Genomic DNA, 55079 nt, shown 5'->3' on the forward strand with positions numbered 1-55079 from the left:
CCCCGAGCCCGGCCGCGCGGTCGGCGAAGACGGCGAGCAGCTCGTCGTCGGTGTCGAGCGCCGTGATCGCGGTGACCGGAGCCCGCCCGGCCAGCGGGAGACTGGCCGCGCCCGCGGCGGCGCCGACGTCCAGCACGGTGCCGGAGCGGCCCAGCGCTTCGACCGCGTCGCGGTGGGTGGCCCCGAGCGGGTCGGCGAGCTGGGCGTCGGCCCGGCGGACGAACACCTGCCGGGGCAGCACCCAGGGCGATTCCTCCGCCCCGGCCAGGATCTCGTCCGGGATCGCCCAGCTGTCCAGCAGCCGCGCCCACGTGGCCAGTGCGCTCATCGGCGGTCCGCCCTCTTCGACGGGAAGGCCAGCACGCCCGCGGTGACGACCAGTTCGACCCCGCCCAGGATCGCCAGGACCAAGCCGAGTTTGCCGAGGGTGAACACCGGGATCTCGAACCCCTTCCCGGCGAACAGCAGGATCAGCCCCACGGCCGGCAGCAGGACCCCGGCGATCGACGACTTGACGTTCGCGGACATGGACACTCTCCCCGGCTCGGCACCCCGACTATAGGATACGATCGTTTCCTATAGTCGATCCCCGGCGGAACGAGGTCTCCGATGCCCAAGGTGGTGGACCGCGAGGAACGACGTCGCGCCATCGCGAGCGCGCTGCTGCGGCTCGCCGCCAGGGAGGGTTTGGAAGCGGTGAGCATTCGCACGGTGGCCGCCGAGAACGACATGTCGCCGGGAGCGGTGCAGAAGTACTTCGCCACCAAGGAGGACATCATCCTGCGCGCGCTCGAACTGACCGAGGAGCGGCTCGAAAGCCGGTACGCGGCGCTGCCGCCGAACGCCGGGATCGGCGAGCACCTCCGCCAGTACCTGCCACTGGACGACAAGCGGCGCGAGGAGGCGATCCTGCTCACCGCCTTCACCGCACGGGCCGCGAACCGCGCCGACTGGGCGAAATTCCTGGAAGAGGGCTACACCGCCATCCACGACTCCACGGCCGAGCTGCTGCGGCAGGCCCAGCGTGACGGCTTGCTCCCCGCGGACCGCGACGCCCACGACCTGGCCGCCGGGCTGATCGCGCTCAGCGACGGCCTCACCCTCCGCCTGCTGCTCCTGCCGCCCGGCGCCCCAGAGGCCGACCGGTTGCTGCGCGCGCTGGACACGTCGGTGCGCGCGCTGCTCGGCTGAGCCGCTCCCGCTTCACTCACCCCGCAGCCCCTCGGCGCCCGCCGCCCGCCACAGGGCGGGCAGGGTGAGGCCGGTGACCAGCAGGACAGCGGCCATCCCGGTTCCGCTGTACACGGCGACCGTCGACCAGTCGAAGACCACCGGTTTGCCCGCGGCGGCGGTGAGCAGCAGCGCCGCGAGCCCCAGCCCGGCCGCGACCGCGATGGCCACCGCCAGCACGATCGGGATCGCCATCTGCCACAGCAGCGACCGGGCGAGCAGCCCGCGCGGGACGCCGGTGGCCATCAGCGCGGCGAGCGTCCGGCGGCGCTCCCGCATCTGTTCGAGCGCGACGACCATCAGGCTGGCCGCGGCCAGCAGCAGGGTGATCACCGAACCGATGTCCAGAATCCTTTTGACCAGCAGGTAGGTCTCATCCACGCCGGTGCCGAGCGAGTAGACCGAGACTTTCCAGCCCAGCGGCGCCAGCGTGTTGCGGACCTGCTCGACGAAGAGCGGGTCGGTGTTCGGAGTCCGCAGGGTGGCGTCCCCGAAAAGCGTGACGCCGCGAGTGCTGGCCAGCGCGCCTGGGGTGGCGAGCACCATGGCGGGGGATTCCCGGCCAGGCCGGAAGCCGACCGCACTGAGCCCGGCCGGGATTGTCCACTGTGGACTATCGACACCGCGCCTCACGGTGGAGAACGAGACCGCCTGTCCGGCCGCGGGCGTGAAAACCTGGTCAGTCGGCTCCCCCTGGACCGGCATCCGCGATTTCGCGTAGAAGACGTCACCGTCGGCACAGCTCGGGAGTTCGGCCAGCACCCGGAACTCCGCACACGACCCGACCGTCATGCTCACGTAGCGGTGCTGGGTGTCCTGGAGACTGGTGGACACGGACACCGGCTCCTCGCCGAACCCCGGCAGGCCACGGACCTCGGTCACGAACCGGGCACTCTCGGCCAGGCTGCCAGCAGACAGGGAGGCCCTGATCTCCACGGTGCCCGCCTTCACCTGCTCCGCCCGGCTCTGCGCCGGGATGAACAGGGACTGCAGGGCGATCGCGCCGGTGAGCACCACCGCGACCCCGCCGACGACCCTGGCGGCGGTGCCGCTGTCCAGCTGGAGCCTGCGGACGGCGATCTGCCACGCGGGCGAACCGCCGCGCAGCCGCAGGACCACCCGCTCGACGACCCAGGGCAGCACCAGCGGGACGGCCATCAGGAGCAGCACGACGCCCGCGAGCACCGGCGTCTGCCCGGCGGCCCCGGTCCCGCTCGCGAACCTGCCCCCCTGCGTCTCCAGCAGCCCCGCCCCGACGACGATCGGCAGCAGCCGCCACCACAGCTTGCGGCGGGACTGCTTCGCCCGGCGCACGACGCCCAGCGGCTCGATGATCGTCCGGCGCAACGAGAGCACGGCGACGCCGACCGCCAGCAGCGGCACCATGACGGCGATCAGCACCCCGAGTGTCCACCGAGGACGGATGTCTTCGGTGAAGATGCCGCCGCGCAAAGCGGAAAGGGACAGGTACGGGACAAGACTTCTGGCGACGAGGAACAGCACGCCGCCGAGGACGAGCCCCGCCAGCGCGCCGACGAACGCCTCACCGGCCGCGATCCGGCGCACCCGCTTGCCGTCGGCGCCGATGAGGCGCAGCGCGGCGAGCCGCCGATCCCTCGCCGACGCGGCGAGCCGGGTGCTCGTGGCGACGAACACCACGACCGGGATCAGGAAGGACGCCGACCCCAGGATGACGAGCAGCCACTCCAGGCTGCCCAGCGGTCGCCCACTCTCCGAGCTCCCGAATCGGTAGACCTCGGCCGCCGCGGGCTGGGCTCGCAGGTTTTCGCCGACGTAGAAGAACAGGTCGTTCGGGCCGGTCAGCCCGTCTTCGGCGATCGTGCCGATGACGCGCTGGGTGAACCGCGGCCGTAGCAGCGCACCCTCGGGCGAGTTCAGCAAAGCGCTCAGCGCGGGCGAAAGCACGGACTCACCGGGACCGGGAAGTCGCCTGACGCCCGGAGCGCGCGGCGCGGCGGGCCCGGTCGGCTCGATGAGGTAGCCCTGCACGCCCCGACCCAGGAACTCCTCGGAGCGCTGGACGACGAACACCGGGTCGACGCCGGGGATCGCATCGTTGACCCCGTCGTACAGGTGGGAAACCGCGCGCGCGTCGCCCCTTTCGCCGCGCACCTCGAGCATGTTCGGCACGGAGGTGGCGGCCAGCAGCACCATCACACCGAGCCCGACGCCCAGCGCGGTCAGGGAAAGGCGCACCCAGGACGTCCGGCCGCCGCCGACCGCGAGCCGGATCCCGAGCGCCAGATCGGCGACCCACCGGCGATGAGAAGCGGTCACGCGGTCGGCTCCACTTCGCGGGACTTGCCGTCCCTGACGATGATCTCGCGATCGGAATAGGCCGCGACCCTCGGTTCGTGGGTGACCAGCACGATCGCGGCGTCGGTCTCCTTGGCCGCGCCCACCAGCAGCCGCATGACGCGCTCGCCGTTGAGGGAGTCGAGCGCACCCGTCGGCTCGTCGGCGAAGACCACCTTGGGCGTGCTGACCAGCGCTCTGGCCACCGCGACCCGCTGCCCCTGGCCGCCGGAGGTCTCGCCGGGGCGCTTGCCTGCGACCTCGGCGACCTCGAGGCGCTCGAGCCAGTCGGCCGCGCGGGCCTCGGCGGCCTTGCGGCGCATGCCGCCGAGCCTCAGCGGCAGCGCGACGTTCTCGAGCGAGGTCAGCTCGGGGACGAGCTGCCCGAACTGGAAGACGAACCCGAACTCGGTCCGGCGCAGCTCGGAGCGCGGGCCGTCGGCGAGACCGCTCAGCTCCTCGCCCCGGTACCGCACCCGCCCCGCGTCGGGTCGCAGGATGCCGGCCAGGCAGTGCAGCAGCGTCGACTTGCCCGAGCCCGACGGGCCCATCACGGCGACGACCTCGCCCGCGTGGACCCGCAGCCCCGCCCCGGCCAGCGCGGGGGTGGCGCCGAACGCCAGATGCAGGTCGATCGCTTCGAGCAGTGGCCCGGTTCCCGGCTCGCTCATGCCCGCACCCGCTCGGCGAGCTGGTCGAGCCGGGCGGCGGTGAGTTCCAGCCAGCGCAGGTCGGCCTCCAGGTGGAACAAGGCGTGATCGCAGATGAGCTGGTCGGCCAGGTCGCCCTGGGTCTTGCGCCGGGTCAGCTCGCGCATGGTGCGCAGATGCGCCGAGCGCTGGATGTCGAGCACCTCGACGGCTCCCCTGCCGGACAGCAACGCCAGCACCACCTTGGTGTACAAGGTGTTCTGCAGGTAGAGCTCGGGCTTCTCGGGGGTGGCGAGCCAGTTGACCACGTCGGTGACCCCGGCCGAGGTGATCGCGTACCGCTTGCGCTCGGGCCCGCCGCCCGCCTCCAGCCCGTTGGCCTCGACCAAGCCGTCGCGCAGCAGGCGGGCGAGCGTCGAGTAGACCTGCCCGTAGTGGACGGGGCGATCCTGCCCGAACCGGTCGTCGTACGCGCGTTTGAGGTCATAACCATGGCAGGGACCGCTTTCCAGCAGCCCGAGCAAGGTGAGTCCGATTGACATGACCAGGACTGTACTGCGTGTGTATACACCCGGATTATACGCCCCGGCTATAGCCGGGAACCCGGTTGCCCGCTCCCCTACCCTGGAGCCGGGATCGCCGCCCGGTGATCGTTGAGGAGCAGGTGCGTGACGAACGATCCGCAGATGTCGATAGTCGAGTTCCCCGTGCACGAGAAGGGTTCAGGACCGTACGGGATCGTCACGGGGCCCGATGGCGCCCTGTGGTTCACCCAGGTGCACCACGGCCGGATCGGGCGGCTGGACCCGGCCGGCACGTACGTCTCCTACCCGCTGGAGCCGTCCTCGGGCCCGACGGTCATCACGACCGGGCCGGACGGGGCGCTGTGGTTCACCGAGTACCAGTGCCACCGGATCGGCCGGATCACCACGGACGGCTCCGTCACGGCGTTCGACCTGCCCACGCTGGAAGCGGGTCCCTACGGCATCACGACGGGGCCGGACGGGGCGCTCTGGTTCACCGAGATCACCGCCGGGAAGATCGGCCGGATCACCGTGACCGGGCAGGTCACGGAGTTCGACCTGCCGGTGGCGGGGAGTTTCCCGACGATGATCGTCGCGGGCCCAGACGGCGCGTTGTGGTTCACGATGAACCAGGCGGGCGCGATCGGCCGGATCACCACGGACGGGGTCGTCACCACCTATCCACTGCCTGCCGAAGGGTCCGCGCCGGTCGGCATCACCGCAGGCGCCGACGGCGCGCTGTGGTTCGCCGAGATCGGCGCGGGACAGATCGGCCGGATCACCATGGACGCCGCGATCACCGAGTTCCCCTTGCCGGACCGGGCCGCACGCCCCCACGCAATCACCGTGGGCCCGGACGGCCGCTGCTGGTTCACCGAATGGGGCACGGGCCGCGTCGGCCGGATCGGCCGGGACGGCGACGTCGAGACTTACGCCTTGGCGGACCCGGCCTCGGAACCGCACGGCATCGCGCTCGGCCCCGGCGGCGCGCTGTGGGTCGCCCTCGAGACCGGCTCGATCGCCCGCCTGACGCCGTCCGCGTAGCGCCCCCTGCCGACTTGTCGGCATTACCGGTTGTCGGGGCCACCACGCCCGATCGCGCCCGCGAGGGCGTCGGCCACCATGGCCATCGTCACGCGGGCCCGGACCGGGTCCTCGGTGAGGAAGTAGTGGTCCACGCCGGGTGTCACGTCGTGCACGACGGGCACCCCCGCCTCACGCAGGCGTGCTACGTACCGCTCGCCATCGTGGCGCAGGGCGTCGCGTTGCGCGGTGAGGACGACGGCGGGCGGCAACCCGGACAGGTCGGGCGCGAGCACCGGCGACGCGTAGGGAAGGTTTCTCGTTGCCGGATCAGGGAAGTAGACGCGACGTACGAGCTGGCGCAGCCCCGGGGAGATCATTCCGCCGTCACCGCGTGCCGGGTCGGTGGCGAGGTCGAGCGCGGGGACCCCGAGCACCTGCAGCGCGGGCCGCCACGATCCCGTGTCCTTCGCCTGCAGGCAGACCGAGGCCGCGAGCCCGCCGCCGGAGGAGAACCCGCCGACCGCGATCCGTTCGCCGTCCAGCCCCAGGTCGCCGCCGCCCTGCCCCGCCCAGGCCGCGACGTCGTGACATTGGTGCTGGGCCACCGGATAGGCGACGTAGGGACCGGTGCGGAAGTCGACGTTGAGCACCACGACCCCGGCGGTGGCCGCGAGGTAGCGGCACCACCAGTCGTCCATCCCTGGATAGCGCATCAGCCACGCGCCACCGTGGAAGTGCACGTACGCGGCTCGCGCGCCGCCCTCCGGCCGGTAGACGTGCACCGGGACGCGGCCGTGCCGGGTGGGCACCCGCACCACCCGCGGCGCGGGCAGGCCGGTCCCGGCGAACCGCAGGTCCTTCCCGTAACGCACCGTCCAGCGCGCGGTGGCGTGCATCACCATCGCCGAGAGCCGGTCATCGAGCCTCATGCCGGGTCTTCGGAACAGAAAGACCGGCGGATCGCCCGGCCTGGTGTCCGGTTCAGGACATTGGCCGCTTTACCGCCTACCCGCCGCGTTCACTCCCGGCCACACTCGGCAGTGGCCGGGCCGCCCCGACCTTCGCGGGCCTTCCGGCCTTAGTGGACAGTCGTGTCCACCCTGTGGTTGCGTTGGGAGGATCGTCGAGACCCGCGACAGACTTCCCCACGTGATCACTAAGAAGGCGTCTGAGACTGTCGCAGCAGCCGCCGCTCGAAGCCTCGGGCGCCTGTCCTTCGAAGCCGCTTACCCTCCACAAAGGACGGAAAGTCTGCCCATTCGCCCGTTTCATACCGCCACGACCGTTTAATGCGTGCCCCTGAAGGCCACCATGACGGCGTTAGACGCCGTGAAGGCTCCCATCAGGGCACACGGCAAGCCTGGGGTGGCGACTGAAGGGGACTTCCCTCGACTCAACCTTGCAAAAGTCCCCTTCACCAGAACAGCCGTGTGAAAGTCCCCGTCAGTCACGCGGCCCTCGGCACCAAACTGGACGACATGACATCAGTTTCCGGACGCCTTCTCAGGTTTCGGAGGTTCTTCGGGGGTCTTGGTGATTTTCGTGTGTCCGAGCGTGGGACTCGCCCCCGTGAACGTGGAACTCGCACGCCTGAGTGTGAGACTCGCCGCACGGCGCGCAGTTCCTCCGCGAGTCCCACACTCAGGGAGCCGAGTCCCACACTCGAGCGAAACAGACCACACTCCACCAACACCCCGAAGAACGTCCGAAAGTGACCACTAAGCTCCGTCTGTCATCCATGATCCGAAAGGCGCAGAATGTCGACCCGATCCTTGGCCACGCTCGCCGTCGGCCTGCTCCTGCTGGCGGCCGGCTGTTCGGGCGGCACCACCCCGGCGTCCGGCACCGGCGAGTCGTCACCGGACCTGCCCTCGATGCCGGGCGAAGCGCCACCCAGGTTCACGAAGTTCGCCGACTTTCCCGGCGGGGAGCTGCTGTTCACCCAACCGGGAGCACCACTGGGTGTGCGGCTGAAGCCGATCGACACCAGCTGGACCGGCGAACTCGCCACCAAACCGGCTGCCGCGGGTAAGCACTTCCTCGCGGTCTACGTAGCGGTGACCGGGGAACTGCCCGACCGCGGGGTGGACAACGTCGAGCTCAGGGGGTTGACGGTGCGGTACAAGCCCACGGCGGGCGAGTGCAAGTCGACGTCCTACGGCGACGGCTACTGCTACGCCGAGGCGGCCATCGCCAGCGGGCTCGACGAGGTCGCCGACGGAACCTGGCACGAATACCCCTGGTCGGACCAGCCCTACGTCGGCACCAAGCTCGCACGCGGCGCCACCATCATCGGCGTCGCGGGCTTCCCCGTCCCGGACACCATCGAGGCCGCCGGTGGTTTCGACCTGTGCGCGCCGAGCAAGAAGGAAGGCTATTCCCCCAGCCGTTTCCCTGGCACACCGGTGAAAACACCGGAACAGCCGCGAAGCTGACCCCGGTCGCGGTGCTCAGAGCCAGCCGCGTTTGACCGCCGCGACCCCGGCCGCGAACCGGCCTTCGACGCCGAGGATCTCCAAGATCGCGCTGATGTGACGCCGGATCGTGCGCACCCCCGTGCCGGTCTGGTTAGCGATCGCGTCGTCGGTGAGCCCGGCGGCCATCAGGCAGAGCACCTTCCGCCGGACCGGGGTGAGATCCACCGGCCCCGGCCCGCCGACGACCGTGCTGCCGGGGGCGTCCCAAAGGGCGTCGAACCACTCGGCCAGCAACCGGAGCAGGGGTGGCGAGTGCACGTGCAAGGCGCCCTGGGTCCCGTCGCGATCGACGGTGACCAGCGCGACCATGTCGTCGACGTGCATCATCCGCAGCGGGACGGTCTGGCGCACCCTCGCCTGTTCACCGGCGAGCACCGACTGGCGGACGCTGTGCGCGCCCCACTCGCCGGAAGCGTGCTCGGCGTCGTACAGCATCCGGAACTCGGCCCCCGCTGCCACCGAATCCTTCGGTGGCAGCAAAACCCCCTCCGTGGTCGGCTTGGCCCCCAGCCTGCCGTTGAACGTCGCGCGGAGCAGCCGCCGCGGCGAGCGGTACAGCCCGGCCGCCAGCTGGACCATCTCGGCGTGATCACGCACGATCCGCACCTCACCGGCGTCCGGCGCGCCTTCGGCCGGGCCGCCGCTCGGTGAGGTCATGGACGCGAACCGCTCCCAGGTGACGGCCAAGTCCTTCTGCAGGGACGAAAGGTGCCGGTGCTGACGGTCGAGCAGGCGGCGCAGCGCGACCTGCGGATGGACCGCCCTGACCACCCGCTCCTCCCCCGCGCCCTGCATGAACACGACCCCGGATTCCCGCAGTTCCCGCCCCACCGCCGCTTCCAGGTCCAGCCTGCCGCGCCCCGCGCCCACCGGGAGCCCGCCGACGGCCTGCAGCCGCTCGTACAGCTCGGCGGCCTCCGGCGACACCAACCCGGTCAGTACTTCCGCCTGCTCCTTGTCGGCCATGCCCCTCCCCCGGTCCGGCGTCAGAAAACGCTTTCTACGTTACACTCGACGACATAATGTCACAGGCTTCGAGCGAAGACCACTTCTGTTCGGCTCGCGATCTCGGCATACTCGCCCGATGAGCGGCACTGAGCCTGTCGAGGAACTCGCGGTCCTCCTGCGCCCAGACGCCCAGACGCCCAGAGCGCGGATGCGGTGCTGGTCCGCGAACTCGTCGAGGCGGCCCGCGGAGACGATGCCGGGAAAGACCTCGAAAGGGTTGCCACGACGGCCTTGCGGGCCGGAGTCGAGCGCGAAGACATCCTGAAAGCCTGCAACGATGCCTTGTAGCGCGGCGTGAGCAGCAGTGGTGGCGAGCCGGGCTTGGACACTGTCGCGGAATGCGATCGGCAGGCAGCTGTGGCCAGCGGAGACCGCGAATCTGGCGTAAGAGCGCCGGGTTCAGGCCGTGCGCTCGGTGATGAACACGAACTCGCGACCGGGGCGATCGGGCGCCTCTCGCACATCCAGCACCCGGTAGCCCTCGGCGACCAGGCTCGATTCCACCTCGGCGCGGGTGCGAAACCAGAGCGTCGTGTCCGAGGTGACGACCGCGCCGTCCGCCAGGAACCGGTAGGTGTAACGGAAGGAGACGAACGGAAGGCTCACGTCGGTGACCTCGCGCCGCTGCTCGACCGTGCCGAGCCCCGGAATCTCCAGGGCGACCCGAGCGGGGTCGGCGACCCAGTCCTCCCACACCCGCCGTTCGGGACGCCTGATCTCGAACACCAGACGGCCACCGGGCCGCAGCGCGGGGTGGACACCCTGAAGAACCTGCGCCCAGTCGCGGTCGGTGAGAAAGACCTGCGCCACATTCCCGGTCATCACGGCGAGATCGGCACCGAGCGCGGGCAACGTCGTGGCATCCCCGTGGAGCCAGGTGACTCGCCCGGCCGGATCCTTCGACTTCGCGATCTCCAGTGAGGCCAGGGCCGGGTCGACACCCACGACCGTGCGGCCGCTCTCCGCGAGCCGGACGGACAGGCATCCCGTCCCGCAACCCAGATCGAGTACGTGATCCGCACCCAACTCGGCGACGATGTCGAGATAGGCCGTCAGATCCTCGCGATCGCCGTCGAAGGAGTCATAGACGGCCGCGAGGCGGGGATGGGCGAAGAGTGCGTCGGCCACGCGGCCACCGTATCCACTGTAGACCGCTCCCGCGACGGGTTTAGCGGCTAGCGTGGGCGGCGAGACGACGCCGGGAGGACAACACTGATGAAGGCAGCACGCCTGCTGACCGCGATCACGGTGGCTACCGCGCTGGTGACGGCGGGATGCGGCGCGCCGCCGGACGAACTGCGCCATGAGCTCGGTCCGCTGGTGGCCCGGTTCCCCGGCATCGGCCAGCCGATCTCCGCGACCTGGGTGCTCTGGGACAACAACTCCGATCGGCTCTCGGGGCCGGGGCCGACCACGTCCTGGATCGACGCGATCGTCGAACTCGAACCGCGGCGAGCCGCCGAACTTCTCGCCACCGCGTCGAACGGCGGGACTCCGGCCGTACGCGACGCGCTGCGCCCGCACCTTCCGCCGGGCCCGTTCGTCGCGGGCCACGGACTGGACGTCGCGATCGGCGGGAAGCCAGGGCCAGCGCAAAGCGCCGCTTCCCCCTGGGGTGCGACCGGTTTTCTGGAGCAGACCGGCAATCGGCTCGTGCTCAACGGCGTCCAGTCCCCCTGACCCTGCCTCGGTATCGTCGCCGCGTTCCCGAGTTGATCGCGCCCAACCCTCGTCTGCACACCGGCTGGCTCGAAGCGCGTGACGAGTGGGGGCCCGGCGTCCATGAGGACGGTTTCGGGCTGCTGCCCTCCGACGAAGTCCCTGGAGGCGGGCCGGGTGCGGTGCACGTACCGATGGATCGTCGAAGGCGACCGGGTGCTCGGCGGAATCGCGCTGCGACACGGGTTCGACGACTTCGTGCCGCGACTCGGCCACGTGGGCTACGGGATCCGCCCTTCGGCACGCCGTCGCGGGCTGGGCGGCCGGGAACGTAACGTCGGCGAAGACGGTCGAGCGGCACGGCGGTGTCCTCGAAGATCGGGTAGCGCCGCGGAAAACGAGGTCCGGGCCGACCGCTGAGCGGCCGACCCGGACCAGGTGGATCAGACTGATCAGAGGACGTCGAACCGGTCCAGGTTCATGACCTTGTCCCACGCGGCGACGAAGTCACGGACGAACTTCGCCCGCGAGTCATCGCTCGCGTAGACCTCGGCGATCGCCCGCAGCTCGGAGTTCGAGCCGAAGAGGAGGTCGACGCGGCTGCCGGTCCACTTGACCTCGCCGGTCGCGAGGTCGCGGCCCTCGTAGGTCTCCGCGTCCCCGGCCGTCGCCTTCCACTCCGTGCCCATGTCGAGCAGGTTCGCGAAGAAGTCGTTGGTCAGCGACTCGGGCGTCGACGTGAGCACGCCCAGCGAGGACTGCTGGTGGTTCGCGCCCAGCACCCGCAGGCCGCCCACCAGGACGGTCATCTCGGGCGCGCTCAGGTTCAGCAGGTTCGCGCGGTCGATCAGGAGGTACTCCGACGGCAGCCGGTTGCCCTTCCCGCGGTAGTTGCGGAACCCGTCGGCGGCGGGCTCGAGCGCGACGAAGGACTCGATGTCCGTCTGCTCCTGCGACGCGTCCGTGCGGCCCGGGGTGAACGGGACGACGACGTCCTGACCGGCGGCCTTGGCGGCCTGCTCGACGGCGGCGACCCCGCCGAGCACGATCAGGTCGGCGAGGGAGACCTGCTTGCCATCGGCCTGGGCGCCGTTGAAGGCCTCCTGGACGCCCGCCAGTGCGCGCAGCACGGTCGCGAGCGTGTCGGGGTTGTTGACCTCCCACTCACGCTGGGGCTCGAGGCGGATGCGCGCCCCGTTGGCCCCGCCGCGCTTGTCGCTGCCGCGGAAGGTCGAGGCCGAGGCCCAAGCCGTGGAAACCAGCTGGGAGATCGACAGCCCCGAGTCGAGGATCTTGCTCTTGAGGCCGGCGACGTCGGCGTCAGAGATCAGCTCGTGCGTCACGGCGGGGACGGGGTCCTGCCAGATCAGCGTCTCCTGCGGGACCAGCGGCCCGAGGTAACGCTGGATCGGGCCCATGTCGCGGTGGGTGAGCTTGAACCACGCCCTGGCGAACGCGTCGGCGAACTGCTCGGGGTTCTCGTGGAAACGCCGCGAGATCGGCTCGTAGACCGGGTCGAACCGCAGCGCGAGATCGGTCGTCAGCATCGTCGGCGGGCGCTTCAGCTCGCCGGACTCGGGGTCGGGCACGGTGTTCGCGCCGGCGCCGTCCTTCGGCTGCCATTGGTGGGCGCCGGCGGGGCTCTTGGTCAGCTCCCAGTCGTAGCCGAACAGGTTGTCGAAGAAGCTGGTGCTCCACTGCGTCGGCGTGGCGGTCCAGGTGACCTCGAGGCCACTGGTGATCGCGTCACGGCCCTTGCCGCTGCCGAAGGTGTTCTTCCAGCCAAGCCCCTGCTCTTCGAGGGAAGCGCCTTCGGGCTCGGCACCGACGTGCTGGTCCGGGTCGGCCGCGCCGTGGGTCTTGCCGAACGTGTGGCCGCCCGCGATCAGCGCGACGGTCTCCTCGTCGTTCATCGCCATGCGCAGGAACGTCTCGCGGATGTCCCTGGCCGCGGCGAGCGGGTCCGGGTGGCCGTTGGGGCCCTCGGGGTTGACGTAGATGAGGCCCATCTGGACGGCCGCGAGGGGGTTCTCGAGGTCGCGGTCACCGGTGTAGCGCTCGTCGCCGAGCCAGGTGCGCTCGGGGCCCCAGTAGACGTCCTCGTCGGGCTCCCAGACGTCCGCGCGGCCACCGGCGAAGCCGAAGGTCTTGAAGCCCATCGTCTCCAGGGCGCGGTTGCCCGTGAAGATCATCAGGTCGGCCCACGACACCGTGCTGCCGTACTTCTTCTTCACCGGCCAGAGCAACCGGCGCGCCTTGTCGAGGTTTCCGTTGTCCGGCCAGCTGTTCAGCGGCGCGAAGCGCTGCATGCCCGCTCCGGCGCCGCCGCGGCCGTCGTGGATGCGGTACGTACCGGCGCTGTGCCAGGCCATCCGGATCATGAGCGGCCCGTAGTGGCCGAAGTCGGCGGGCCACCAGTCCTGCGACGTGGTCAGCACCGCGTCGACGTCCGCGGCCAGCGCGTCGAGGTCGACGGTGGCGAACGCGGTGGCGTAGTCGAAGTCCTCACCCATGGGGTTGGCCACGGCGGGGTGCTTCCGGAGGATCTTCAGGTTGAGCTGGTTCGGCCACCACCCAAGGTTGCTCCCGCCCTCGGTGGGGTGGTTGAACCGGCCGGCCGAGACCGGGCAGCCGCCCGCGTTTTCCTCGTTCATCTCGCCAACAACGGCGTCGGGGCTGTCAGACACAGCAGTCCTTTCGGGATTCAGTGGTGGTTGGAACACTCGGGGCACAGGCCCCAGTAGACGACCTCGGCCTCGTCGATCACGAAGCCGTGGTCGTCGGCAGCGGTCAGACAGGGCGCGGTACCGACCGCGCAGTCGACATCGGCGATGAAACCGCAGGACCGGCACACGATGTGATGATGGTTGTCCCCCACCCGCGCCTCGTAGCGCGCCACGGAGCCCGGCGGCTCGATGCGCCGCAGCAGCCCTTTGGCCGTCAACACGCGCAGTACGTCGTAGACGGCCTGATGGGACACCTCGCCGAGATCCGCCCGCACGACACCGATGATGGAGTCGGTTTCGGCGTGGGGATGGCCGTGCACCGCGGACAGCACAGCCACCCGGGGACGCGTCACGCGCAAGGTGACGCCACGCAGCATGCGCTCGAAGTCCGAGGTGGTGGGCACGCCGGAAGTGTGCCCCACTTTCTGGAATGAATCAAGTTCAGCGGGTGCCGCGTGTCACCCCCGCTGCCATACCGTGGCCTCGACCGTCATGGACGGCGTCAGCTCGTTGGCGTCCGGCGTCGTGGCCACGGTGACGCTGCCGACGCGCCCTCCCGAGGTCTTGAAGCAAGCCGCGGAGCCCACCCGGACGTCCAGCCGGTGCTGTCCCGGCCGGGCGTCGAGGAGGTCGGCGCACCGGCGCGGGTCGGGCGCGCCGGTGCCGTCCCAGCCGGCGAGCGCGGTCCCGACGATCTCGTTGGCGTCACCATAGGAGAGGTCCCCGGTCACCGCGGGGGACGGCGGGGCGGGGTCGAGGTACCAGCCGCCGCCGGTCCCGCCGTACCCGCCCAGAACCAGCGTGCCGTGCCACCACACGCCGACAGCCGTCGGTGTCGGTGTGGGTGTCGGTGTGCGCGAGGTGGGCGTGGGTGTCGGCGTGGACGTGGGTGTGGGCGGGCCGGAAGTGGTGACCGGCAACGAATCCGGGGTCACGACCCCCGGTCCGGCCGGGGCGCCGCCTGGGGAGGTCGGGGACGAGGTGACTTGGAGGAGCAGGACGACCAGCCCGACTATGACGAGCACACCCGTCACGGCCAGTGCGATGGCGAGCCGCGCCGCCGTCGACCTGGCGGGGGGTGGCGTCCGGAGCCGGGCGGGCTCGGCCGGGTAGGGGCGATCGGGCAGGCTGATCCACCCGAGGGTGGTGGTTTCCTTCACCACGACCCGAACCTGCCGGAAGGTGGCGGGTTCGGCGATCGGGCAGTGGCGGACGACCTCGTCGAAGAACCACGCCGAGGTGATCAGCGCCAGCACGCCGGGCGAACCCGCGAGCGCCGTCTTCAGCGCGGCGGCGTCGAGCAGGCGGAAGGCCAGGTTCACCGCCGGGGCGGTGACGCCGTGCTCGTCGTAGGCGACCTCCCCGGCGTGCAGCGCCATCCGCAACCGGATCTGTTCCTCGGCCACATGGGTCGCGTTGTGCGCGCGGATCGCGACGGCCAGCGCCGCCGGGACCGACTCCACGAACGGCGCCTTCGGCAGCTCCACCGGGGCCAGCACGAACACCGAGTCGCCCCGGTCCTCGTGGCGGCAGGCGTCCCAGGCCACGCCGACCTCGTCGAGCGCCCGCCGGAGCACCTGGTAGAGCCCTTTGCGGACCGCGAGCTGGTGCGCGATGGTCCGCCGCGCGTGCCCGAACCCCTCGACGTCGACCACCAGGATCGTGCGGTGCACCGCCGGCCGCGGCTCCTGCTCCATCCCCTGCACCCCCCGGTTGCGGGCCGCCCGGGAATCGCCGGGTTCCGGGGCACGCGATGCTCCGGATACTAGGGCACTCGCCGCCGGTGGCAGCTAACCGACAAACCCCAGGCGTCACCCGGACGAGAACACTCGTCCGGGTGAGCGACGGTCGCGCATCGTGGCACCGGCGGGGAGGGTGCAAGGACGAGATCCCGCTGACGAACGGAGCAAGAGTGGTTCGAACAGGGCACCGGAAGTCCCGGAGCGGGCTCACGGCGGGTGTGCTCGGGAGTGCCGCACTGGCGGCCACGATGTTCCCGGCTCCCGCCGTCGCTTCGGGCGCCGACTATTCACTGGCCGCCACGAACCACGCCGGATCCCAAATCGCCCGCCACGAAACCGCCAGGGGAAACCCGCCGACCGCGCGGGAACCCATCGCGCGGACACCGGGCCACGACGTAAGCGGACACCAGGGCGCCGTCGACTGGAACAGCGTGTCCGGGGCGAGTTTCACCTACGTCAAAGCCTCCGAGGGCACGGGCTACGTCAGCCCTGTCTTCGGCCAGCAGTACGACGGGGCGAGCGCGCGCGGCATCATCCGCGGCGCCTACCATTTCGCCCGCCCGGACGTCTCGAGCGGTGCCGCGCAGGCCGACTACTTCATCGCCGTCGGCGGAGGTTGGCGCGGTGACGGCAAAACCCTGCCCGGCGCGCTGGACATCGAGTACAACCCCTACAGCGACGACGCTTGCTACGGGCTGGATCCCGCCCGGATGACGGCGTGGATCACCGACTTCACCGCCAGGTACCTGGCCAAGGTGAAGCGGAGCGCGGTGATCTACACCAGCACCAGCTGGTGGCAGCGCTGCACCGGCGACGCGGCGAAGTTCGGCAACACCAATCCGTTGTGGCTGGCGCACCACGCCCCCGAGATCGGGCCCCTCCCGGCGGGCTGGGACAAACAAAGCATCTGGCAGTACGCCGTGCAAGGCGCCCTGCCCGGCGACCAGAACTACTACAACGGCCCGATCGACCGGGTGCGCGCGCTCGCCCAAGGCGCCCACTGAGCCGTGGGCCGAAATCCCCGAAGTCCGGACTGAGAAATGTCGGACCCGCTGGCTACGGTGGCACCATGACCGACACCGAGACCCCGTGGGAACCGCCCCTCGCGGCCACCGAGGTCGAGCAACCTCATCCACCTGCCCTGGCCGGAAAGCGGGCAGCTGACCCACCGCGTCAGCGAACCGCGCCCGCGGCCACCGGAAACGCGCGGCGAACCCGGCGGCAGGTCCGCGTTCCGGCGACCGCCGCCATCGCCGCGGCGAGGGCCAGCCCCAGCACGAACACCGCCCACCCACCCGCGGGCGGGACGCCCGGGATCACGGCGGCGAGCAGGACAGCGGCCCACAGCCCGAAATAGAACACGAGCCCGCCGGTAAGCACTCCTGCTGGCGCGGCCATGTTTTGCCGCCATTGACCTGTCATGGTCCTGAGCGAACCACGGCGCCCCGGCGAAGGACAGCGCAGAACTACTCAGGTCAGCCGAGGGTCCCGAGCAACGCGGTGAGCGCGGTCTTCTCGCTGTCGGGGTGAGGGCTCGCCGCGCGAAGCTCACGCAGCACCTTGTCGATCTTGCCGTCGACCTCGGTCCAGGCGGTCTTGTCCTTCGCCCTCAACCGGGCTTCGGCGTTGTCCCAGTCGATTTCGAGGTCGTCGACCTTGGCGGTGGCGCCGGACTGGTTGCCCGCCTGCAGCAGGTTCAGCGTGTCCTGCGTGGTTCCCCGGAATTTCGAGAGGTCACCCAGCGGCGAACGCGGGGCCGCGGGCCGCACCGGCACGCTTCCGCCGGGGACCGGCTGTACCACGGGAACCGGGGCCGGAGCCGCGGTGTCTTCCTGGAGGGAGGAAGTCCGCAGTGCGTATCCCGTCCCGCCCGCGGCGAGGACGAGCGCCAGGAAGACGACGGTCTGCCACAGGCCTCCTCGCGCGTTTTCGTCCTTGCCCGCCGCGGCATGGGAAATGACGTCGGCTTTCGACACCGAGAGATAGGTGACCGTGCCGAGGATGCCGACGACGAAGATCACGCTCGTCACCGTCGCGCCCAGCCCCAGCCCGCCCTGGCTCGCAGGCTGGGAAAGGTAGTCACCGATCGACGCGCCGAGTGGCCGGGTCAGGACGTAGATGAACCAGAACGCCAGCACCGGATGGAGGCCGAGTCGCCACGCGATCGCGGTGACCACGATCAGCGACGCCACGATGGCGCCCGTCACCAGGTAGCCGAGCCCCAGCACTTCGGCCATGAGATCGCCGGTCGCCGTGCCGAGCGCGAAGGTGAACAGGATCGCCAGCCAGTAGAACGCCTCTCGGCGGGTGGTGAAGATGGAATGGATGGACAGCGTGTTTTCGGCCAGATACCAGGCGAGGAACGTGACCGCGAGCAGCACGCCGAAGATCAGGGTGCTGGTTTCGAGCGGCAGGCCGATGTTGTCCGTGAGGTTGTCGGTCACCAGGGTGCCGAAGACACTCACGATCGTCACGGCGAGCCAATACCTGCTCGCGATGTACCTCTTCGCGCGGAACTGGAGGATCAGCGCGCCGACGAGCAGGATTCCGGTGACGACGGAAACGCCGGTGAGGCCGAGGTTCAGGTCGACGTTGAGGAAATCGGCCGCCGCTTCGCCGACGGTCGTGCAGAGCACTTTGATGATCCAGAAGAAGACCGTGATCTCCGGGACCTTGCTGAGGATCTGACGGCTCGGCGCCAGGGTGTCCTGCGAAGTCATTGAGCTCTCAATCTCGGTTCGCCCGCCGCGGCAGAGGACTACGGAAACAGCGGTGAATGGCCACGACTCGGCGAACCCTAGCGAGGCGCGGGTTTACGGCCGGACGGCTGAAGGTGAGTGGACGGTTAATCGCCACCAGACGCGGACCTGTCGCGCCACCACCCGTCCGGCGCGGTTCACGCCGCCGGTACGCCTTCGAGTTCGGTGACGGGCCGGGTGGTGGTGAAGGTGAGTCTGTAGAGCCCGGCCGCGAGCAGCGCGCCAACGAGCGGAGCGACGATGAACACCCAGAGCTGGCTGATCGAGGTGCCGCCGGTGAGCAGGGCGGGCCCGAAGCTGCGCGCGGGGTTGACCGAGGTGCCGTCGATGGGGATCGCGATCAGGTGGAGCACGGCAAGGGTCAGTCCGATGGGGATTCCGGCGAGGGCGGCGTTGCCGATGCGATCGGTGGTGGCGAGGATGACGAACACCAGCAGCAGCGTCAGCACGACCTCGGTGACCAGAACCGCGGTGAGCGAGAAGTGCCCGGCCTGGTCGGGGCCGTAGGCGTTCGCACCGAGCCCGTCGGCGGCGAGCGAGTAGCCGTCCCGTCCGCGCGCGATCACCAGGATGAGCGCGGCGCCGCCGAGGCCACCGGCGAGCTGGGCGACGACGTATCCGGCTGCTGCCAAGGCTTTGATCTTGCCGGTGACGAGCATACCGAGGGTGACGGCGGGGTTGAGGTGAGCGCCGGAGATCGGGCCGACGGTGTAGACCATCGCCAGCAGGGTAAGGCCGAAGGCGAGGGCGACGCCGAGGTCGCCGACGGTCTTCCCGGCGATGACGGCGGTACCGACGCCGCCGAGGACGAGGATCGCGGTGCCGAGGAACTCGGCGAGATAGGCACTGTATCTGGGCATGACGACTCCAGGTGGGGACCGGGGTGGGTGGGGAGAACTGTTCGTGCGCAGCAAAAAGGGCGCCTCATCGGGTGATCGGGCGCCCTTCGGACTGGTGGCTCGGTGCGGGCTAGTGGGCGCGGGCGCCGGCCTTGGTGGAGAACCGGAATTCGACGGTCACCGGGAGCGTGTCCAGGTCGAGCGCCTGGCGCAGCCGCGGCAGGCCTTCGGTCTCGAGCTGGTGGCGGACGGCGGTGAGGTCGCCGTCCTGCTCGGCGCTGATCACCAGCGCCACCGCCGGGGAGGCGGACGTACCGGCCAGTGTGGCGTGCGCGGCGTGGACACCGGCGTAGGTTTTGACCTCGCGGGCGAACGGGTCGATGGCGGTGCTCGCGGCCAGTTCGGTGCGGCCGGTGTCCGGATCGGACTCGAAGCGCCACGTGTGCGTCTTCGGTTTGCGGGTCAGCTGGGCGACGAGCCACCGCACGAGCACCAGGCCCAGCACCACGGCGACCGCGGCGGCGGCATAGAGCGCCCAGGTGGGTGGGGTGCCGGTGCCGGGCACCAGCGTGGACTCCGGCTTGAGGACCGTGAGCCTGCCGAAATGCGTCAGGACGGTGAAAGCTCCGGCGGCCAGCAGGACGATCCCGAAGATCGTGAGCACAGTGCGGTTGAGACGGGCGGGACGGTTGAGACTGGTCATGACGCGCTCCTGACGGCGTGGACCTTGACCTTCACGGCCGGACGGACGGCGGGGACGATCTGGTCGAGGCGGCGTTCGAGGGCGCCGCGGACGGCATCGGCGAGTCCGCCGGTACTCGTGCGTCCCGTGGTGACCTTGACGGATACCTTGCGGCGCTTGAGCTTCACCTTCGCCGCCGACACACCGTCCACAGTGGATACCGCGGCACGGAGGGTGGAGCGGTAGCTGCGGCGCGACGCGCCCGAGTCGAGCTCACCAAGCAGTGGCAGGACGGTGAGCTTGCCCGGCAGGATCGCGGTCAGCAGCAGGACCAGGCCGAGCAGGGCGGCGACCCCACCGGCGATGGCGGGGACCAGGTCGGTCCAGCGGGCGCCGTGCAGGGCGTCGGCGACGGACCGGTAGCTGACCCAAGGGGTTTCGCCGACGATCGGCTGGATCGCGGCCACGGCGACGAACGCGCAGGCCGCGAGCAGGACGACCGCGGTGAGCGTGGCCGGGACGGAGCGGCGGGGGCGGCGTTTCACCGGACCCTCCTGGCTTCGGTGGCGCCGGAGTGCAGCGCGGTGACGGTGATGTCCACTCGCGACACCGCGAGACCGGTGAACTCCTCGATGCGGCGCATCAGGTGCTCGCGGGCCTGCTCGGTGGTGCGGGTGACCGAAAGCGGGTAACTGATCGAAAGCCGCACGTCGAGGGTGGCGGTCTCGCCACTGACCTTCGCGACGACCTTCGCGGAGTTGTCGAGGTCTTCGCCGCCGACGGCGACGCCGAGCATCCGCGACGCGGCCCCGCCGATCCCGCCGACTTCGGTGACCGCGTGGGCGGCGATCCGCTCGACCGTGCGGTCGGCGATCGTGAGCCTGCCCGCCTCCCCCGGCACCGCCGAAGCGGTTCGGGGGAAGGGGCTCGGCAAGGTGGTGGTCATGGTGGGTCAGCCCTTGTCGCGACCGGAAAGCTGCGACAGGTCGAGCTTGCCGTCGAGTACACGACCGGCCAGCAGTCCCAGCGCGCCGAGGATCAGCACGACCAGGAACACGCCGAAGCCGCCGAACGCCGCGGCGAACCCGAGCGCGAGACCGGTGAACAGACCGAGTTGGGTGGAAGTCATGAGCTTTCTCCTCTCTGAGGCGATCGGCCCGCACAGGAGTCAGGGAGCCGGTCGGGTGAATCAGGAATGCGGCAGGGCGGACCCGGTGTCCGGGCTCTCGGCGGTGACCGCGACGGCCGTGGGCGGCGCGATGTCGCCGATCCGCACGTTCACCGCCCGGTCGACCGGGCCGACCGCGGCGCGGACGTCGGCACCGAGCTGGGCGACGGTGGCCGGGTAGCGGCCGGTGACGCCCACGGTGATCTCGTCGGGACGGATCCGGACGCCGGGAATCCGGCGGCCGGGGAGCAGCGTGGCGATCTCGCCGAACCGGCCGCTGTGCAGGCCCGCCACGTGCGGGAGGGCCGTCACGGCGGCAGCGATGCGGTCGGCGTCGATCTCGACGCCGGGTGTCACAGGACGCGGCCGGTGTCGTTCTTGGTGTCGCTGCCCTCGTCGTCGCCCGGGATGTGCACGTCGGAGACGGCGATGTTGACCTCGACGACCTCGAGACCGGTCATCTGCTCGACGGCGCTGATGACGTTCTTGCGCACCGAACGCGCGAGGTCGGCGATGGAGACGCCGTACTCGACCAGGATCTGCAGATCGATGGCGGCCTGCTTCTCGCCCACCTCGACCGACACACCCTGGCTCACGCTGGCCGACGCGCCGGGAATGCGCTCGCGGAGGGCGCCGAACGCGCGGGCCGCGCCGCCACCGAGGGCGTACACCCCGGACACCTCGCGGGTGGCGAGACCGGCGACCTTCGACACCACGGTGTCGGCGATCGTGGTCGTGCCCTGCTTCGACACCAGCGCGCCGGTGGTGGCCTTCTCGACTTCGGCCGAGTGGGCCGGGGTCCTGGTGGCCGGGTTCGTCATGACGTTCTCCCTGGGGTCGTTTCTCGTTGTCCGGGGTGGAGGTCCGGGGCGGAGGTTCGCGGTGTCCCGCGTCGCTTCCACACCAGTAGGACCCGGACGCCGGGAGATCGTCACGACCGGATCGTGTGTCCCCGGTCTCCCCGCCGCGGACCGGGCGCCAAAGAACAGCCTGATCGTTCACCAGGGGCCGGAGCCGGGATCCACCCCGGTGAGCTCGACGCTCGCGGCCCACAATGCCGCGGCCACCGCTTCGTCGGCCAGGCGGCCTTGGACGGGCTCGAGCCTGGGCTTGCCGCGAAGGCCGAGCACCCGGGGGCCCCACAGCTGGCCGCCACGGACCGACGGGTCGAGGACTGCGCGAACAGCGGGCCGGGCGGCGGTTTCCTTCCCCTGTAAGAGGATTCCGGCAGGTAAGCCGCGCAATCGCTGGCCGGCGGTCCGGACCCGCACCGCCGGACGCGAGGGAGTGAGGGAATCGAGCGCGCCGCCGGGGTGATTCACTACGCTCAGTGTGGTGGCACCGATCGCGCGCAGGCGACGATCGAGTTCGAAGCCGAACAGCAGCTGCGCCTGCTTCGATCGCGCGTAGGTGGGCTTGGGCTGGTACTCCCGCGTGGTCTGCAGATCGGCCAGGTCCAGCTCCGCGGACTTCCCCAGGAAGCTGCCGGTGGTGATGACGCGGCTCGCGGGCGCGGCCGCCAGCAGCGGCATCAGCCAGGCGGCCAGCGCGAAGTGCCCGAGGTGGTTGGTGGCGAACATCAGCTCGTGGCCGTCCTTGGTTTCGCGGCGCGGCGGCTGGTCGAGCAGCACACCCGCGTTGCCGACGACCGCGTCGAGCCTGTCCAGCTCCAGCGCGTGCGCGGAGGACTCGATCGAGGAGAGGTCGGAAAGGTCCAGCCGCACGTGACGCAGGTGGGCGCCGGGGACACGGGAGCGGATGGACGACATCGCGGCCGCTGCCTTGGTGGTGTCCCGGCTGCCCAGGATGACGGTGGCCCCGGTGCCGGCGAGTTGCTCGGCGACGAAGTACCCGATACCCGCGTTGCCACCGGTGACCAGGAAGTTCGCGCCGTCGGCGCGCGGCAGCCGGTGACTGTCCCACGTCGGGGCCTGGGCTTCGGACGACATGTCACTCCTCAGAAGGCATCTGAAACTGATGTCATGTCGTCCAGTTTGGTGTCTAGGGCCGCGTCCCTTCAGTCGCCACCCCAGGCTTGCCGTGTGCCCTGATGGGAGCCTTCACAGCGTCTAACGCTGTCATGGTGGCCTTCAGGGCACGCGTGAAACGGTCGTGGCGGTATGAAACGGGCGAATGGGTGGATTTTTCGTCCTTTGTGGAGGGTAAGCGGCTTCGAAGGACAGGCGCCCGAGGCTTCGAGCGACGGCTGCTGCGACAGTTCTCAGACGCCTTCTCAGAGTTCGACCGGTCCGGGAGCCATGTCGAGACGGCGGGACCGGCTCCGACCTCTCCTCAAAGGCGCCCACCGGGGAGCCCCACACGAACGGACGGTCAGTCATGCGAGAGATCATCTACCTGGTCCACACGTCGCTCGACGGGTTCACCGAAGGCCCGGACGGGGAGTTCGACTGGGCCACGATGGGGCCCGAGCTTTCGGACTACTCCCAGGAACTGTGCACCGGGATCGGGGCCTTCGCCTACGGACGGCGGGTGTGGGACATGATGTCCGGGTACTGGCCGAACGCCGAAGCGACGTCGGACCACCCCCACGACCTGCGGTTCGCGCCGGTCTGGCGCGAGACGCCGAAGATCGTCTTCTCCCGCACGCTGGAGAAAGCCGACTGGAACACGCGGGTCATCAGCGGGGACCTCACCGAGGAGGTCACCGCGCTGAAGCGGGAGCCCGGCAAGAACATCCTGCTGACCGGTGGCGCCGAACTGCCTGCCGAACTCGGCAGGCTCGGGCTCATCGACGAATACCAGATCGTCGTTCAGCCGGTGGTGCTCGGTGGTGGCAAGCGGCCCTTCGCGGCCGGAGCCGCACGGCTCGGCCTGGAGCTGGTCGAGACACGCACTTTCGACGCACAGGCCGTGCTCCTGCGCTACCGGCCGGTGTGACGGGCCACCCGGCAGCCCGGGACGGGACGGAACCCGCCGGGCTACCGGGCTTTGGCCGCTCGCAGGGCGATCCACTGGCGCATGGCGTACTCCACCAGGGTGATCAGCGTCTGCTTGGTCGACTCGCGGTCCCGGGCGTCACACCGGATGATCGGGATGTTCGGGTCGATCGACAGGGCCTCGCGCACGTCGTTGATGTCGTGCTCGAGGACGCCGTCGAAGGTGTTCACCCCGACGATGTAGGGCAGGCCCCTGTCCTCGAAGAAGTCGACCGGCGCGAACGAGTCGGCCAGCCTGCGGGTGTCGGCGAGGACCACCGCGCCGATGGCGCCGCGGACCAGGTCGTCCCACATGAACCAGAACCGCTGCTGGCCCGGTGTGCCGAACAGGTACAGGATCAGGTCCGCGTCCAGGGACACGCGCCCGAAGTCCATCGCGACCGTGGTGGTCGACTTGTGGGGCGTCGAGTCGAGGTTGTCGATGCCCCGGCTCGCGTCCGTCATCATCGCTTCGGTGGTCAGCGGGACGATCTCCGACACCGAACCGACGAAGGTCGTCTTGCCCGCACCGAAGCCGCCCGCCACGACGATCTTCGCGGATGTCATGGTCGGGGGCGCGGTTTCCCGCGGTGCCTTAAAGCCGACGGAGTCCACTCAAAACCCTTTCCATCAACACCAGATGCGCTTCGGCGCCGTCATTGCCGGTCAACGTCTTGTGGACAGTGACCAGTCCCGCGTCCGCCGCGTCGCTGATCAGTACCCGGGCCACACCCAGCGGAACCCGCAGCGCCGAAGCGACCTCGGCCACCGATCGCGGGGTCCGGCACTCTTCCATGATCGAGAGGCTCTCGATCTGTTCTGTCACTGCATCGGGAAGGATCCCCGAGGGGAACTCCCTGGTGGAGACCAGGGTCTCCAGTTCAAGCGCGTAGTTCGACTTGGTCCGGCCGCCGGTGAGAGCGTACGGCCGCACGATCGACGTCTCCTCGGCCGGGTGAGTCTGCTCGAAGACCGCGGGCATGATGAACTCACCGCTGGGCGGACCAGGGTCGAACAGGCCGCCGGGCCGGGGCTCGACGGCGTCGGTACTGCTGCTGCCCGGCGGAGAGACTACTGAGGTCACGCGGTCTCCTTGGTCTGTCGGGTGCTCGGCCGCGTGTGCTCCGGCTGCCGAGTTCTCTCGGGACTCCTTGTTCTTCTTCCGCTTCCGACGACCACGGCCGGAATCCAGGGCGAAACCGTTGAAGACGTCGGCGAAAGTGCCGTCGTCCCCATAGCCGGCAGCGTCGTCAGCCTCCTCGTAAGGAGGCTGCTCACCCGCTCCCGGCTCTTCGCCGTGTGATCCGGACCCCGTGCTCATCGAAACATCATCCCACCGGCTCGCCGATCAGCGACCCACCCGAGCCCTGGAGTTGCGCGCGAAGCTCCGGGGTGAGGATCTGGCCGACCCGGTCGACGAGCATGGTCATCTCGTAGGCGACCTGGCCGATGTCGCAGTTGGGGGCGGCCAGGATGGCCAGGCAGGAACCGTCGCTGATCGACATCAGCACCATGATGCCGAGTTCCATTTCGACCACGGTCTCGTTGACCGCGCCCGCCTCGAAGCACCGTGCGGCGCCCTGGGTCAGGCTGACCAGCCCGGCCGCGACCGCGGCGAGCTGGTCGGCGCGGTCGAGCGGCAGCCGGTTCGACGCGCTGAGGAGCAGGCCGTCAGCCGAAACGACCACCGCGTGTGCCACCCCCGGAACTCGGTCCGCGAAGTCGTTGACCAGCCACCCGAACTGGTTCTGCTGGGGCTGGGCCGTATTCGGCGAGGTCATTCACCCTCCAGGGTTTCGTGGTTGCTGTCGGTTGCCCGGGCGGTGCGGTGCCTACCGCGCTGGACGCCCTGCTGGAAGCTGTTCAGGCGACCCCGCACGTCGTGTGCGTCGCGCTGCGGTCGCGGGTTCGCCGTGCCCGCGGGCGGTGCGGCGCTCCCGGGGAGCAACTGCTCTCCCCGACGGCGCCGGGGCAATCCTGCCGAAGTGAACGTCGACGGTGTCGACTGGGATACCGCTTGCACGGTTGCCCAGCCCTCGTCGGAACCGAATTTCCACTCGGTCGTGTCGCCGATGTCGGGCCCGGCGCTGGTCGCGACGGGCTCCGGTGCCGGAGCGGGCGGCTCGGCAGGACGCCTGCTCGGCAACGCCGGGAGCGGGCCGGACGGCCGGACGGCCGTGGGGGGCGCCACCGGCGGCATCAGCGGCACAGCGGGCGCGGGCGACATGAACGACGTCGCTGGTGCCGGTGCCGGTGCCGGTGCCGGTGCTGCCGGTGCCGGGTTGGCCGGAGCGGGCCGGGGCCTGGCTGGCGACGGCGCGGCGGGCGCCTGCTGGGCACCGTCCTGCCGGGTGACCTGCCGTCCCCGGTTGACCCCCTGCTGGAAGCTGCTGAGCCTGCCCCGGATCTCGGCCGGGTCGCGGGCGGGCAGCTCGACGTTGCGGACGGCGGGGTCGCCCTCCGGAGCGGCCATGGGCGACGGCGACGACGCCGCGGTGCCCGGCATGAGCTGCTCACCGCGCTGACGCCGGGGCAGCCCGGCCTCGGTGAAGGTCGACGGCGGCGTCTGCGAAACCGCCTGGACGGTGCGCCAGTTCTCGTCGCTGGCGAAATCCCAGCTGCGGCTGTCCTGCTCAGCCTGCTCCGTCTGCTCCGTCTGTTTAACCTCGGACGCGGGAGGAGCCACCGGAGCCGCTTCGGGCTCCTTCTTGGGCTTCTTGGCCGCCGCGTCCGGCTTGGCCGGAGCGGGCGACGTCGCCGACCGGAACCACACCGACAGCATCTCGTCGAAGATCGGCGTGGTCTCGGGCTCGGTGGGCGGCGGCGGCGGCGGGGCGACCGGGGGCGCCTGCGCGGCCTGCGCCCACCAGTCGGTCAGCGCGGAACCCTTGGCCTCGAACAACGCCTTGCCACTGGGCAGTTCGTTGTCGGGGGCGGGCGGCCTCGCCGTCTGCGGGGGCTTCGGAGCGGGCGGAGTGGGCGGCGGCGGGGGCGACTGCGGCTCGGCCTGCGGGATCGGGCTGAACAGGGCGGTGCCGGAGATCTCCAGATCGGACGGCGGCCGCGGCGCGTGCCCGTTGCTGCCGTTGGTGCCCGTCAGGCCGGTGAGACCCTCGAGGTCACTGGCCGACGGCCAGCGTTCGCCGCCCTGCGCCGGCACCACGGACCCGGTCCTGGCCAAGCCGTTGGGGGCGCCGTTGGGGGCGCCATTGGGGACACCGTTGAGCGGCTTCTGCTGACGGCGCGGCAGCGAGCCGTTCGTCGCCACGGACGGCTGGCGCCGGGTGATCGGGCCGGTCTCGGGGCCGGGGTCGGCGCCGGGCGGGGCCATCACGAGCTCGGCGGGCACCTGCACCGTGGCGCGGACGCCGACGATGTCCTTGCCACCGTGCAGTGTCACCGAGATCTGGTGGCGGCTGGCGAGCCTGCCGACCACGAACAGGCCCATGCGGCGCGAGGTCGCGAGGTCCACCGAGGCGGCCTCGACGAGCCGGGCGTTGGCCTCGCAGACCTCCGCCTCGTTCATGCCGATGCCCTTGTCGAGGATGTCGATCGAGAGCGAACCGTCGTCGGCGAGCCTGGTCGCGACCGTCACCTGGGTCTCGGGGGCCGAGAACGCGGTCGCGTTGTCGAGCAGTTCGGCGACAAGCCGCATCAGGTCGCTGGCCGCGTACCCGAGGACCCGCGCGGGCGGCGGCGTCTGCACGACGACCCGCTGGTACTGCTCGATCTCCGAGACCGCGGCGCGCAGCACGTCGGTGGTGGTGACCGGCTGCCCCGAGCGGCGTCCCGGCTCCGCGCCGGACAGCACCATCAGGTTCTCGTTGTTGCGGCGCATGCGGGTCGCGAGGTGGTCGAGCTGGAACAGCGTGGACAGCTGGTCCGCGTCCTCCTCGTCACGCTCGAGCCGCTCGATCAGCTGCAGCTGACGCTGCACGAGGCTCTGGCTGCGCCGGGACAGGTTGACGAACACGCTGCCGTAGCCGGTCCGCATCGCGGCCTGCTCGGTGGCGAGGCGCAGTGCCTGGTGGTGCACCGCGTCGAAGGCCCTGGCCACTTCGCCGATCTCGTCGTTGGCGTCGATCGGCACCGGCTGGACGTCGGTGCCCTGAGCGCGGCCCTCCTGGATGTTGCGGACCGCGTCCGGGAGCTGCTTCTCCGCGACGTCGAGCGCGCTGGCCCGCAGCACCTTCAGCGAGCGCAGCAGCTGGCGGGTGATGAGGAAGACGACGGCGACGGCGAGCACCATGGCGCCGAACAGCAGCACCGCGAGCAGTCCCGCCCCGCTGCTGGAGTCCTCGACCAGCTTCGCCGAAGCGGCGCCGAGCTGGTCCCCGAGCCGCTGCGCGACCTGGCTCAGCTGGGTGATCACCGTGTTCGACGCGCTGTTCCACTCCTCTGTGGACAGCTGGCGGAAGGCCTGGCTGGTCGAGATGCTCTGGTCGCCGAGCGCGATCTTGGCGAGCCGGTCCCGGTTCTGGAGGGACTGACCGGACACCAGCGCGCCGAAGTCCTGGCGCTGCCGCTCGGTGGCCGCGGCGGTGAAGTCGCCCAGCCGGTCGTCGAGCCGCAGTTCGGCGGAGCGGACCTCGGCGAGCTCGCTCGGGATGAGTCCCGACCTGGCGATGCCGTAGGAGACCAGCGCCTGGCTGAGCGAAAGCTGCTCCTCGACGACCTGGATGTCGTGCAGCGCGCTCGGCGTGCCGCCCAGCGCGTTGTCGCTGGCACCGGCGGCGAGCGCGGTGCCGAGCCTGAGCAGCGCGCCGGTGATGGCGGTGTAGTCGGTCACGGCCTGGGACGGGTCAAGCTGGCCGTCCGTGGCCTGGCGCCGGACGCCGCTGAGGGCGGCCAGCTGATTGGTCACGTCCAGCTGCGGCGATTCGAGGTCCGGCTGGACCTCGACCGCCTTGGCCGCGGAGGCGGCGAACGGGCCGACGGCGCGGTCGACCTCGGCGCGGGTGGCGGTCAGCTCGGGCGAGCCGCCGACGGTGCCCTCGGTGAGCACGGCGGTGGTCTGCGTGCGCTCCCGCTGGAGCCCGTCGGTCAGTGTCCTGAGCTGGCCGCTCAGCGCGATGAGTCGGTCGACGCGCTGGTAGCCGTCGGACTGGCCGACCTGGCCGGCGATGGTGGCTACGCCCAGCACCACCGCGATGATGATGGGCACCAGTGTGACGGCCGAGAGCTTGACCGGAATGCTCCAGTCACGCCAGCGCACCAGCGCCTTCCAACCGGCGGCCCACCGGGATTTCTTGGGCGGCCGGCCGAGCAGCTGCCCAACAGGCACTTGGCCTTCTCCTGCAACGGTCACGAAAGTGACTCCCTGTCCGGCGTGATGGATCCGCGTAGACGGCTCACGATGCCTCGCGCACAGCGTCCGAACCCGGCACCAGCCGGTTGATCCCGGACGAGCACGGCGCTCGGAACCACCCCGGTCGCGGGGTGCGGCGCGCGTGCAGCGCAACATGCGGAGTGCATGGTCGTGGAGATCAACTTATCGGTGCCTATCGATCACTGCGGTCAGCTGGGCCAAAGAATCGTACACCAAACCGTAGTTGGTCAATTCTGTTGGATATGCGCCTGCTGACCTGGGGAAATGGGTATTTGCCCCACCTCATGAGGGATCATTCTGCCCGTTCGCCCGGCTGGAGGGAATTCCAGTGACCGCCGAACCCGGACTTTCAGCCGGTCCGTTCACCCGATTAGCCTACGGAGGGTAGTCAGCTCTCTCGGACGATCTACTCAGCGTGCCACCAACGAGTGAGTCAAGCCCAAATGTGTGCCCAATGTTGTGGCCTTGCCTCCGCGACACACCTTCGACCCGCTCGACGTGGTGATTTATTTCGGGATCTTCGCCGCGGCCAACGGATGTTCACCGATGGGCCGCCGGGGAGACAGTTGCGGACAGTAAAACGAGCCGGTGAAGTAGCTACCGGCCGTCACCGTTGCGGGGGACGCTGAGCCCACCCCCTCCACCGTTTGCCGGATTGAGCTCCGGCGACAGCGACAGGGAGTGATAATAGGCCTCATCATTACGAGTGATCTGGCCGTGATTGTCCAACCCACGCCTTTTAAGACCCGCCGTTCCGAATCATTCCCGCAGGAAATCGAATACCCGCACGTGGGAGGCGATCGAGTGGAGCCGCCTTGTTCCGGTCACCGGTCACGTAGCTACTATGTGCGCCTCGCAGTCCGCAAGGGCAGCCCGGCACCGCCGAAAGCGCGGCACAGGCCGCCGGCCGCCACGGACGCAAGCTGCCGGAGGCACTCATGCACAACGTCGCGCGGACCCCCGCGGCGAGCAACGCGCTCGAGGAGACCGGCCAGATGCCGGTCATGTTCGAGAAGGAGCGGCCCGCCCGCCCGCCCCGGACCCGGCAGGGTCCGGACTACGACCGGATCCAGCACAGCAAGGAGTTCGTCGCGTTGCGCAAGCGGTTCCGCCGCTTCGTCTTCCCGATGAGCTTGGCCTTCTTCGCCTGGTACATGACCTACGTGTTCCTGGCGGCCTACGCCCACGACTTCATGAGCACGAAGGTGTTCGGCCAGATCAACGTCGGGATCATCCTCGGGATCGGCCAGTTCGCCTCGACCATCGTGATCATGGTCGCCTATCTCCGGTTCGCGAACCGGCGCATCGACCCCGAGGTCGCGGCGATCCGCCGCCAGGCCGGACTGGAGGACAAGTGAGCACGTCCGTGGATCTCGCGGCGGCCCTGCCGGAGAGCAACCCGATCGTGAACACCGCGGTGTTCGCCCTGTTCGTCGCCATCACTCTGTACGTGGTCTACCGGGCGAGCACCCGTAACTCCTCCACCTCGGACTACTACGCCGCGGGCAGCGCCTTCAACGGCCGCCAGAACGGTATCGCCCTGTCCGGGGACTTCCTGTCCGCGGCCTCGTTCCTCGGCATCGCCGGCGCGATCGCGATCCACGGCTACGACGGGTTCCTCTACTCGATCGGGTTCCTCGTCGCGTGGCTGGTGGACCTGCTGCTGATCGCCGAGCTGCTGCGCAACACCGGCCGCTTCACCATGGGCGACGTGCTGAGCTTCCGGATGAAGCAGCGCCCGGTGCGTGCCGCCGCCGCGACGTCCACCCTGGTCATCTCGTTCTTCTACATGCTCGCGCAGATGGCGGGCGCCGGCGGTCTGGTCGCCCTGCTGCTCAACATCCACGGCGGCTTCGGCCAGGCGCTGGTGATCGGCGTGGTCGGCCTGATCATGGTGCTGTACGTGCTGGTCGGCGGGATGAAGGGCACCACATGGGTGCAGATCATCAAGGCCACCATCCTGCTGATGAGCGGGGTGCTGATCACCGTGTTCCTGTTCGGGAAGTTCGGCTTCAGCTTCTCCAACCTGCTCTCGGCGGCCACCGACCGCAGCCCGCTGGGCGAGAAGCTGCTCGAACCGGGCGGGTCGTACGGCAAGAACGGCACCACCAAGCTCGACTTCATCTCGCTGGCGCTCGCGCTGGTGCTCGGCGCGGCCGCACTCCCCCACGTGCTGATGCGCTTCTACACGGTGCCGAACTCGAAGGAGGCCCGCCGCTCGGTGGTCTGGGCCACCTCGTGCATGTTCCTGTTCTACCTCTGCACGCTGGTGATCGGTTTCGGCGCGGCCGCGCTGGTCGGCGCCGACGAGATCAAGGGCGCCCCCGGCGGCGAGAACTCCGCCGCCCCGCTGCTCGCCCTGCACGTCGGCGGCACGCTGCTGCTGGGCATCATCTCCGCGGTGGCGTTCGCGACCATCCTGGCGGTGGTCGCCGGGCTGACCATCACCGCTTCGGCGTCGTTCGCCCACGACGTCTACGCGAACATCTTCAAGCGCGGCAAGGCCGATCCGGTCGAAGAGGTCCGCGTCGCGCGACTGACCGCGGTCGTGGTCGGCGTGCTGGCGATCGTCGGCGGGATCCTCGCCAACGGCCAGAACATCGCGTTCCTGGTGGCGCTGGCCTTCGCGGTCGCCGCCTCGGCGAACCTGTCGACCCTGCTGTACTCGCTGTTCTGGAAGCGGTTCAACACCACCGGCACCCTGTGGGGCATCTACGGCGGCCTGGTCGCCTGCCTGGTGCTGGTGATCTTCTCGCCGGTGATGTCGGGCGCCGCCGACTCGATCGTCAAGGGCGTGGACTTCCACTGGTTCCCGCTGAAGAACCCGGGCCTGATCTCCATCCCGTTCTCCTTCCTCTGCGGTTACCTCGGCACGATCTTCGGCCGGGACAAGGCCGACCCGGCCCGGCATTCCGAGATGGAGGTCCGGTCCCTGACCGGCATCGGTTCCTGACCCTTGCCTTTGTGTCGCCCTTTTTGTCATCATAATGACACAAAGGGCGACACAGGGGGAGTCATGACGGCAGCTCACGCGTCACCAGGGAAAAGCAGCTCCGTTACCTCCCCCGCGGACACCGTCGAGCCGAGCTGGTCGGAGATCGTCAAGGCCAGGACCTGGCTCGCCAAGCGCGGGATCAGGGTCAGCATGCCGACCCGCCTGCTGGCGATCAGGATCGGCGGCAGGCTGACGCAGCGCCACCTTCGCCGCTACTTCAGCTACGCAGCACTGGCCACGCTCGGCTCCCTTGGCTACTCCTGCCTGCAGTACCTGCCAGGCGTGCACGGCAGCGAGATGACCCAGAGCGCGACCCTGTTCTTCATCTACTTCGCCCTGCAGCTTTCGGTATGGCGGGGGCGGCAGCTTCGGGAACGATCCCTGGCCGCCCGGCTGTCCTCCGGATCACCCGCACCGACCGGTCGTCCCCGCTGAAGCTGCTCGGCGGCTGGTACCTCGCCTCGATCGCGGTCACCTTCCCCGGCGGTGCGGCGCTGGCTGTCGCCATCTTCGTGACGGATCCGAATCCGGGTGCGAGGACGTACGCCTGGAGCTGGTTCGGGCTGCTGGCACTGAGCGCGATCTGCACCGGAACGGTCCTGAACAGCGTCCTCAACGCCCCCACCGTGGCCGAGAACGACGCGTCGCTCGCGGTGGACGAACTGCTGCGCATCCGGGACGCCGACGAGGCCGCGCCGGCGATGTACACGCTCCCGCTCCTGTGGGACTTCCTGCTTGATGACGGCCGCCCGCCGGTCGGGTTCACCGCGCCACTCATCGGCTACATCGTGCTCAGCCTCGGGCTGTTCGCCGTAGCCCACCTCCGCCACGAGAGGCGCACCCTGCCACCCGGCAACTACGGAACCCCGGAAGCGGCATGATCCTCAGCGTGGACAGCACCTCGGCGGTGCCGCCCTTCGAGCAGATCCGGTCAGCATTGGCCGCCCGGATCACCGAACGGACGCTCGCGGTGGGCACCCGGCTGCCGACCGTCCGGCGGCTCGCCGCCGACCTCGGCGTGGCGCCCAACACGATCGCCCGCGCCTACCGCGAGCTGGAGGAGGCCGGGCTCATCGAAACCCGCGGACGAGCGGGCAGCTTCGTCGGCGCCTCCGGCGATCTCGGCCGCGAGCGTGCCCGGCAAGCGGCCGCGGCGTACGCCTCGGCGGTCCGCGAGCTGGGCTTGAGCCAGGGCGAGGCGCTCGCCATCGCCACCGCGGCGCTCGAAAGCACCACGACGGCGTACCGCACGGCGCCGGTGCTCAAGCAGCGGCCCGCCCACTGAGCGGGTCAGACGTGCAAGCCGTCGAGCACGACCGCCAGCAGGCGTTTCGTGTCCTCTGCCGAGGCGTGCTGGGCCGCCACCCCGACACCGTGGCCGAGTCGTAGGAGGTCGACGCCCGTCACGTCGGCCCGGATGGCCCCGGCCCGCTGAGCGGCGTCGACCAGCGTGGCGGTCGCGGAGTTGAGCCGCCCCCGGCACCAGCCGAACGTCTCCGAGCCGGCGTCGAGCGAGGCCTTGAGGGTCATCGCGAGTCCGTGCCGGTCCGCCACCCACGAAACCTGCTCGCCGACCCAGGCGTCCAGGGCGTCACCGGGCGTGAGCTGCTCGAGCAGGTCGAAAGCGCGCTGCGAGAGCGCGTCGATCTGCTCGCGGTACACCGCCGCCATCAGGTTCTCCCTCGTCGGGAAGTGCCGGTACAGCGTCCCAGGGCCCACGCACGCCTTCTTGGCGATGTCGTCGAGCGGGACCTCGACACCGTGCTCCGCGAACATCGCTCTCGCGGTGGTCACGATGCGCTCGTAGTTGCGCCGCGCGTCCGCGCGCATCGGACGAGCTTCGTCGGTCATCCGAGCACCTCCTCGTGCCAAACCGGAGAGATTCTCCGAATTCACTTGCATAACCGGAGACACTCTCCATATCATCGTTCTCGTCAGAGAACCGGAGACATTCTCCAGTTTAACCCATCCTGTGTCCTTGGAGTATTCCTTGACCGAGCAGACCCTTCGCAGGGAGCCGGGACAGGCCCTGATCGCACCCCGGCCGAACCGGCCGGGGCTGGCGCTGGCCATCATCCTGAGCTGCCAGCTGATGCTCATTCTCGACGCGACGGTGATGAACGTCGCGCTGCCCAGGATCCGTACGGACCTCGGGTTCACCGCCACCGGCCTGTCCTGGGTCATGACCTCGTACAGCCTCGTGTTCGGCGGGCTGCTGCTGCTCGGCGGCCGCGCGGGCGACCTGTTCGGCCGCCGCCGGATGTTCGTCACCGGCGCCGCCGTGTTCACGGTGTCCTCGCTGGTCGGCGGCTTCGCGGGCTCGGCGGAACTGCTCATCGCCGCGCGCGTCGCGCAGGGCGTCGGCGCCGCGCTGGCCGGGCCCAGCACGCTGGCGCTGATCACCACCACCTTCACCGAGGCCAAGGCGCGGATGCGCGCGCTGGCGTTGTTCTCCGCCATGGCGAGCAGCGGGTTCGCCATCGGCCTCATCCTCGGCGGCCTGCTCACCGAGTGGGTCTCGTGGCGGGCGGTGTTGTTCATCAACGTGCCGGTCGGCCTGGCCATCGTGACACTCGCGCCGCGGTTCGTGCCCGACCCGCCGCGACGCCCGGCCCGCCTGGACCTGCCGGGCGCGATCACCGGCACCCTGGGAGTCGCGTCCCTCGTCTACGGGTTCACCCGCGCCGCGTCGGACGGCTGGGGCGACACGGTCACCCTGGCCTCGGTCACGGCGGGTCTCCTGCTGCTGGCCGGGTTCCTCTCGCTGGAGCTCCGGATGCGGCAGCCCCTGGTCCCGCTGCGGCTGTTCGCCGACCGCAACCGCGCGGCGGCCTTCGCCGGCTACTTCCTTGGCCCGATGGCGATGATGTCGATGTTCTTCTTCCTCACCCAGTTCCTGCAGGAGGTCCGACACTTCACCGCCCTCGCCACCGGCTTCGCGTTCCTGCCGATGGCGGTCGGGATCTTCACGCTCAGCAGGCTCATCCCCCGGCTGCTCCCCCGCTACGGCCCGAAACCGCTGGCCGTCACGGGCACGCTGATGATGGTCGCGGGCGTCGGCTGGCTGACCCGGCTGACGGCGGACACCGGCTACTTCGGGGGACTGTTCGGCCCGATGGTGCTGATGGGTCTCGGGGCCGGGATGGCGTTCGCGCCGCTCAACATCATCATCATGGCGAGCGTGCCCACCGAGGACGCGGGCGCCGCGGGCGGCGTGCTGCAGACGATGCAGCAGGTCGGTGCGTCACTGGGGCTGGGGATCCTGATCACCGTGTTCGGCACGGCCACCCGCACGGCGGCCGCCGGCGGCACCACCGGCACCGAGCTGCTGGTCAGCGGCATGACCTCGGCGTTCACCGTGGGCACCGCGATCGCCGGGCTCGGTTTCCTGGTGGCGCTGACGTTCCGGCGGCAGCGGGACTAGGTCGCTGGTCTCTGGCCAATCAAGTTCGCGGTCGAACAGATTTACCAGACCCGGCCTAGAGCTTCTCGCCCGCCCGCACCCGGTGGGTGACCCGGCGCTCGACCAGGAACGAGACGAACGGGACGCAGCCCGCCAGCAGGACGAGCACGGTGCCCTTGATCGACCAGCGGGCCTTGATCGCCAGGTCGATGGTCAGCACCAGGTAGATCATGTACAGCACGCCATGGATCGGCGAGTAGATCGCCGAAGGCTCCGGGTTGTCGAAGCCGTAGCGCAGCACCATCACGAAGCACAGACCGAGCAGGCCGACACCGGTGACGTAGGCGGCCGTGCGGAACCGCAGCAACGGGCCGTGCAGAGCCGTGCTCTTCGCGCCGGCGGACGCCGAGTCGTCAGTTCGGGTGGTCATGGGTTCGGACCTCTCTGGCGGGACTAGCTGGTCTGCTGGTCGCGGGCGTTCAGCTCGCGGAGGTAGCGGTTGTACTGGGCGAGCTCGTCGTCCTCGGGCACGGGGGCGGCCGTCACGGCCGGACGGCGAGGGGGCCGGGGCGCGGGCACGTCGACGGGGGCGTGCCCCCACTCGGCGTTCCCGCTCTTCGGCGTCTCCGGCTGACCGGCCAGGCCGCGCAGCTTGCGGATCCGCCAGAACATGAACGCCGGGAAGAGCCCGAACAGCGGCCACTGCAGCACGTAGCCGAGGTTCTGGAAGGTGCCGCTGGCCGAGGCGAAACGTTCCCACTGCCACCACGCGAGCCCGCAGCACAGCGCGAGACTCGCCAGGCAGACCAAGGCGATGCCGAGGCGGCGCGTGGTGCGGGAATACTCGGGCACGGAACCGACGCTAGCACTCACGGGAAAGTGATCCCGCGCTCATCCCCGCGTCTTGATGGTCTGCGCGGCCTTGGCGTAGCCGTCCGCCAGCCCGAAGACCTTCTGGGCGTACTCGGTGGAATTGTTGTACGACAGGATCCCGGACCACCAGCCCGCCGCGCTCGCCATGTCGCGGCCGTTGACGCACAGGTAACGGGCGGCGGCGAGCGCGGCGTCGTCGATCTGCTGCGGGTCGCCGAGCCCGTCGCCGTTGCCGTCGGACGCGTACTTGCGCCAGGTGCTGGGGATGAACTGCATCGGGCCGACGGCCCGGTCGGTCACCGGGTCGCCGTCGAGGCTGCCGCCGTCGGTGTCGCCGATCGCCTTGACCCCGGACGAGCCGTCGAGCGGGACGCCGATGATCGGCTTGGACGGGCGGCCGTCGGCGCCGAGCACCGCGCCGCCGTACTGGCCGTGGTTGGACTCGATGCGGCCGATACCGGCCAGCGTCGCCCAGGAGATGCGGCAGCCTGGCTGGGTGGAGCGCATCGCGATTTCGGCGTTGCCGTACGCCATCAGCGCCCTGGCCGGGACGCCCACCACGGGCGCGGCACCGGCGGCCCAGTCCTGCAGCGGGTTCTTGCCCGGCTGCTGGGTCTGCGCCTGCCGCGGCAGCGTCTGCGGACTCGCGCCGCCCGCGACGGTCACGTTCACCGGAGCTATCGAACCCGGCTTGACGTCGGCGGCCTTGACCTGCAGTGCGGGGATCTCAGTGGTCGTCGGACCGGCCACCGGCGTCGACGCCTTGGTCACCAGCCAGATCCCGCCACCCGCGACCGCCAGCACGGCGAGAACGATCACCAGCCTGCCGACCACGGCGGCACCGGCCGTCCTCGCGGGGCGCGGCGGTGCCGGGGCGGCCGGGGCCGCGACTTCGTCCTCGGATTCGGGGGTGGTGCGCACGAACAAAGTCCTCCAGCGTGGCGGGCGGATCATCAAGGCCCGAGCGTATTCGCGGATCCGCTCAGACACACAACGAGCTCGCGCAGGTTAGCGTTACGCGAGTCGCCGATTCACCGTCGCCACGCCGGTTCACCCGGCCGTGGCACCTCTTCTCGCACTGTGGACTAAGCGGACTTCTGCTGCCGCGCCAACCGGGCCACGCACCACGCGGGAGCGCTGCCCCGGCGCAGGTGCTGCAGGACGGTCATCGGGCCGAGCCTGCGGCTGAGGTCCGAGGGCGCCAGTCCGGCGGCCCGGTAGTCGAGCGCGCGCTGGTCCAGCGGGCTGATCCCGGCGTCCCACCACAGCTCGGCCTCTTCGACCCCGCCGACCATCTGCCACCAGCCGGCGGCCGCGGTGAGCAGCTCGTCGGGCACATCGGGCAGCCGAGCCCGCATGGCCTCGAGGTAGCCGGGGTCGGCCGGGTCCACCTGGGCCCAGCGGCCCGCACCCGAACGCGCACGCTGACCCGGGATACCGGGCGCTTGGCGGGGTGCGTCGGCCAGCCACGCGGAGGCGATGCGGTCGACCTCCGCCTCCTCGGGAGTCTGCTCGCGTTCGGCAGCCCACTGCCGGATCAACGCGTCCACTCCGGGATCTCCGGTCATCCCTGCCTCCTCATGTTCCCCGACTGACAAGTCACGACTGAACGAGCCACAGAAAGCTGTGAATTCTTTACGGAGCTGCGAAACCTTGCGTAGGAAACCGAACTCGGCGAGGCCTGGGAACGGCTGATCACGCAATGTGAGCACCGTAGGGCCGGGGTGGCTCAGAACGCCAGAGTTCCCAGCGCATGAATTCCTCGACCTGCGCCTTAACCGCCCCAATCCACCCGGATGGTCGAGTGAAGGTCTCGAAATCGCATGCCAGTAACACTGAGTCACACTTGCTGGTGAGAGCGCACAGTAGTCGGAAAACACAGCAGCGGTAAACGACAACGAGGACCGGCGCCGCGGTGCGGCGCCGGTCCTCGTTTGCCGGAAATCAGCGGAAAAGGCTTCTCACGAAGGTGACGATCGCTTCGGCGCCCTGTTTGAGCCAGCCGAGGACGTTGTGCACCGCGTCGGCGGACTGCGTCGGCTGGGTGATCAGGAAGAAGAGCACCAGCGCGACCACCCCGACGATGAGGATCTTCTTGAGGTTCGGCGACATAACTCCATCCGATCAGTTCTCGGCCCATCCTCCCCGGCGGACCGGGTTTGTGACAGACCATCACACCGAAGTGTCCACAAAGTGACTCCACGCGGACGGCGAGCCGGGTTCCACTCTAGGAGATCATGCCTCCGGGCACACGGAAGGCGCCGAGTTGATCGACGGGCGCCCCCGGCCGGGCCGTAGGCTCGGGCCGATGGACGAGGCCACCGAAGACAGCGAAGTCCCGCTCCGGCTGCGGCCGGTCGCAGAGGACGACCTGCCGATGATGGAAACGCTGACGAACGACAGGGCCGCCGCCGGCGAGTTCCAGTGGTTCGGCTGGCACGACCCGGCTTTCGTGCGCCGGCGGTGGGCCGACAACGGCATGCTCGGGGCGGACCAGGGCATGCTGATGGCGGTACTGGGCGGGCGGCGGATCGGTTTCGTCTCCTGGCACCGCACGCGGACGGGCTCGACCTCCTACTGCTGGAACATCGGCCTGGTGCTGGCGCCCGAGGCCCGCGGCCACGGGCACGGCACCCAGGCCCAGCGCCTGCTCGTGCGCTACCTGTTCGCGCACACACAGATGAACCGCGTCGAAGCCACCACGGAGATCGGCAACCGCGCCGAGCAGCGAGCGCTCGAGAAGGCGGGCTTCCTGCGCGAAGGAGTGCTGCGCGGCTACGGCTTCCGCGACGGGAAATGGCGCGACAACGTGCTCTACGCCGTCGTCCGCAGCGATGTGGAGAGCTGGGACGACGACGTCGAGCAGGCACGCGTCAGGCGATGACGCCCGCTTCCCGCAGCTTCTCCAGGTCCGCCCCGCCGACACCCAGCTCGGCCAGCACCTCGGTGGTGTCGGCGCCCCTTTCGTGCGGGGCTTCCGGGGTCGCGGGCGGGGTCCGGTCGAACTTCGGCGCCGGCGCGGGCTGCACGACCCCGCCGATGTCGACGAAGGTGCCGCGGGCCGCGTTGTGCGGATGCTCGGCGGCCTCCCACGGCGTGAGGACGGGCGTCAGGCAGGCGTCGGTCCCCTCCGCGCGGGCGACCAGCTCGTCGCGGGTGAACTTGCCGATCGTCTCGGTGAGGATCTTGCGCAGCTTCGGCCATTCGCTCTTGTCCACGTGCACCGGCAGCTCTTCGGCGTCGAGGCCGAGGACCTGCACGAGATCGCCCCAGAACCGCATCTCGATCGCGCCGACGGCCACGTACTTCCCGTCGGCCGTCTCGTAGGTGTCGTAGAACGGAGCGCCGCCGTCGAGCAGGTTGTCGCCGCGCTCGCCGCCCCACACGCCCGACGCGCGCAGCCCGTGCAGACTCGTGGTGAGCAGCGCGGCGCCGTCGGTCATGGAGGCGTCGACGACCTGTCCCTTGCTCGACGAAGTCCGTTCGTACAGCGCGGCGAGGACGCCCATCGCCAGCAGCAGCCCGCCGCCGCCGAAGTCGCCCACCAGGTTCAGCGGCGGCACCGGCCGCTCCCCCAGCCGCCCGATCGGCTCCAGCGCGCCGGCGATGGAGATGTAGTTGATGTCGTGCCCGGCGGCGGGCGCGAGCGGGCCGTCCTGGCCCCAGCCGGTCATCCGGCCGTACACGACCCGCGGGTTGCGGGCGTGCACCTGCTCGGGGCCCAGCCCCATCCGCTCGGCCACCCCCGGCCGGAAACCCTCGATGAACACGTCCGCCGTGTCGACGAGCTTGAGCACCAGCTCGACACCCTCGGGGGTCTTCGTGTTCACCCCGATCGTGCGGCGGCCGCGGGTCAGCGGGTCGTTCGGGAAGGCCAGCACGTCCGCGCCGGGAGTCGCCCGGTCGACCCGGACGACTTCGGCGCCGAGGTCGGCCAGCATCGTGGCGGCGAACGGCCCCGGTGCCAGCCCGGCGAGCTCGACGACCTTGAGCCCGCTCAGTGGGCCAGTCTTCATCTACTTCGTCCTTTCCTTACCGGTCAGGGGTTTCACAGTGTCCTGGAGATTATTTCCTTCATGATCTCGCTGGTGCCGCCGAAGATCCGCGAGATCCGGATGTCGGCCCACGCCCGCGCGATCGGGTACTCGGTCATGTAGCCGTAGCCGCCGAACAGCTGCAGGCACTCGTCGACGACCTTGTTGACCCGCTCGGTGGTCCACAGCTTCGCCATCGCCGCGCCCTGCACGTCGAGCTCCTTGCGCAGGTGCCGCTCGATGCACTGGTCGAGGTACGCGCGGGACACGGCGGCCTCGGTCGCCGCCTCGGCCAGCTTGAACTTCGTGTTCTGGAAGTTGTAGATCGGGCGGCCGAAAGCCGTGCGTTCCTTGGTGTAGGCGATGGTCTGGTCGATCGCGGCCTCCATCCCGGCCACCGCGCTGACCGCGATGATCAGCCGTTCCTGGGGCAGCTGCAGCATGAGCTGGACGAAACCCTGGCCCTCGGCGTCGCCGAGCAGGTTGGCCGCGGGCACGCGGACGTCGTCGAAGAACAGCTCGGCGGTGTCCTGGCCCTTCAGCCCGATCTTGTCGAGCACGCGGCCGCGCCGGAAGCCCGCCGCGGTCGTCTCGACGGCGATCAGGGACACGCCCTGCGCCCCCGCGTCGGGGTCGGTCTTCACCGCGACGACCACGAGGTCGGCGTGGAAACCGTTGGTGATGAAGGTCTTCGCGCCGTTGATGACGTACTCGTCGCCGTCGCGGACCGCGCGGGTCTTGATGCTCTGCAGGTCGGAGCCGGTGCCGGGCTCGGTCATCGCGACGGCGCCGACGAACTCGCCGCTGGCGAACTTCGGCAGCCACTCCCGCTTCTTCTCCTCGGAGGCGTACTCGAGGATGTAGTGCGCGACGATTCCATTGTGGACGGAGATGCCCCACGCGCTGTCGCCGGACCGCGCCTGCTCCTCGTACAGCACGGCTTCGTGGGCGAACGTCCCGCCGCCACCGCCGTAGGCCTCGGGGATCGACAGCGCGAGCAGGCCGACCTCGCCTGCCTTGGTCCAGAGCTCGCGGTCGACCTTCTTCTCCTGGGCCCAGCGCTCCTGGTGCGGGACGAGTTCCTTCTGGAAGAACGTCCGGGCGAGATCCCGGAGGTCCTCGAGCTCAATGTTGCTCCACGAACTCTGCTGGATCTGCAACGGCACGGCGAACGCCTCCTGATCACGACTGGCTGGAAAACATGACGCTAAGGATGTAAGTTACAACCGGAATGTACATCCGTACCGGACTGCACGTAAAGCACTCGAGCGGGGAGTTGATGTGACCGAGGCGACACGCGAGGTCCCCCCGCGCTCCCACCGGACCCAGGCCGAGCGCCGCGAGCAGACCCGCACGGCCCTGCTCGACGCGACCATCGACTGCCTGGTCGAGCTCGGCTACGGGCGGACCTCGGTTCAGGAGATCTGCGCGCGGGCCGGGGTGTCCAAGGGGGCGGTGCAGCACCACTTCGCCGCCAAGGCCGAGCTGATGGCGGCCGCGGTCGAGCACCTCACGACCAAGCTGCGCGGGCGGATGGCGGCGTCGCTGGACGAGCTGCCGGGCGGCGCCTCCGGGGTGGCTGCGGCGATCGACCTGCTGTGGGAGGGCTACTCGGGCACGTTGTCCACGGCGGTGACCGAACTCTGGGTGGCCGCGCGAACGGACCCCGAGCTGCGCGCGGCGATCCGGCCGGTGGACCGGGCGCTCGGGCGCTCGACGCTGGCGCACATCACCACCGTCGCGGGCGATCTGCCCAAGGAGCGCGCGGAGCTGCTGTTCTGGCTGACCGTGAACCTGACGCGCGGGCTGGCGCTCGACGCGGAACTCGGCGGCGACCCCGGCCGGCGGCGTCAGCTGCTCGCGGAATGGAAACGGATCGCCGTCCTGCTCTACGAGGACGCGCGCTGACACCACGGTGACCGCGGCACTTATCCCCGGCCGCGATCCATGATGGAATTCGTTGCCGGACAAGCGCGCCGGCGAGGGGAGCCTGCCATGACCACGCCGCAGTTCCGGCCGCCGCAGCCGCAGTACCAGCCGGGGCCACCACCGCCTCCGCCGCCGCCCGGCCCGCCCTCGCCAGGGCCGTCGAAGCTGATCGCGTCGATCCTGGCCGCGGTGACCGCCGTGCTGGCGCTCGTGGGCTCGTTGCTGCCGTTGAACGTGCTGAAGCAGAGTTTGAGCGCGGAGCGGACCATCATCCAGACGGTCACCGCGTGGTCACGGACCAGCGACCCCGCTCCCACCGGCGCGCAGGCCGACTACTACGCGAGCACGCACGTCGCGTACTACGGCGTCCCGCTGACGCTGCTCGCCGTCGTCCTGCTCGCCGCCGCCGTGCTGGGCGTACTCACAGCGCGACGCGTGGAGGGCAACGGCACCCGGAACCTGCTGCTGATCGGCGGTTCCGGCCTCGTGGCGACGGTGTTGACGCTGGGCATGGACGTCTCGTCGGTACTGAGCTACGAACACACCGACGACACCATCAAACTCGAGTACTCCACCGGGCTCGGCTTCTGGCTCGAGATCGCCGCCGGGGTCTTGGCGCTCGCGGCCGTCGTCCTGATCCTGGTGCCCGCCCGCCGCCACCGCACGGACTACGCGCCCCAGTTCGCGCCCCCGGGCTACGAGCAGCAGTACGTCCGGACCTTGCCGCCGCAGGAACAACAGCCCCCGCAGCCGATGCAGCAGGCCTACCAGCCGCCGGTCCAGCAGTACGGGCCGCCTTCGCAGCCGTTCCCGGTGCCGCCTCAGCAGCACCAGCAGCAACAGCCGCCCCTCTTCCCACCCGATTAGCCGCAATACATGAAAGTTATTCACTTTTACTGGACAGTCCCCGTACCGACGGTATGATCTACTCGTCGGTAACCTCGCGCGCCGCCGCGCGGCACGGAAACGGAGACGTCATGACCAGCACGACGCCGGCCAGCACGGACCACGACACGCTTGATCAGGCCACCATCGGCGGAGTGCCCGGAGCACCGACCGCCGCTCGCGCGGCCGAACTGATCGGGCGGGTCGCCGGGGGCAAGGACAACGCCCCAGTCAGGATGCGGGCGCCCTTTACCGGCCTCGCGATCACCACGATCCCCCAGGCGACCGACGCCGACGTCCGAGCGGTCTTCGCTGACGCCAGGCAGGCCCAGGAGTCCTGGGCCGCGCGCCCGGTCACCGAACGGCAGCGGGTGCTCATCCGGCTGCACGATCTGGTGCTCGAACGGCAGCAAGAGGCCCTCGACCTGATCCAGGTCGAGGCTGGCAAGGCACGGATCGACTCGTTCGACGAGGTCAGCGCGACCGCGCTGGTGGCGGCTTACTACGGCAAGCACAGCGCGAAGTTCCTGAAGCCGCGCAAGCACCCGGGCGTCATCCCGCTGCTCACCAGGGCGGGCGAGATCCGGCACCCGAAGGGCGTCGTCGGGGTCATCTCGCCGTGGAACTACCCTCTGGCGCTGACCGCGATGGACGTACTGCCCGCGCTCGCGGCGGGCAACGCGGTGGTGCAGAAACCGGACAACCAGACGGCGCTGTCCGCACTGTGGCTGCACGAGCTCGCCGAAGAGGCCGGGCTGCCTGCCGGGGTCTGGCAGGTCGTGCTGGGCCGCGGCTCCCGCATCGGCGACGCACTGGTCGAGGAGTCCGACTACCTCTGCTTCACCGGCTCGACCCCCACGGGCAAGACACTGGCCGCGCAGGTGGCACAGCGGCTGACGAGCTACTCGCTGGAGCTCGGTGGCAAAAACCCGATGATCGTGCTGCCCGACGCCGACGTCGCCAGGGCCGCCGCGGGCGCGGTGGTCGCGTGCTTCTCCTCCGCTGGCCAGCTGTGCGTGTCGGTCGAGCGGATCTACGTGCACGAGACCATCCGCGAAGAGTTCACCCGGCAGTTCGTCGCCAAGACCGCGGCGCTCAAGCTCGGCGGCTCACTCGACTACACGGCCCAGATGGGCTCACTGACCTCGGAAGACCAGCTCTCGACCGTGTCAGCCCACGTCGAGGACGCACGCAGGACCGGGGCGACCGTCCTGACCGGCGGCAGGCCCCGCCCGGACCTCGGCCCGCTGTTCTACGAGCCGACCGTCCTCACCGACGTCACCGACGCCGCGAAACTCTTCGCCGAAGAAACCTTCGGCCCGGTCGTGTCGGTATACGGCTACACCGACGTCACCGACGCGATCGAGCAAGCCAACGACACACCGTTCGGACTCAACGCCAGCGTCTGGTCACGCAACGGCCGCGCGGGCTGGGAAGTCGCGGCACGACTGAAAGCCGGGACAGTCAACGTGAACGAGGGCTACGCGGCGACGTTCGGCAGCGTCAGCGTCCCGATGGGCGGCATGAAGGAATCCGGCGTCGGCCGCCGCAACGGCTCCGACGGACTCCTGAAGTACACCGAATCCCAATCGATCGCGATCCAGCGCGGCCTCGCCCTGCGCCCCGGACGAGGCATCCCGCCCAAACTCTGGGCCCGCGGCATGACGGTGAGCATGCGCTTGCTTCGCAAGCTTCGCTGATTCTTTTGGCCGGCGCGCTCACAAACTCGCGCCGCCAGGTCGTTCTTTTGGCCGGCGCGCTCACAAACTCGCGCCGCCAGGTCGCCCCTGGCATCGCTTGTCAGTGCGGCTGTTGCTCTATGGGGGCGACCTGCCGTCGCGAGTTGGGGGGCCCTGGCGGGCCCGAAAGAGGGCGCGCGGCGTGAAGTCTCCACCTCGCAGAGCTCGGCGGAGACCCTGTGGTCCCGGCGAAACTCTTGTGGCTGGGTTCTGTGGTGCGTGTTGGGGCTGAGTCTTGGCGGTTCCGCACACCGTTGATTTTTGCCGTGAACGGTCCGTTCATGGCGCGCGCGGGGGCGGGGTGGCTGTCGCTGAAGGCGCGCGTTGAGGGCTCTGGGGTTCGGTCAGGGGGATGGGGTTGGGGTTGGGGTTGAGAGGAGGCCTCGGTCGTAGGCGATGGCGACGGCTTCGGCGCGGCGGCTCGCTCCTAGCTTGGCCATTACTCGGGAGAGGTGGACGCTGACCGTTTTCTCGCTGATGTAGAGCTCTTCACCCACCTGACGGTTTGTGCGGCCGAGGGCGACACGCTCCAGTACGTCACGTTCGCGGTCGGTCAGGCGGTCGACGGCCTCGCGGCGGGGTAGCTCGGCAGCCGCTCCCGGCAGGCTGACGCGGGCTCGGTGACTCACGTCGCGGACGGCGTCGCGCAGCGGCACCGCGCCCAGCCGCTCGGCGACTGTGTGCGCCGCCAGCAGCTCCTCGGCCGCGATCTCCGCGGAGACCTCGACGCCCGAGACCAGCAGCGCCTCCGCGTGGTGCCAGCGGCAGATGGCCTGCTCGTAGATCGCGCCGTACCCGAACGCCTCGACCGCGCGGGCCCACAAGGCCGGGTCCGGCTGCCCGGCCAAACCGCTCGCGGTGGCCTCCAGCCGGGCCAGCCACGCCAGCCCCTCGGGGCCGAGCGAGCCCGATCGCGGTAGGCCGTGCAGCGCACAACGACGCCCGTGCGCGAGCATCTCCTCCCCGGCCAGCGTCGCGACCGCCAGCTTCTCCCGATCGCCGCGGACCCTGGCGTCGGCGGCGAGCGCAGCCGCCGCGGCCACCCCGAGCGTGGCGATCCGGATCCCGCCCAGCAGCGACGGCTCCACGTCCTCCAGCCAGCCGATGAGCTCCTGCGCGTGCCGCACCGCGGCGGTGTGGTCCCCGCGCCAGTGCGCGAGCTGGATGGCCGCGTCTCCGCTGGACAACGCTATCTGGACGTCGCCGCCCCACTGGGAACGCAGGGAGGGCACCAGTTTGCCCGCCTCCTCGAACCGGCCCCTGGCGACGACGATCAGCGCCCAGACCGCGAGCATGCGAGCCGCGACCGCGCTCGACACACCACGCCCCGCGCGGCTCGCGCCGTCCTCGCCAGGCCAGTCCCCGCTGAGGTAGCGCAGCAACAGGTGCCGGGCGCGGATCTCCAGGCCGTAGGTACTCCAGGTCAGGCCGGACTCTTCGGCCCGCCGCATGCCCTTGGCCGCGAGCGTGATCGCGGCCCCGAGCTCGGCCTGGTCGTCGTAGCTCAGCGCGAGGAAGTACAGCGCGCGCAGCTCGACGTTGAGCGCGTTGGCGTCCCGCGCTTTGCGCACCGCCTGGTTCAGCCGCTCCCGCGCTTCTTCCTTGTCCCCCGCGGAATCCGCGAGCGTGCCGAGGGTGACCAGCGCCGACGCCTCCGCGCCGCCCGCGCCCACGGCCCTGGCGTCGGCCACCGCCGCCCGCGCGCTGCTCAGCGCCTCCTCCGGCTGGTCGATCACCCGCTGGATGCCCGCCCTGGTCGCCAGCACCCACGCGCGGACCGAGCTGGGCCCGGTGTCGGCCACCAGCTCCCACGCACGGCCGATGGCTTCGACGGACTCGTCGATCGTGCCGTCCTGCGAGAGCACCGCCTCCGAGAGCCGCCGCCAGACCCGCGCGGCGCGCTCCGCCGACATGTCCGGTGTCAGTGCCTGTGTCGCCGAGCGGGCATACGCCACCGCCCTGTCCGGCTCGCCGGAAGTGCCCGCGAAATAAGAAGCCTCGTGGAGCAGCTTGAGCTCGTCGACGTCCTCGGGACGGCCGGCTTCCGGCACCGCGTCCCAGATGGACAGTGCCTGCTCGACGTGGCGCAGCGCCGCACCCGGCGCGCCCAGCTTCTCCGCCTCGTCCATCGCGCGCAGCAACGCGGGCAGCGCGGTGGCGAAGTCCATGCTTTCCAGGCTGTGGTGCGCGAGTTTCGCGTCGTGGCCGCGCCCCTGCGGGCGGGCCTGGATCCGCGACGCGTACGCCGCGTGCATCCTCGTCCGCTCCCCCGGCAGCAGATCGCCGTACACCGCTTCCTGCAGCAACGCGTGCCGGAACGCGTAGAAACTCTTCTCCACCACCAGGACGTGGTGCTGGATGGCCTCGCGCAGCGCCTCGTCCAGCTCGAACTCGCCGAGCCCGGACACCTCGGTCAGCGCCGCGTGCGCCACCCCCTCGTTCGCCACGGACACCACCCGCAGCACCCGCCGGGTGTCCGCGGCGAGCCGTTCCAGGCGGGCGAGCAGGACTTCGGCGAGCCCGGCCGGCAGGTCACGGCACTCGGCCGAGGACGCGAGGAGCTCCTCGACGAAGAACGGGTTGCTCTCGGCCCTGGCCACGATGCCGGCCACCGTCTCGGCGGAGATCGGTTCCTCGGCCAGCGCCTCGACGAACGCGCGCCCGTCGGCCGCGCCGAACGGGCGCAGGTCGATCCGCTCCACCGTGGCCAGGCGCACCAGCTCGGCGAGCAGGCCGCGCAGCGGATGACGCCGATGCACGTCCTCCTCCCGGTAGCTGGCCACCACCAGCAGCCGCTGGGCCCGCAGCCTGGTGAGCAGGAAGGACAACAGGTTCCTGGTCGAACCGTCCCCCCAGTGCAGGTCCTCCAGCAGGATCACCACCGGCCGCTGCTCGGCGATCTCGGTCAGCACCCCCAGTACAGCGTCGAAAAGCTGGAGCTGACCGAGATCCTGTTCCGGGCGTGGCCGTTGCATGGCCTCACGTTCGGTGGAGGTGGACTGCCCGTGCTCCGCGGCCGTGAACGGCTCCGGCTCCTGGACCTGCGGCAGCAGCCTGCCCAGCGCCGTCCTGACCCGCACGGCACCCGCCACCACCGGATCCGCCGAGCCCGCCAGCGGCGCCAGCGCCTCGGCGAACGGGAGGTACGGCAGGCCGCCGTCCCGCACGTCGATACACCGGCCGGTGAGGATGAGCGCACCACGAGAACCGGCGTGCTCACCGAGCGCGGTGAGCAGCCGGGTCTTGCCGACGCCGGCGTCCCCGGAGAGCAGCACCGCGCCGGCTTCGCCCCGTTCGGCACGGGCGAAGGCGGCACGGAGCTGCCGCATCTCCTGGGTGCGGGCGACGAGCGGGATTCCAGAGCCAAGACGGGGCACGAGATGCATTGTTGCCTACCCGTCCGACAATTTCGTCAGGGTTTTCGCCGTCAGCGTCATCGACTGCCTCTAACGGGTGGTCTCACGCGAGCCGGCTGCCAGCCGGCCCAGCTCCCGGCGCTCCTGTGCGGGCACCTCGACCACGGACCTGCCTGCCCGCAGCCGCCGACGCGTCCGGCGAGCCCGGCCCACCCAGACGCTCCGGCCTGCCTTGTGCATTTCCTCGGTGCGGTAGGCCACTTCGGCCATGACCCCGATGAGCAAAGCATCGCTGTGCACGATGTCCCCCTAAGGTTCGGACTTCTCTGTTGGTATTGGTCAGAGTCGTCCTGAGGGAGCACCCCCGGCATCGGGTGAACGCCTAAGACCTGCCGTGAATCGACCCCTTACTCCCGCCTATTCCCAGCTCGGCGGAAGTAAGGGGTCGATGAACCAGCGTCTTCGGCAGGCCTCAGCCCCGGTCGGGGCCGCCGGCGCGCACGGCGTCCAGCAGCCCGAGCCAACCCGAGGGGGACAGGCGGAACGCTCCCCCCGCGGGGTCCTTCGAATCGCGGACGGCGGTCTGCCCACCGGTGAACGCGATCTCCACGCAATCGTTGCCCCCACCGCTGTAGCTGCTCTTGCGCCAGTGGGCATGGACGAGTTCGTTGTCGGACTTCATGGTCCCCACTCCTTATCTCTGTGCTGGAAACGGTCGGTGCACTGCATCCGGCGAAGCCGCCTGTTCGGCGAACCGGCCTGCCGCCTCGGCGATCACCTCGACCGAGTCGTCCGGCTTCAGCGCCGCGGCTCGCAGGTGGTCGAACATCAGCGTGTATCGCCGGACGTCTTGGGGTTCTTCCAGGTAGAGGCCGGTGGACGTGCTGTCCACGTACACGACGTCCGCGTCCGCCTGCTCGGGGAAGCCCATGATCAGGAACGGGCCCTCCATCCCCGGGTGCGCCCCCGCGCCGAAGGGCACGATCTGGATGGTCACGTTGGGTTTGGCGGCGAGGGCGACCATGCGGTAGAGCTGCTCGGCCATCACCTCGGGGCCACCGACCATGCGGTGCAGCACGGCCTCGTCGATCACCGCCCAGTACTCCGGCGGCGACGGGTCGGTGAACAGCTCCTGGCGGGCCATCCTGGCCGCCACCCGGCGCTTGATCTCGACCTCTTCGGCGTCGGGGCGCATCGCCCTGATCACCGTGCGGGTGTAGCGCTCGGTCTGCAGCAGCCCGGGCACCAGCAGCGCTTGGAACGCGCGCAGCGAGCTCGAGTCGGCCTCGAGGCCCACGAAGGTCCCGGTGAACACCTCGTTGTAGGCATGCCACCAGCCGCGCTTGCGGGCCTCCCTGGCGAGCTGGACCAGTGCCTCCTGCTCGTCGCCGGCGATGCCGTAGAGCTCGAGCATGTCGCGGGCGTCACGCGGGGTGACGCCGACGTGCCCGGTCTCGATCCGGCTCACCTTGGAGGCGGAGCATTCGAGCTTCTCGCCGACCTCGTCGATCGTGAGCTCGGCCGCTTCCCGCAACCGCCGCAACTCGCTCGCGAGTCTCCGGCGGCGAACGGTGGGCCCTTGACCCCTCGCCATGACGGCACCTCCGGATCAGCATCGGCTTTGACGACCATTATCCAGTGCCATATCTAACCAGTCGGCAGCGCACCCGGTGAGACGTTGACAAGCCCCTGGACGGAGCAGTTCGATCACGGACGAGCAATTTGCAGATGGCCGTTGTATCCTGGCATCATGCACCGGCGGGGATGGCCCCGACCAGTGCGGATGCTGTTGTCCGGCCCCACGGTACGGGAGCCTCGCGACAGCACACAGACGGAAGGCCCGGGATTGTCCCCCGATCGGTCCCGGGCCTTCTTTCCATCACCAGCAAATGTTTTGCGATATCGCCGCGATAATCCACTGAAATCACCCGCAAGAGTGACGCCCTAGGTAGTCCATTGGGCGTTCGGTTACGGAACTCGCAGCAAGCCCTCTTGGACCACAGTCGCGATGAGGGTGCCGACGGCGGCGAAGAACCGCCCTTGGGCGAGGCCCCGCGCCCCGGAGGCCGAGGGCGAGGCGCTGTCGTAGAGGAACCACTCGTCCGCGCGGAACGGCCGGTGGAACCACAGCGCGTGGTCGAGGCTCGCGCCGACCACCCCGTCGAGGTCCCAGTAGACCCCGTGGCGCGCCAGCACCGAGTCGAGCAGAGTCATGTCGGAGGCGTAGGTCAGGACGCAGACGTGCAGCAGCTGCTCGTCGCCCAGTTTGCCGTCGGCCCGCATCCAGACCTGGTTGCGGGCCGGATGCGCGCCGGTCTGCCGGGTGACCCACGGCGGATCGTTGACGTAGCGCAGGTCGATCGGGCGCGGCCGCTCGCGCAGGCCGATGTCGAAGCCCTCGGCGCGCTCGGTCAGCGTCGGCAGCGACTCGGGGCCGGGCACGTCCGGCATGTCCTCGGAGTGCTCGATGCCCGGTTCATGCTTCTGGAAGGATGCCGAAAGCGAGAAGATCGCCTTGCCGTGCTGGATCGCGAGCACCCGGCGTGTGGTGAACGAGCGCCCGTCACGGGTGCGGTCGACCTCGTAGATGATCGGCACGCTCGGGTCGCCGCCGCGGATGAAGTACGCGTGCAGCGAGTGCACCGTGCGCTCCTCCGGCACGGTGCGCCCAGCGGCCACCAGCGCCTGGCCGGCGACCTGCCCGCCGAACACCCGGACGGGTGAATGCGCCGGGGAAACCCCACGGAAGATGTTCTCTTCGATCTTCTCGAGGTCGAGCAGCGCGATGAGCCGGTCCAGCACGGGCTGCCCGCCGCTACCGGAGTCGGTGTCGAGGCCGGTAGCGGCTTCCCTTGCCATCTCAGTCATGGGCGGAACCCTATTACCTGGGTCCCGCCGCGTCCCTTATGCGTGGTCGTCTTCACCAAGCCGGTGGACGTGGATCAGGTTCGTCGAGCCGACGGTGCCGGGAGGCGAGCCCGCCACGATCACCACGAGGTCGCCCCGCTGGTACTTGCCCATCTCCAGCATGGAGTGGTCGACCTGCTGGATCATCTGGTCGGTGGTGTCCACCCACGGCACGATGTGGGTGTTGGTGCCCCAGGTCATCGACAGCTGGCTGCGGACACTGCTCTCCGGGGTGAACGCGAGCAGCGGCAGCCGGGTGTGCAGCCGCGCCAGCCGCCGGACGGTGTCACCGGACTGAGTGAACGCCACCAGGGCCTTGGCGTTGAGCCGCTCGCCGATGTCGCGGGCGCCGTAGGAGATGACGCCCCGCTTGGTGCGCGGGACGTGCGTCAGCGGCGGGACCACCGGGGAGTCGGTCTCGACGGCCTCGATGATGCGGCCCATGGTCTCGACGACCTCGATGGCGTACCGGCCGACACTGGTCTCACCGGAGAGCATCAGCGCGTCGGCACCGTCGAGCACCGCGTTCGCGACGTCGGAGGCCTCCGCGCGGGTCGGGCGGGAGTTGTTGATCATCGACTCGAGCATCTGCGTCGCGACGATGACCGGCTTCGCGTTCTCGCGGCAGATCTGGATGGCGCGCTTCTGCACCAGCGGGACCTGCTCCAGCGGCAGCTCGACGCCGAGGTCACCGCGGGCGACCATGATCGCGTCGAAGGCCAGCACGATGGCTTCGAGGTTGTAGACGGCCTCGGGCTTCTCGATCTTCGCGACCACCGGCAGGCGGCCCTTGCCGACGCGGTCCATCACCTGGTGGACCAGGTCGATGTCGGCGGGTGAGCGCACAAAGGACAGCGCGATGAAGTCCACGCCCAGCTCGAGCGCGAACTCGAGGTCCTCGATGTCCTTTTCGGACATCGCGGGCACGGAAACGTCCATACCGGGCAGGGAAACGCCCTTGTTGTTGCTGACCGGGCCGCCCTCGGTGACCTCGCAGACGACGTCGGGGCCCTCGACCCGCTGCACGACGAGCCCGACCTTGCCGTCGTCGACGAGCAGGCGGTCGCCGGGCTTGGCGTCGTTGGCCAGTCCCTTGTAGGTGGTGGAGACCCGGTCGTGGGTACCGGCTACGTCCTCGACGGTGATCCGGACGATGTCGCCGTTGTTCCACTCGACGGGGCCACCGGCGAAGGTGCCCAGGCGGATCTTCGGGCCCTGCAGGTCGGCCAGGATGCCCACGGCACGGCCCGACTCGGCCGCCGCGTGGCGGACGAGGTCGTAGACCTGCTTGTGGTCGCCATGGCTCCCGTGGCTGAAGTTCATTCTCGCGACGTCCATTCCGGCGTCTACGAGTGCCCGCATCTTCTCCGGGGTCGCGGTGGCGGGGCCCAGGGTACAAACGATCTTCGCGCGTCGGCTCACGTTCACATAGCGTAGACCTTCTTCTTGAGCTCGTCTGTACCGATACCGAAAGTTCAAGTACATGTTCAGAAATTGGTCCAGTATCGAGTAACCACCGTATCCGTTTCAGCAGTTATCCGGCTGGTCACGGGCTTGTTCGTGCTCACTTCGGGCTGGTTACCGCCTGCACGGCCCCGGTTACTCAGCCGATTCGGGCCCCCTCCGGCCCTCGGCACGAGGTCCCCGCGCCCGTGCCGGACGGCCGGGTGCTCGGCTTCGACCGTCTGCTCGCCGTCACCCGTGCGGGTGGCCGCCCAGCACCGCACTCGTCCCGCCGCTGTCCGATATAGACAGGCTGTCCGCGCCGCGGACTGTGTCGTTCACGCAAGACCTCGCGCCGACCTGAGGCCGGTCGGACACCCTTCGATCTCCGTCAGGGCAAAGTCCACCTCAGAACGTGGTTTCGCCGCCGGGAGATACCGAAGGCTGGCGGTGGTCGGAACCTCGACTCCGACCGGATCAGGAGGAGATCTTCGATGAACTGTGGTTGAGCTAGGAGGCCGGGCAACGCCGAGGATCCGGTGCGAAAGACCTGGTGCCGCACCGGATTTCCGGCTCCGGACCGAGCCGGGCGTCGGCGCTGTCCCGAAACCTTTTCTCAACGGCGGGGCTGCTCGCTCGGGCCGACGTGGTCCCGCGCCCACTGGTTGAACGCGCGGACCTGCCGCCACGCCTTGCGCACCCGGTCGAGGCAGGCGCGCTCGTGCAGCGTGTCGTCCGGCTCCCACACCTGTACCGTGTAGAGCGACCGGTGCTTCAGCAGCTCGATGCGCGGATGGTCTTCTGTGTACCCACGCGGTTTGGTCTTCAGCCGGTCGCCCGCGATCTCCCAGCCCGCCCGCTTGACCTTGACGAGGATCTTCTCCAGCTCCACGCCGTGGATCTCGGTGTCGACCGCCCGGCGGAACCGGGCCAGCTGGTCGGTCGCGAGGTGGAAACAGCCGCCACCGGCCCGCAAACCGGCAGGCCCGAGCTCGACGTAGTACGCCCCGCCGCCCCGGCCCTGTTCGATGACCGCGCCGCACTGGGTCTTGTACGGCGTCTTGTCGGCAGCGAACCGGACGTCACGGTAGGGGCGGAACACCTTGCCCGAGCCGAAGCCCTCGCCGAACTCGACGGCCAGCTCGGCCAGCAGCGCCTCCATCGGGGCACGCACGTCCGACTGGTAGACCGCGAGGTTGTCCTCCCAGTAGGCCTTGGTGTTGTCCGCAAGGAGCCCGTCGTAGAACTCGACGGAGTGCTCTCCGAATCCCGAAAATGTCACGCCGGGAACGATAATCCGGGGGTCCGACAGTTCCCGCGCCGGTCCCGCTGACCGCGAGCCGTGCCGACGTCAGCCGTTGGCGCGCAGACCACCGCCCGCGCCGACGGAGGGGACGGCCGCGTTCGATCAGCTCAGTTCTGCCCCGGCTGGCGACCCGAAGATCCTCGCCGAGACGGCGAACCTGCCGCGCCAGACGAAGATGCGGAGAGGATTGCCCGCAATGTGCGAGCAATTCTCTCCGCCACGATCAGCTACATGACAATACAGTCCCGACTGCCAGGAGCGCCTTTCCATTCCCCACAGACAAGTACGCCTTTGGCGACATAGGCAGGCGGGCTGAACGAAGCTCTCCGATTAGCGCCCGCAGGAACGTTGTAGGCGACGGGATCAGTGACATCCAAGGTCGAGCCAGCGAATACATGCAACCGTACAGTGACGATCGTGCCGCTGCATCGATTGTATACCGTGACAGAATTGAGCGACGTGGACGACGCACGGTTCAAGACCGTGCGAGCACAGCCCGGGTCCAGCACCGTGGCACCCGCGGTTCCCGCCGTCATCCCCACACCTGCCGTCGCGAGCACCGCGGCAATCCGAGCATAGCGATTGTTTTCATTGTTCCTCCCTTGTTTTCTCCCGATGATCGAGTGCGACTCGATCGCCGAGAGAACTCTGAGAAATCGATTCGGCGCCACTGTGCCGCGAGCCGCTCCGTGCCTACCGGCGACCTGCGCTGGGCGGCTCTATCGTGGCAGGGCGACCGCATAGGATCGGCATATCCGGTGAAGACCGCTTGATCACGGGATGACCAAGCGATGGGTAGGCCGCGTCGGCATCAGCTGGCGGCGCGAAGCCACGCCAGCTGATCCCGGCGCCGGCAAGCCACACGCCCACTAGGGCGGCGATGCCGATCGTGGGCGCGGTCCCGGCAAGCTGGGCGACCGCACCGGCGATCATGATCCCGAGGCTCTGCACTTCGACCAGCGCGGTGGACGTCACGCCGGAAACCTGTCCGCGGACGTCGCCGGGAACCGCTCGGGCGATCATGGCCGTGGCCTGCATCTGGTACGGCGTCGACAGCATGCGGCTGACCGCGATGAGCACCACCGACACGAAGACGCCAGGCTGGTGGGGGGGGGGCCCACCGCCCCCCACCCCCCAC

The 55079-nt window shown here is 69.8% G+C and carries 58 protein-coding genes and 1 pseudogene; 18 read left to right on the top strand and 41 right to left on the bottom strand.

Translation table 11 applies throughout. The features are described from left to right. Positions 1 to 328, bottom strand: a pseudogene (locus QMK34_RS01005) (class I SAM-dependent methyltransferase); the annotation flags it as partial. After that, positions 325 to 528 (bottom strand): DUF5708 family protein, encoded by a 204-nt coding sequence (locus QMK34_RS01010; RefSeq protein WP_326410257.1) that lies wholly within the window; start codon positions 526 to 528, stop codon positions 325 to 327. The gene QMK34_RS01010 and the pseudogene QMK34_RS01005, both read right to left, overlap by 4 nt. Positions 529 to 609: 81 nt before the next feature. Here QMK34_RS01010 and QMK34_RS01015 point away from each other — a divergent pair, with 81 nt between their 5' ends. Further along, positions 610 to 1191, top strand: coding sequence for a TetR/AcrR family transcriptional regulator (locus tag QMK34_RS01015; protein ID WP_326410259.1), 582 nt, complete (start codon positions 610 to 612; stop codon positions 1189 to 1191). 12 nt (positions 1192 to 1203) lie between these two features. Here the strand turns inward: QMK34_RS01015 and QMK34_RS01020 are convergent, their stop codons facing one another. From QMK34_RS01020 to QMK34_RS01030, 3 genes are read right to left on the bottom strand one after another with little or no spacing between them, the layout of a single operon-like run. Next, positions 1204 to 3528, bottom strand: a complete 2325-nt coding sequence (locus tag QMK34_RS01020; protein ID WP_326410261.1) for an FtsX-like permease family protein — start codon at positions 3526 to 3528, stop codon at positions 1204 to 1206. Next, entirely contained in the window at positions 3525 to 4217 is a 693-nt protein-coding gene (locus QMK34_RS01025) for an ABC transporter ATP-binding protein (protein ID WP_326410263.1), read from the bottom strand. The genes QMK34_RS01020 and QMK34_RS01025 overlap by 4 nt, the downstream gene beginning before the upstream one ends. Then, positions 4214 to 4738: a PadR family transcriptional regulator gene (locus QMK34_RS01030; protein ID WP_326410265.1), complete on the bottom strand. Its 525-nt coding sequence runs from the start codon at positions 4736 to 4738 to the stop codon at positions 4214 to 4216. Before QMK34_RS01030 ends, QMK34_RS01025 begins: the two co-directional genes overlap by 4 nt. Positions 4739 to 4882: 144 nt before the next feature. On the opposite strand from QMK34_RS01030, the gene QMK34_RS01035 reads away from it, so the two are divergent. After that, entirely contained in the window at positions 4883 to 5764 is an 882-nt protein-coding gene (locus tag QMK34_RS01035) for a Vgb family protein (RefSeq protein WP_326410655.1), read from the top strand. A 23-nt stretch (positions 5765 to 5787) separates the two neighbouring features. On the opposite strand, the gene QMK34_RS01040 is transcribed toward QMK34_RS01035, so the two are convergent. Next, positions 5788 to 6675, bottom strand: a complete 888-nt coding sequence (locus QMK34_RS01040) for an alpha/beta hydrolase (protein ID WP_326410266.1) — start codon at positions 6673 to 6675, stop codon at positions 5788 to 5790. 828 nt (positions 6676 to 7503) lie between these two features. On the opposite strand from QMK34_RS01040, the gene QMK34_RS01045 reads away from it, so the two are divergent. Continuing rightward, positions 7504 to 8181 (top strand): hypothetical protein, encoded by a 678-nt coding sequence (locus QMK34_RS01045; RefSeq protein WP_326410267.1) that lies wholly within the window; start codon positions 7504 to 7506, stop codon positions 8179 to 8181. A 15-nt stretch (positions 8182 to 8196) separates the two neighbouring features. On the opposite strand, the gene QMK34_RS01050 is transcribed toward QMK34_RS01045, so the two are convergent. Beyond that, on the bottom strand, positions 8197 to 9189 hold the full coding sequence (locus tag QMK34_RS01050) for a helix-turn-helix transcriptional regulator (RefSeq protein ID WP_326410268.1): 993 nt from the start codon (positions 9187 to 9189) through the stop codon (positions 8197 to 8199). 195 nt (positions 9190 to 9384) lie between these two features. Here QMK34_RS01050 and QMK34_RS01055 point away from each other — a divergent pair, with 195 nt between their 5' ends. Continuing rightward, on the top strand, positions 9385 to 9519 hold the full coding sequence (locus QMK34_RS01055; RefSeq protein WP_326410269.1) for a hypothetical protein: 135 nt from the start codon (positions 9385 to 9387) through the stop codon (positions 9517 to 9519). 111 nt (positions 9520 to 9630) lie between these two features. Here QMK34_RS01055 and QMK34_RS01060 read toward each other — a convergent pair whose 3' ends face one another. Continuing rightward, positions 9631 to 10359, bottom strand: a complete 729-nt coding sequence (locus QMK34_RS01060) for a class I SAM-dependent methyltransferase (protein ID WP_326410271.1) — start codon at positions 10357 to 10359, stop codon at positions 9631 to 9633. A gap of 87 nt (positions 10360 to 10446) precedes the next feature. Between QMK34_RS01060 and QMK34_RS01065 the strand changes: the two genes are divergently transcribed. After that, positions 10447 to 10911, top strand: a complete 465-nt coding sequence (locus tag QMK34_RS01065) for a hypothetical protein (RefSeq protein WP_326410273.1) — start codon at positions 10447 to 10449, stop codon at positions 10909 to 10911. A 156-nt stretch (positions 10912 to 11067) separates the two neighbouring features. Next, the gene (locus QMK34_RS01070) at positions 11068 to 11310 is read left to right on the top strand and encodes a hypothetical protein (RefSeq protein ID WP_326410275.1); all 243 of its coding nucleotides are present in this window, start codon (positions 11068 to 11070) and stop codon (positions 11308 to 11310) included. A gap of 32 nt (positions 11311 to 11342) precedes the next feature. Here the strand turns inward: QMK34_RS01070 and katG are convergent, their stop codons facing one another. Genes katG through QMK34_RS01085 form a run of 3 tightly spaced genes read right to left on the bottom strand, consistent with a single transcriptional unit; the run spans position 11343 to position 15313 of the window. Then, entirely contained in the window at positions 11343 to 13577 is a 2235-nt protein-coding gene (katG, locus tag QMK34_RS01075; protein WP_326410277.1) for a catalase/peroxidase HPI, read from the bottom strand. Positions 13578 to 13594: 17 nt separating this feature from the next. Beyond that, entirely contained in the window at positions 13595 to 14020 is a 426-nt protein-coding gene (locus tag QMK34_RS01080; RefSeq protein WP_326410279.1) for a Fur family transcriptional regulator, read from the bottom strand. 54 nt (positions 14021 to 14074) lie between these two features. Next, a complete protein-coding gene (locus QMK34_RS01085; protein WP_326410282.1) occupies positions 14075 to 15313 on the bottom strand; it encodes a hypothetical protein in 1239 nt (412 codons plus the stop codon). A 293-nt stretch (positions 15314 to 15606) separates the two neighbouring features. Between QMK34_RS01085 and QMK34_RS01090 the strand changes: the two genes are divergently transcribed. Beyond that, positions 15607 to 16362, top strand: coding sequence for a GH25 family lysozyme (locus QMK34_RS01090; protein ID WP_326410657.1), 756 nt, complete (start codon positions 15607 to 15609; stop codon positions 16360 to 16362). A 169-nt stretch (positions 16363 to 16531) separates the two neighbouring features. Here the strand turns inward: QMK34_RS01090 and QMK34_RS01095 are convergent, their stop codons facing one another. From QMK34_RS01095 to QMK34_RS01140, 10 genes are all read right to left on the bottom strand, one after another. Continuing rightward, positions 16532 to 16756: a hypothetical protein gene (locus tag QMK34_RS01095; protein ID WP_326410284.1), complete on the bottom strand. Its 225-nt coding sequence runs from the start codon at positions 16754 to 16756 to the stop codon at positions 16532 to 16534. 77 nt (positions 16757 to 16833) lie between these two features. Continuing rightward, on the bottom strand, positions 16834 to 18078 hold the full coding sequence (locus tag QMK34_RS01100; protein ID WP_326410285.1) for a COG4705 family protein: 1245 nt from the start codon (positions 18076 to 18078) through the stop codon (positions 16834 to 16836). A 176-nt stretch (positions 18079 to 18254) separates the two neighbouring features. Then, on the bottom strand, positions 18255 to 18977 hold the full coding sequence (locus tag QMK34_RS01105) for an aquaporin (RefSeq protein ID WP_326410287.1): 723 nt from the start codon (positions 18975 to 18977) through the stop codon (positions 18255 to 18257). A 109-nt stretch (positions 18978 to 19086) separates the two neighbouring features. After that, on the bottom strand, positions 19087 to 19659 hold the full coding sequence (locus QMK34_RS01110) for an alkaline shock response membrane anchor protein AmaP (protein ID WP_326410288.1): 573 nt from the start codon (positions 19657 to 19659) through the stop codon (positions 19087 to 19089). Then, the gene (locus tag QMK34_RS01115) at positions 19656 to 20183 is read right to left on the bottom strand and encodes a DUF6286 domain-containing protein (RefSeq protein WP_326410290.1); all 528 of its coding nucleotides are present in this window, start codon (positions 20181 to 20183) and stop codon (positions 19656 to 19658) included. Before QMK34_RS01115 ends, QMK34_RS01110 begins: the two co-directional genes overlap by 4 nt. Then, on the bottom strand, positions 20180 to 20584 hold the full coding sequence (locus tag QMK34_RS01120; RefSeq protein ID WP_326410292.1) for an Asp23/Gls24 family envelope stress response protein: 405 nt from the start codon (positions 20582 to 20584) through the stop codon (positions 20180 to 20182). The genes QMK34_RS01115 and QMK34_RS01120 overlap by 4 nt, the downstream gene beginning before the upstream one ends. A gap of 6 nt (positions 20585 to 20590) precedes the next feature. Further along, complete coding sequence (locus tag QMK34_RS01125) at positions 20591 to 20767, bottom strand: hypothetical protein (protein WP_326410295.1); 177 nt, start codon at positions 20765 to 20767, stop codon at positions 20591 to 20593. A gap of 60 nt (positions 20768 to 20827) precedes the next feature. Further along, complete coding sequence (locus QMK34_RS01130) at positions 20828 to 21163, bottom strand: hypothetical protein (protein WP_326410297.1); 336 nt, start codon at positions 21161 to 21163, stop codon at positions 20828 to 20830. Beyond that, positions 21160 to 21627: an Asp23/Gls24 family envelope stress response protein gene (locus tag QMK34_RS01135; RefSeq protein ID WP_326410299.1), complete on the bottom strand. Its 468-nt coding sequence runs from the start codon at positions 21625 to 21627 to the stop codon at positions 21160 to 21162. The genes QMK34_RS01130 and QMK34_RS01135 overlap by 4 nt, the downstream gene beginning before the upstream one ends. Positions 21628 to 21804: 177 nt before the next feature. Beyond that, entirely contained in the window at positions 21805 to 22755 is a 951-nt protein-coding gene (locus QMK34_RS01140) for an SDR family NAD(P)-dependent oxidoreductase (protein WP_326410301.1), read from the bottom strand. 388 nt (positions 22756 to 23143) lie between these two features. Here QMK34_RS01140 and QMK34_RS01145 point away from each other — a divergent pair, with 388 nt between their 5' ends. Then, a complete protein-coding gene (locus tag QMK34_RS01145; RefSeq protein ID WP_326410303.1) occupies positions 23144 to 23704 on the top strand; it encodes a dihydrofolate reductase family protein in 561 nt (186 codons plus the stop codon). A gap of 41 nt (positions 23705 to 23745) precedes the next feature. Here QMK34_RS01145 and QMK34_RS01150 read toward each other — a convergent pair whose 3' ends face one another. From QMK34_RS01150 to QMK34_RS01165, 4 genes are read right to left on the bottom strand one after another with little or no spacing between them, the layout of a single operon-like run. After that, the gene (locus QMK34_RS01150) at positions 23746 to 24357 is read right to left on the bottom strand and encodes a GTP-binding protein (protein WP_326410305.1); all 612 of its coding nucleotides are present in this window, start codon (positions 24355 to 24357) and stop codon (positions 23746 to 23748) included. Next, on the bottom strand, positions 24338 to 25063 hold the full coding sequence (locus QMK34_RS01155) for a DUF742 domain-containing protein (protein ID WP_326410307.1): 726 nt from the start codon (positions 25061 to 25063) through the stop codon (positions 24338 to 24340). Before QMK34_RS01155 ends, QMK34_RS01150 begins: the two co-directional genes overlap by 20 nt. A gap of 7 nt (positions 25064 to 25070) precedes the next feature. Next, entirely contained in the window at positions 25071 to 25523 is a 453-nt protein-coding gene (locus QMK34_RS01160; RefSeq protein WP_326410309.1) for a roadblock/LC7 domain-containing protein, read from the bottom strand. Further along, positions 25520 to 29026, bottom strand: a complete 3507-nt coding sequence (locus QMK34_RS01165; RefSeq protein ID WP_326410311.1) for a sensor histidine kinase — start codon at positions 29024 to 29026, stop codon at positions 25520 to 25522. The genes QMK34_RS01160 and QMK34_RS01165 overlap by 4 nt, the downstream gene beginning before the upstream one ends. A gap of 983 nt (positions 29027 to 30009) precedes the next feature. On the opposite strand from QMK34_RS01165, the gene QMK34_RS01170 reads away from it, so the two are divergent. The 5 genes from QMK34_RS01170 (at position 30010) to QMK34_RS01190 (ending at position 33351) form a co-directional block, all read left to right on the top strand. Further along, positions 30010 to 30429: a DUF485 domain-containing protein gene (locus tag QMK34_RS01170; protein ID WP_326410314.1), complete on the top strand. Its 420-nt coding sequence runs from the start codon at positions 30010 to 30012 to the stop codon at positions 30427 to 30429. Beyond that, the gene (locus tag QMK34_RS01175; RefSeq protein ID WP_326410316.1) at positions 30426 to 32024 is read left to right on the top strand and encodes a solute symporter family protein; all 1599 of its coding nucleotides are present in this window, start codon (positions 30426 to 30428) and stop codon (positions 32022 to 32024) included. Before QMK34_RS01170 ends, QMK34_RS01175 begins: the two co-directional genes overlap by 4 nt. 63 nt (positions 32025 to 32087) lie before the next feature. Further along, entirely contained in the window at positions 32088 to 32501 is a 414-nt protein-coding gene (locus tag QMK34_RS01180) for a hypothetical protein (protein WP_326410319.1), read from the top strand. After that, on the top strand, positions 32417 to 32947 hold the full coding sequence (locus tag QMK34_RS01185; protein ID WP_326410321.1) for a hypothetical protein: 531 nt from the start codon (positions 32417 to 32419) through the stop codon (positions 32945 to 32947). The genes QMK34_RS01180 and QMK34_RS01185 overlap by 85 nt, the downstream gene beginning before the upstream one ends. Next, the gene (locus QMK34_RS01190) at positions 32944 to 33351 is read left to right on the top strand and encodes a GntR family transcriptional regulator (RefSeq protein ID WP_326410324.1); all 408 of its coding nucleotides are present in this window, start codon (positions 32944 to 32946) and stop codon (positions 33349 to 33351) included. The genes QMK34_RS01185 and QMK34_RS01190 overlap by 4 nt, the downstream gene beginning before the upstream one ends. Positions 33352 to 33356: 5 nt before the next feature. Here the strand turns inward: QMK34_RS01190 and QMK34_RS01195 are convergent, their stop codons facing one another. After that, positions 33357 to 33917, bottom strand: coding sequence for a TetR/AcrR family transcriptional regulator (locus tag QMK34_RS01195; RefSeq protein ID WP_326410326.1), 561 nt, complete (start codon positions 33915 to 33917; stop codon positions 33357 to 33359). Between the two features lie 139 nt (positions 33918 to 34056). Between QMK34_RS01195 and QMK34_RS01200 the strand changes: the two genes are divergently transcribed. Next, entirely contained in the window at positions 34057 to 35490 is a 1434-nt protein-coding gene (locus QMK34_RS01200; protein ID WP_326410329.1) for an MFS transporter, read from the top strand. A 55-nt stretch (positions 35491 to 35545) separates the two neighbouring features. Here the strand turns inward: QMK34_RS01200 and QMK34_RS01205 are convergent, their stop codons facing one another. The 5 genes from QMK34_RS01205 to QMK34_RS01225 form a co-directional block, all read right to left on the bottom strand. Then, a complete protein-coding gene (locus QMK34_RS01205) occupies positions 35546 to 35899 on the bottom strand; it encodes a DUF3817 domain-containing protein (protein ID WP_326410331.1) in 354 nt (117 codons plus the stop codon). Between the two features lie 23 nt (positions 35900 to 35922). Then, positions 35923 to 36321: a hypothetical protein gene (locus tag QMK34_RS01210; RefSeq protein WP_326410333.1), complete on the bottom strand. Its 399-nt coding sequence runs from the start codon at positions 36319 to 36321 to the stop codon at positions 35923 to 35925. A gap of 39 nt (positions 36322 to 36360) precedes the next feature. Then, entirely contained in the window at positions 36361 to 37263 is a 903-nt protein-coding gene (locus tag QMK34_RS01215; protein ID WP_326410335.1) for a lytic transglycosylase domain-containing protein, read from the bottom strand. A 164-nt stretch (positions 37264 to 37427) separates the two neighbouring features. Beyond that, a complete protein-coding gene (locus tag QMK34_RS01220; protein WP_326410338.1) occupies positions 37428 to 37910 on the bottom strand; it encodes a helix-turn-helix transcriptional regulator in 483 nt (160 codons plus the stop codon). 376 nt (positions 37911 to 38286) lie between these two features. Continuing rightward, on the bottom strand, positions 38287 to 38454 hold the full coding sequence (locus QMK34_RS01225) for a hypothetical protein (protein WP_326410340.1): 168 nt from the start codon (positions 38452 to 38454) through the stop codon (positions 38287 to 38289). A gap of 196 nt (positions 38455 to 38650) precedes the next feature. Between QMK34_RS01225 and QMK34_RS01230 the strand changes: the two genes are divergently transcribed. Further along, positions 38651 to 39226 (top strand): GNAT family N-acetyltransferase, encoded by a 576-nt coding sequence (locus QMK34_RS01230; protein WP_326410342.1) that lies wholly within the window; start codon positions 38651 to 38653, stop codon positions 39224 to 39226. Here QMK34_RS01230 and QMK34_RS01235 read toward each other — a convergent pair. After that, entirely contained in the window at positions 39216 to 40358 is a 1143-nt protein-coding gene (locus QMK34_RS01235; protein ID WP_326410344.1) for a CaiB/BaiF CoA transferase family protein, read from the bottom strand. The genes QMK34_RS01230 and QMK34_RS01235 overlap by 11 nt on opposite strands. Before the next feature lie 32 nt (positions 40359 to 40390). Continuing rightward, positions 40391 to 41542 (bottom strand): acyl-CoA dehydrogenase family protein, encoded by a 1152-nt coding sequence (locus tag QMK34_RS01240; protein WP_326410347.1) that lies wholly within the window; start codon positions 41540 to 41542, stop codon positions 40391 to 40393. Positions 41543 to 41657: 115 nt separating this feature from the next. On the opposite strand from QMK34_RS01240, the gene QMK34_RS01245 reads away from it, so the two are divergent. The 3 genes from QMK34_RS01245 to QMK34_RS01255 all read left to right on the top strand — a co-directional run bounded on the left by QMK34_RS01245 (position 41658) and on the right by QMK34_RS01255 (position 44890). Next, positions 41658 to 42284 carry a TetR/AcrR family transcriptional regulator gene (locus QMK34_RS01245; RefSeq protein ID WP_326410349.1) on the top strand — a complete coding sequence of 209 codons (627 nt, stop codon included), beginning with the start codon at positions 41658 to 41660 and terminating at the stop codon, positions 42282 to 42284. 87 nt (positions 42285 to 42371) lie between these two features. Further along, positions 42372 to 43172, top strand: coding sequence for a hypothetical protein (locus QMK34_RS01250; protein WP_326410352.1), 801 nt, complete (start codon positions 42372 to 42374; stop codon positions 43170 to 43172). 110 nt (positions 43173 to 43282) lie between these two features. Then, on the top strand, positions 43283 to 44890 hold the full coding sequence (locus QMK34_RS01255; protein ID WP_326410355.1) for a succinic semialdehyde dehydrogenase: 1608 nt from the start codon (positions 43283 to 43285) through the stop codon (positions 44888 to 44890). Between the two features lie 383 nt (positions 44891 to 45273). On the opposite strand, the gene QMK34_RS01260 is transcribed toward QMK34_RS01255, so the two are convergent. The 8 genes from QMK34_RS01260 to QMK34_RS01295 form a co-directional block, all read right to left on the bottom strand. Continuing rightward, on the bottom strand, positions 45274 to 48315 hold the full coding sequence (locus QMK34_RS01260; RefSeq protein WP_326410358.1) for a helix-turn-helix transcriptional regulator: 3042 nt from the start codon (positions 48313 to 48315) through the stop codon (positions 45274 to 45276). 60 nt (positions 48316 to 48375) lie between these two features. Continuing rightward, complete coding sequence (locus tag QMK34_RS01265; RefSeq protein ID WP_326410360.1) at positions 48376 to 48585, bottom strand: hypothetical protein; 210 nt, start codon at positions 48583 to 48585, stop codon at positions 48376 to 48378. A gap of 172 nt (positions 48586 to 48757) precedes the next feature. Continuing rightward, positions 48758 to 48967 (bottom strand): DUF397 domain-containing protein, encoded by a 210-nt coding sequence (locus QMK34_RS01270; protein ID WP_326410362.1) that lies wholly within the window; start codon positions 48965 to 48967, stop codon positions 48758 to 48760. A 12-nt stretch (positions 48968 to 48979) separates the two neighbouring features. Next, positions 48980 to 49879 (bottom strand): helix-turn-helix domain-containing protein, encoded by a 900-nt coding sequence (locus tag QMK34_RS01275; RefSeq protein WP_326410364.1) that lies wholly within the window; start codon positions 49877 to 49879, stop codon positions 48980 to 48982. Between the two features lie 374 nt (positions 49880 to 50253). Then, a complete protein-coding gene (locus QMK34_RS01280; protein ID WP_326410366.1) occupies positions 50254 to 51153 on the bottom strand; it encodes an acyl-CoA thioesterase in 900 nt (299 codons plus the stop codon). A gap of 36 nt (positions 51154 to 51189) precedes the next feature. Continuing rightward, positions 51190 to 52614 (bottom strand): pyruvate kinase, encoded by a 1425-nt coding sequence (gene pyk / locus QMK34_RS01285; RefSeq protein WP_326410368.1) that lies wholly within the window; start codon positions 52612 to 52614, stop codon positions 51190 to 51192. 637 nt (positions 52615 to 53251) lie between these two features. Next, entirely contained in the window at positions 53252 to 53917 is a 666-nt protein-coding gene (locus QMK34_RS01290) for a DUF2461 domain-containing protein (RefSeq protein ID WP_326410370.1), read from the bottom strand. Positions 53918 to 54634: 717 nt separating this feature from the next. Further along, the gene (locus QMK34_RS01295; protein WP_326410373.1) at positions 54635 to 55030 is read right to left on the bottom strand and encodes a hypothetical protein; all 396 of its coding nucleotides are present in this window, start codon (positions 55028 to 55030) and stop codon (positions 54635 to 54637) included. Positions 55031 to 55079: the final 49 nt, after the last annotated feature.

This window comes from Amycolatopsis sp. H20-H5, from assembly GCF_035828755.1.
Classification (GTDB): Bacteria; Actinomycetota; Actinomycetes; order Mycobacteriales; family Pseudonocardiaceae; genus Amycolatopsis.

What these genes read in the sequence shown, in the direction of transcription:
- QMK34_RS01260 (WP_326410358.1), bottom strand. Translation starts at nt 48,315, where the DNA reads ATGCATCTCGTGCCCCGTCTTGGCTCTGGAATCCCGCTCGTCGCCCGC.
- QMK34_RS01010 (WP_326410257.1), bottom strand. Translation starts at nt 528, where the DNA reads ATGTCCGCGAACGTCAAGTCGTCGATCGCCGGGGTCCTGCTGCCGGCC.
- QMK34_RS01250 (WP_326410352.1), top strand. Translation starts at nt 42,372, where the DNA reads ATGACCACGCCGCAGTTCCGGCCGCCGCAGCCGCAGTACCAGCCGGGG.
- QMK34_RS01100 (WP_326410285.1), bottom strand. Translation starts at nt 18,078, where the DNA reads ATGACTTCGCAGGACACCCTGGCGCCGAGCCGTCAGATCCTCAGCAAG.
- QMK34_RS01015 (WP_326410259.1), top strand. Translation starts at nt 610, where the DNA reads ATGCCCAAGGTGGTGGACCGCGAGGAACGACGTCGCGCCATCGCGAGC.
- QMK34_RS01090 (WP_326410657.1), top strand. Translation starts at nt 15,607, where the DNA reads ATGTTCCCGGCTCCCGCCGTCGCTTCGGGCGCCGACTATTCACTGGCC.
- QMK34_RS01225 (WP_326410340.1), bottom strand. Translation starts at nt 38,454, where the DNA reads ATGTCGCCGAACCTCAAGAAGATCCTCATCGTCGGGGTGGTCGCGCTG.
- QMK34_RS01255 (WP_326410355.1), top strand. Translation starts at nt 43,283, where the DNA reads ATGACCAGCACGACGCCGGCCAGCACGGACCACGACACGCTTGATCAG.
- QMK34_RS01170 (WP_326410314.1), top strand. Translation starts at nt 30,010, where the DNA reads ATGCACAACGTCGCGCGGACCCCCGCGGCGAGCAACGCGCTCGAGGAG.
- QMK34_RS01195 (WP_326410326.1), bottom strand. Translation starts at nt 33,917, where the DNA reads ATGACCGACGAAGCTCGTCCGATGCGCGCGGACGCGCGGCGCAACTAC.
- QMK34_RS01140 (WP_326410301.1), bottom strand. Translation starts at nt 22,755, where the DNA reads ATGTCGTCCGAAGCCCAGGCCCCGACGTGGGACAGTCACCGGCTGCCG.
- QMK34_RS01065 (WP_326410273.1), top strand. Translation starts at nt 10,447, where the DNA reads ATGAAGGCAGCACGCCTGCTGACCGCGATCACGGTGGCTACCGCGCTG.
- QMK34_RS01050 (WP_326410268.1), bottom strand. Translation starts at nt 9,189, where the DNA reads ATGGCCGACAAGGAGCAGGCGGAAGTACTGACCGGGTTGGTGTCGCCG.
- QMK34_RS01275 (WP_326410364.1), bottom strand. Translation starts at nt 49,879, where the DNA reads ATGGCGAGGGGTCAAGGGCCCACCGTTCGCCGCCGGAGACTCGCGAGC.
- QMK34_RS01105 (WP_326410287.1), bottom strand. Translation starts at nt 18,977, where the DNA reads ATGCCCAGATACAGTGCCTATCTCGCCGAGTTCCTCGGCACCGCGATC.
- QMK34_RS01125 (WP_326410295.1), bottom strand. Translation starts at nt 20,767, where the DNA reads ATGACTTCCACCCAACTCGGTCTGTTCACCGGTCTCGCGCTCGGGTTC.
- QMK34_RS01145 (WP_326410303.1), top strand. Translation starts at nt 23,144, where the DNA reads ATGCGAGAGATCATCTACCTGGTCCACACGTCGCTCGACGGGTTCACC.
- QMK34_RS01135 (WP_326410299.1), bottom strand. Translation starts at nt 21,627, where the DNA reads ATGACGAACCCGGCCACCAGGACCCCGGCCCACTCGGCCGAAGTCGAG.
- QMK34_RS01190 (WP_326410324.1), top strand. Translation starts at nt 32,944, where the DNA reads ATGATCCTCAGCGTGGACAGCACCTCGGCGGTGCCGCCCTTCGAGCAG.
- QMK34_RS01185 (WP_326410321.1), top strand. Translation starts at nt 32,417, where the DNA reads ATGGCGGGGGCGGCAGCTTCGGGAACGATCCCTGGCCGCCCGGCTGTC.
- QMK34_RS01025 (WP_326410263.1), bottom strand. Translation starts at nt 4,217, where the DNA reads ATGAGCGAGCCGGGAACCGGGCCACTGCTCGAAGCGATCGACCTGCAT.
- QMK34_RS01095 (WP_326410284.1), bottom strand. Translation starts at nt 16,756, where the DNA reads ATGGCCGCGCCAGCAGGAGTGCTTACCGGCGGGCTCGTGTTCTATTTC.
- QMK34_RS01110 (WP_326410288.1), bottom strand. Translation starts at nt 19,659, where the DNA reads ATGACCAGTCTCAACCGTCCCGCCCGTCTCAACCGCACTGTGCTCACG.
- QMK34_RS01230 (WP_326410342.1), top strand. Translation starts at nt 38,651, where the DNA reads ATGGACGAGGCCACCGAAGACAGCGAAGTCCCGCTCCGGCTGCGGCCG.
- QMK34_RS01045 (WP_326410267.1), top strand. Translation starts at nt 7,504, where the DNA reads ATGTCGACCCGATCCTTGGCCACGCTCGCCGTCGGCCTGCTCCTGCTG.
- QMK34_RS01205 (WP_326410331.1), bottom strand. Translation starts at nt 35,899, where the DNA reads ATGACCACCCGAACTGACGACTCGGCGTCCGCCGGCGCGAAGAGCACG.
- QMK34_RS01085 (WP_326410282.1), bottom strand. Translation starts at nt 15,313, where the DNA reads ATGGAGCAGGAGCCGCGGCCGGCGGTGCACCGCACGATCCTGGTGGTC.
- QMK34_RS01235 (WP_326410344.1), bottom strand. Translation starts at nt 40,358, where the DNA reads ATGAAGACTGGCCCACTGAGCGGGCTCAAGGTCGTCGAGCTCGCCGGG.
- QMK34_RS01270 (WP_326410362.1), bottom strand. Translation starts at nt 48,967, where the DNA reads ATGAAGTCCGACAACGAACTCGTCCATGCCCACTGGCGCAAGAGCAGC.
- QMK34_RS01120 (WP_326410292.1), bottom strand. Translation starts at nt 20,584, where the DNA reads ATGACCACCACCTTGCCGAGCCCCTTCCCCCGAACCGCTTCGGCGGTG.
- QMK34_RS01030 (WP_326410265.1), bottom strand. Translation starts at nt 4,738, where the DNA reads ATGTCAATCGGACTCACCTTGCTCGGGCTGCTGGAAAGCGGTCCCTGC.
- QMK34_RS01220 (WP_326410338.1), bottom strand. Translation starts at nt 37,910, where the DNA reads ATGACCGGAGATCCCGGAGTGGACGCGTTGATCCGGCAGTGGGCTGCC.
- QMK34_RS01155 (WP_326410307.1), bottom strand. Translation starts at nt 25,063, where the DNA reads ATGAGCACGGGGTCCGGATCACACGGCGAAGAGCCGGGAGCGGGTGAG.
- QMK34_RS01040 (WP_326410266.1), bottom strand. Translation starts at nt 6,675, where the DNA reads ATGAGGCTCGATGACCGGCTCTCGGCGATGGTGATGCACGCCACCGCG.
- QMK34_RS01035 (WP_326410655.1), top strand. Translation starts at nt 4,883, where the DNA reads ATGTCGATAGTCGAGTTCCCCGTGCACGAGAAGGGTTCAGGACCGTAC.
- QMK34_RS01160 (WP_326410309.1), bottom strand. Translation starts at nt 25,523, where the DNA reads ATGACCTCGCCGAATACGGCCCAGCCCCAGCAGAACCAGTTCGGGTGG.
- QMK34_RS01280 (WP_326410366.1), bottom strand. Translation starts at nt 51,153, where the DNA reads ATGACTGAGATGGCAAGGGAAGCCGCTACCGGCCTCGACACCGACTCC.
- QMK34_RS01180 (WP_326410319.1), top strand. Translation starts at nt 32,088, where the DNA reads ATGACGGCAGCTCACGCGTCACCAGGGAAAAGCAGCTCCGTTACCTCC.